Annotated in this window: 54 protein-coding genes and 2 pseudogenes (2 of these 56 only partly in view); 27 read left to right on the forward strand and 29 right to left on the reverse strand. The window is 71.2% G+C overall.

Annotated features, from left to right (window positions below):
• The 3 genes from ASD33_RS06460 to ASD33_RS06470 form a co-directional block, all read right to left on the reverse strand.
• On the reverse strand, positions 1–297 hold the 5' portion of the coding sequence (locus ASD33_RS06460) for a TetR/AcrR family transcriptional regulator (RefSeq protein ID WP_056554715.1). It extends 348 nt beyond the left edge of the window; the window shows 297 of its 645 coding nt (coding positions 1–297); it begins with the start codon at positions 295–297; its stop codon lies off the left edge, out of view.
• A gap of 119 nt (positions 298–416) precedes the next feature.
• On the reverse strand, positions 417–1,763 hold the full coding sequence (locus ASD33_RS06465) for a dicarboxylate/amino acid:cation symporter (protein WP_056554717.1): 1,347 nt from the start codon (positions 1,761–1,763) through the stop codon (positions 417–419).
• A gap of 377 nt (positions 1,764–2,140) precedes the next feature.
• A complete protein-coding gene (locus ASD33_RS06470) occupies positions 2,141–2,407 on the reverse strand; it encodes a DUF4229 domain-containing protein (RefSeq protein WP_056554720.1) in 267 nt (88 codons plus the stop codon).
• A gap of 144 nt (positions 2,408–2,551) precedes the next feature.
• Here ASD33_RS06470 and ASD33_RS06475 point away from each other — a divergent pair, with 144 nt between their 5' ends.
• Both ASD33_RS06475 and ASD33_RS06480 read left to right on the forward strand, forming a co-directional pair.
• Positions 2,552–3,085 carry a GNAT family N-acetyltransferase gene (locus tag ASD33_RS06475; protein WP_056554722.1) on the forward strand — a complete coding sequence of 178 codons (534 nt, stop codon included), beginning with the start codon at positions 2,552–2,554 and terminating at the stop codon, positions 3,083–3,085.
• Positions 3,086–3,207: 122 nt separating this feature from the next.
• Positions 3,208–4,074, forward strand: coding sequence for an AraC family transcriptional regulator (locus tag ASD33_RS06480; RefSeq protein WP_056554727.1), 867 nt, complete (start codon positions 3,208–3,210; stop codon positions 4,072–4,074).
• A gap of 111 nt (positions 4,075–4,185) precedes the next feature.
• On the opposite strand, the gene mqnE is transcribed toward ASD33_RS06480, so the two are convergent.
• Positions 4,186–5,349: an aminofutalosine synthase MqnE gene (gene mqnE / locus ASD33_RS06485; protein ID WP_056554730.1), complete on the reverse strand. Its 1,164-nt coding sequence runs from the start codon at positions 5,347–5,349 to the stop codon at positions 4,186–4,188.
• An 89-nt stretch (positions 5,350–5,438) separates the two neighbouring features.
• Positions 5,439–5,894: an Lrp/AsnC family transcriptional regulator gene (locus ASD33_RS06490; protein ID WP_056554732.1), complete on the reverse strand. Its 456-nt coding sequence runs from the start codon at positions 5,892–5,894 to the stop codon at positions 5,439–5,441.
• Between the two features lie 112 nt (positions 5,895–6,006).
• On the opposite strand from ASD33_RS06490, the gene ASD33_RS35705 reads away from it, so the two are divergent.
• Positions 6,007–6,144, forward strand: a complete 138-nt coding sequence (locus tag ASD33_RS35705) for a hypothetical protein (RefSeq protein ID WP_199863461.1) — start codon at positions 6,007–6,009, stop codon at positions 6,142–6,144.
• Here ASD33_RS35705 and ASD33_RS06495 read toward each other — a convergent pair.
• The 3 genes from ASD33_RS06495 to ASD33_RS06505 are packed head-to-tail and all read right to left on the reverse strand — an operon-like array spanning position 6,141 to position 9,206.
• Positions 6,141–6,818, reverse strand: coding sequence for a UbiX family flavin prenyltransferase (locus ASD33_RS06495; RefSeq protein ID WP_056554735.1), 678 nt, complete (start codon positions 6,816–6,818; stop codon positions 6,141–6,143). The genes ASD33_RS35705 and ASD33_RS06495 overlap by 4 nt on opposite strands.
• Before the next feature lie 31 nt (positions 6,819–6,849).
• Positions 6,850–7,752, reverse strand: coding sequence for a menaquinone biosynthesis prenyltransferase MqnP (gene mqnP, locus ASD33_RS06500; RefSeq protein WP_056554738.1), 903 nt, complete (start codon positions 7,750–7,752; stop codon positions 6,850–6,852).
• Positions 7,749–9,206: a menaquinone biosynthesis decarboxylase gene (locus tag ASD33_RS06505; protein WP_056554741.1), complete on the reverse strand. Its 1,458-nt coding sequence runs from the start codon at positions 9,204–9,206 to the stop codon at positions 7,749–7,751. The genes mqnP and ASD33_RS06505 overlap by 4 nt, the downstream gene beginning before the upstream one ends.
• An 89-nt stretch (positions 9,207–9,295) precedes the next feature.
• Here ASD33_RS06505 and ASD33_RS06510 point away from each other — a divergent pair, with 89 nt between their 5' ends.
• The gene (locus ASD33_RS06510; RefSeq protein ID WP_056554744.1) at positions 9,296–9,724 is read left to right on the forward strand and encodes a PLD nuclease N-terminal domain-containing protein; all 429 of its coding nucleotides are present in this window, start codon (positions 9,296–9,298) and stop codon (positions 9,722–9,724) included.
• Entirely contained in the window at positions 9,724–10,614 is an 891-nt protein-coding gene (locus ASD33_RS06515) for a LysR family transcriptional regulator (protein WP_056554747.1), read from the forward strand. The genes ASD33_RS06510 and ASD33_RS06515 overlap by 1 nt, the downstream gene beginning before the upstream one ends.
• Here ASD33_RS06515 and ASD33_RS06520 read toward each other — a convergent pair.
• Positions 10,511–11,575 (reverse strand): DMT family transporter, encoded by a 1,065-nt coding sequence (locus tag ASD33_RS06520; RefSeq protein ID WP_056554749.1) that lies wholly within the window; start codon positions 11,573–11,575, stop codon positions 10,511–10,513. The genes ASD33_RS06515 and ASD33_RS06520 overlap by 104 nt on opposite strands.
• 151 nt (positions 11,576–11,726) lie before the next feature.
• Here ASD33_RS06520 and ASD33_RS06525 point away from each other — a divergent pair, with 151 nt between their 5' ends.
• From ASD33_RS06525 to ASD33_RS06555, 7 genes and pseudogenes are all read left to right on the forward strand, one after another.
• Entirely contained in the window at positions 11,727–12,374 is a 648-nt protein-coding gene (locus ASD33_RS06525; protein ID WP_056554752.1) for an NAD(P)H-dependent oxidoreductase, read from the forward strand.
• 600 nt (positions 12,375–12,974) lie between these two features.
• A pseudogene (locus ASD33_RS06530) lies at positions 12,975–13,545 on the forward strand (DUF6879 family protein).
• A 12-nt stretch (positions 13,546–13,557) separates the two neighbouring features.
• Positions 13,558–14,406: a helix-turn-helix transcriptional regulator gene (locus ASD33_RS06535; RefSeq protein ID WP_056554754.1), complete on the forward strand. Its 849-nt coding sequence runs from the start codon at positions 13,558–13,560 to the stop codon at positions 14,404–14,406.
• 49 nt (positions 14,407–14,455) lie between these two features.
• Positions 14,456–14,818: a class I SAM-dependent methyltransferase gene (locus tag ASD33_RS36900; protein WP_347232270.1), complete on the forward strand. Its 363-nt coding sequence runs from the start codon at positions 14,456–14,458 to the stop codon at positions 14,816–14,818.
• Positions 14,819–15,229: 411 nt separating this feature from the next.
• Positions 15,230–15,682, forward strand: a complete 453-nt coding sequence (locus ASD33_RS06545; RefSeq protein WP_056554758.1) for a nucleoside deaminase — start codon at positions 15,230–15,232, stop codon at positions 15,680–15,682.
• Positions 15,683–15,802: 120 nt separating this feature from the next.
• Positions 15,803–17,902 (forward strand): hypothetical protein, encoded by a 2,100-nt coding sequence (locus ASD33_RS06550; RefSeq protein WP_056554761.1) that lies wholly within the window; start codon positions 15,803–15,805, stop codon positions 17,900–17,902.
• A gap of 4 nt (positions 17,903–17,906) precedes the next feature.
• On the forward strand, positions 17,907–19,448 hold the full coding sequence (locus ASD33_RS06555) for a hypothetical protein (protein WP_056554766.1): 1,542 nt from the start codon (positions 17,907–17,909) through the stop codon (positions 19,446–19,448).
• A 52-nt stretch (positions 19,449–19,500) separates the two neighbouring features.
• Here the strand turns inward: ASD33_RS06555 and ASD33_RS06560 are convergent, their stop codons facing one another.
• From ASD33_RS06560 to hemL, 8 genes are all read right to left on the reverse strand, one after another.
• Positions 19,501–20,031, reverse strand: coding sequence for an SRPBCC domain-containing protein (locus ASD33_RS06560; RefSeq protein WP_056554769.1), 531 nt, complete (start codon positions 20,029–20,031; stop codon positions 19,501–19,503).
• A 44-nt stretch (positions 20,032–20,075) separates the two neighbouring features.
• A complete protein-coding gene (gene ccsB / locus ASD33_RS06565; RefSeq protein WP_056554772.1) occupies positions 20,076–21,161 on the reverse strand; it encodes a c-type cytochrome biogenesis protein CcsB in 1,086 nt (361 codons plus the stop codon).
• Complete coding sequence (locus ASD33_RS06570; RefSeq protein WP_056554775.1) at positions 21,158–22,885, reverse strand: cytochrome c biogenesis protein ResB; 1,728 nt, start codon at positions 22,883–22,885, stop codon at positions 21,158–21,160. Before ASD33_RS06570 ends, ccsB begins: the two co-directional genes overlap by 4 nt.
• A gap of 5 nt (positions 22,886–22,890) precedes the next feature.
• Positions 22,891–23,628 carry a cytochrome c biogenesis protein CcdA gene (locus tag ASD33_RS06575; protein ID WP_056554779.1) on the reverse strand — a complete coding sequence of 246 codons (738 nt, stop codon included), beginning with the start codon at positions 23,626–23,628 and terminating at the stop codon, positions 22,891–22,893.
• Positions 23,629–23,632: 4 nt separating this feature from the next.
• Complete coding sequence (locus ASD33_RS06580) at positions 23,633–24,238, reverse strand: TlpA disulfide reductase family protein (RefSeq protein ID WP_056554782.1); 606 nt, start codon at positions 24,236–24,238, stop codon at positions 23,633–23,635.
• A gap of 113 nt (positions 24,239–24,351) precedes the next feature.
• On the reverse strand, positions 24,352–25,623 hold the full coding sequence (locus ASD33_RS06585; RefSeq protein ID WP_107103672.1) for a hypothetical protein: 1,272 nt from the start codon (positions 25,621–25,623) through the stop codon (positions 24,352–24,354).
• A 222-nt stretch (positions 25,624–25,845) separates the two neighbouring features.
• Positions 25,846–26,493 carry a histidine phosphatase family protein gene (locus ASD33_RS06590; RefSeq protein WP_056555000.1) on the reverse strand — a complete coding sequence of 216 codons (648 nt, stop codon included), beginning with the start codon at positions 26,491–26,493 and terminating at the stop codon, positions 25,846–25,848.
• A 95-nt stretch (positions 26,494–26,588) separates the two neighbouring features.
• A complete protein-coding gene (hemL, locus tag ASD33_RS06595) occupies positions 26,589–27,935 on the reverse strand; it encodes a glutamate-1-semialdehyde 2,1-aminomutase (protein ID WP_079044607.1) in 1,347 nt (448 codons plus the stop codon).
• 230 nt (positions 27,936–28,165) lie between these two features.
• On the opposite strand from hemL, the gene ASD33_RS06600 reads away from it, so the two are divergent.
• Positions 28,166–28,783, forward strand: coding sequence for a hypothetical protein (locus ASD33_RS06600; protein WP_079044608.1), 618 nt, complete (start codon positions 28,166–28,168; stop codon positions 28,781–28,783).
• A gap of 26 nt (positions 28,784–28,809) precedes the next feature.
• Here ASD33_RS06600 and ASD33_RS06605 read toward each other — a convergent pair whose 3' ends face one another.
• On the reverse strand, positions 28,810–30,777 hold the full coding sequence (locus tag ASD33_RS06605) for an APC family permease (protein WP_056554792.1): 1,968 nt from the start codon (positions 30,775–30,777) through the stop codon (positions 28,810–28,812).
• A 175-nt stretch (positions 30,778–30,952) separates the two neighbouring features.
• Here ASD33_RS06605 and ASD33_RS06610 point away from each other — a divergent pair, with 175 nt between their 5' ends.
• Positions 30,953–31,357 (forward strand): MerR family transcriptional regulator, encoded by a 405-nt coding sequence (locus ASD33_RS06610; protein WP_056554795.1) that lies wholly within the window; start codon positions 30,953–30,955, stop codon positions 31,355–31,357.
• Positions 31,358–31,385: 28 nt separating this feature from the next.
• On the opposite strand, the gene ASD33_RS06615 is transcribed toward ASD33_RS06610, so the two are convergent.
• Both ASD33_RS06615 and ASD33_RS06620 read right to left on the reverse strand, forming a co-directional pair.
• Positions 31,386–32,249, reverse strand: a complete 864-nt coding sequence (locus ASD33_RS06615) for a hypothetical protein (RefSeq protein WP_056554798.1) — start codon at positions 32,247–32,249, stop codon at positions 31,386–31,388.
• Positions 32,250–32,424: 175 nt separating this feature from the next.
• Positions 32,425–33,041, reverse strand: a pseudogene (locus tag ASD33_RS06620) (TIGR03086 family metal-binding protein).
• A 134-nt stretch (positions 33,042–33,175) separates the two neighbouring features.
• On the opposite strand from ASD33_RS06620, the gene ASD33_RS06625 reads away from it, so the two are divergent.
• Complete coding sequence (locus ASD33_RS06625) at positions 33,176–34,096, forward strand: helix-turn-helix domain-containing protein (RefSeq protein ID WP_056554801.1); 921 nt, start codon at positions 33,176–33,178, stop codon at positions 34,094–34,096.
• Between the two features lie 14 nt (positions 34,097–34,110).
• Entirely contained in the window at positions 34,111–34,674 is a 564-nt protein-coding gene (locus tag ASD33_RS06630) for a GNAT family protein (RefSeq protein ID WP_056554804.1), read from the forward strand.
• Here ASD33_RS06630 and ASD33_RS06635 read toward each other — a convergent pair.
• Positions 34,671–35,120, reverse strand: a complete 450-nt coding sequence (locus ASD33_RS06635; RefSeq protein ID WP_056554807.1) for a GNAT family N-acetyltransferase — start codon at positions 35,118–35,120, stop codon at positions 34,671–34,673. The genes ASD33_RS06630 and ASD33_RS06635 overlap by 4 nt on opposite strands.
• Positions 35,121–35,257: 137 nt before the next feature.
• Here ASD33_RS06635 and ASD33_RS06640 point away from each other — a divergent pair, with 137 nt between their 5' ends.
• Together ASD33_RS06640 and ASD33_RS06645 are read left to right on the forward strand one after the other, a co-directional pair.
• Complete coding sequence (locus tag ASD33_RS06640; RefSeq protein ID WP_056554809.1) at positions 35,258–36,109, forward strand: NAD(P)H-binding protein; 852 nt, start codon at positions 35,258–35,260, stop codon at positions 36,107–36,109.
• A gap of 185 nt (positions 36,110–36,294) precedes the next feature.
• Positions 36,295–37,032 carry a Mut7-C RNAse domain-containing protein gene (locus ASD33_RS06645; RefSeq protein WP_056554812.1) on the forward strand — a complete coding sequence of 246 codons (738 nt, stop codon included), beginning with the start codon at positions 36,295–36,297 and terminating at the stop codon, positions 37,030–37,032.
• A gap of 72 nt (positions 37,033–37,104) precedes the next feature.
• Here ASD33_RS06645 and ASD33_RS06650 read toward each other — a convergent pair whose 3' ends face one another.
• Together ASD33_RS06650 and ASD33_RS06655 are read right to left on the reverse strand one after the other, a co-directional pair.
• On the reverse strand, positions 37,105–37,590 hold the full coding sequence (locus tag ASD33_RS06650) for a MarR family winged helix-turn-helix transcriptional regulator (protein ID WP_056554815.1): 486 nt from the start codon (positions 37,588–37,590) through the stop codon (positions 37,105–37,107).
• A 23-nt stretch (positions 37,591–37,613) separates the two neighbouring features.
• Positions 37,614–38,174: a TetR family transcriptional regulator gene (locus ASD33_RS06655; RefSeq protein WP_056554819.1), complete on the reverse strand. Its 561-nt coding sequence runs from the start codon at positions 38,172–38,174 to the stop codon at positions 37,614–37,616.
• Between the two features lie 115 nt (positions 38,175–38,289).
• Between ASD33_RS06655 and ASD33_RS06660 the strand changes: the two genes are divergently transcribed.
• Complete coding sequence (locus ASD33_RS06660; RefSeq protein WP_056554822.1) at positions 38,290–39,714, forward strand: FAD-dependent monooxygenase; 1,425 nt, start codon at positions 38,290–38,292, stop codon at positions 39,712–39,714.
• Positions 39,715–39,742: 28 nt separating this feature from the next.
• On the opposite strand, the gene ASD33_RS06665 is transcribed toward ASD33_RS06660, so the two are convergent.
• Positions 39,743–40,204 carry a hypothetical protein gene (locus ASD33_RS06665; protein WP_079044614.1) on the reverse strand — a complete coding sequence of 154 codons (462 nt, stop codon included), beginning with the start codon at positions 40,202–40,204 and terminating at the stop codon, positions 39,743–39,745.
• 96 nt (positions 40,205–40,300) lie between these two features.
• Here ASD33_RS06665 and ASD33_RS06670 point away from each other — a divergent pair, with 96 nt between their 5' ends.
• The 3 genes from ASD33_RS06670 (at position 40,301) to ASD33_RS06680 (ending at position 42,484) form a co-directional block, all read left to right on the forward strand.
• Positions 40,301–40,636: a YnfA family protein gene (locus tag ASD33_RS06670; RefSeq protein ID WP_056554827.1), complete on the forward strand. Its 336-nt coding sequence runs from the start codon at positions 40,301–40,303 to the stop codon at positions 40,634–40,636.
• 68 nt (positions 40,637–40,704) lie between these two features.
• On the forward strand, positions 40,705–41,469 hold the full coding sequence (locus tag ASD33_RS06675) for an SDR family NAD(P)-dependent oxidoreductase (protein WP_056554830.1): 765 nt from the start codon (positions 40,705–40,707) through the stop codon (positions 41,467–41,469).
• Between the two features lie 142 nt (positions 41,470–41,611).
• Complete coding sequence (locus ASD33_RS06680) at positions 41,612–42,484, forward strand: hypothetical protein (protein WP_056554834.1); 873 nt, start codon at positions 41,612–41,614, stop codon at positions 42,482–42,484.
• Positions 42,485–42,542: 58 nt separating this feature from the next.
• On the opposite strand, the gene ASD33_RS06685 is transcribed toward ASD33_RS06680, so the two are convergent.
• On the reverse strand, positions 42,543–43,736 hold the full coding sequence (locus ASD33_RS06685) for an RtcB family protein (RefSeq protein ID WP_056554838.1): 1,194 nt from the start codon (positions 43,734–43,736) through the stop codon (positions 42,543–42,545).
• A gap of 174 nt (positions 43,737–43,910) precedes the next feature.
• On the opposite strand from ASD33_RS06685, the gene ASD33_RS06690 reads away from it, so the two are divergent.
• The 3 genes from ASD33_RS06690 (at position 43,911) to ASD33_RS06700 (ending at position 47,141) form a co-directional block, all read left to right on the forward strand.
• Positions 43,911–44,873, forward strand: a complete 963-nt coding sequence (locus tag ASD33_RS06690; RefSeq protein WP_107103669.1) for a hypothetical protein — start codon at positions 43,911–43,913, stop codon at positions 44,871–44,873.
• Between the two features lie 120 nt (positions 44,874–44,993).
• The gene (locus ASD33_RS06695; RefSeq protein ID WP_056554840.1) at positions 44,994–45,734 is read left to right on the forward strand and encodes a DUF3558 family protein; all 741 of its coding nucleotides are present in this window, start codon (positions 44,994–44,996) and stop codon (positions 45,732–45,734) included.
• 120 nt (positions 45,735–45,854) lie between these two features.
• Positions 45,855–47,141 (forward strand): DUF2637 domain-containing protein, encoded by a 1,287-nt coding sequence (locus ASD33_RS06700; protein WP_056554844.1) that lies wholly within the window; start codon positions 45,855–45,857, stop codon positions 47,139–47,141.
• 99 nt (positions 47,142–47,240) lie between these two features.
• On the opposite strand, the gene lysS is transcribed toward ASD33_RS06700, so the two are convergent.
• Positions 47,241–48,965: a lysine--tRNA ligase gene (gene lysS, locus ASD33_RS06705; protein WP_056554847.1), complete on the reverse strand. Its 1,725-nt coding sequence runs from the start codon at positions 48,963–48,965 to the stop codon at positions 47,241–47,243.
• A 217-nt stretch (positions 48,966–49,182) separates the two neighbouring features.
• On the opposite strand from lysS, the gene argS reads away from it, so the two are divergent.
• Positions 49,183–50,979, forward strand: coding sequence for an arginine--tRNA ligase (gene argS, locus ASD33_RS06710; protein ID WP_056554850.1), 1,797 nt, complete (start codon positions 49,183–49,185; stop codon positions 50,977–50,979).
• Positions 50,980–51,030: 51 nt separating this feature from the next.
• On the opposite strand, the gene ASD33_RS06715 is transcribed toward argS, so the two are convergent.
• Complete coding sequence (locus ASD33_RS06715; protein ID WP_056555006.1) at positions 51,031–51,300, reverse strand: DUF1876 domain-containing protein; 270 nt, start codon at positions 51,298–51,300, stop codon at positions 51,031–51,033.
• Between the two features lie 110 nt (positions 51,301–51,410).
• On the opposite strand from ASD33_RS06715, the gene ASD33_RS06720 reads away from it, so the two are divergent.
• Positions 51,411–52,187, forward strand: coding sequence for a DUF4253 domain-containing protein (locus tag ASD33_RS06720; protein WP_056554853.1), 777 nt, complete (start codon positions 51,411–51,413; stop codon positions 52,185–52,187).
• Between the two features lie 112 nt (positions 52,188–52,299).
• Here ASD33_RS06720 and hemB read toward each other — a convergent pair whose 3' ends face one another.
• Positions 52,300–53,304, reverse strand: coding sequence for a porphobilinogen synthase (gene hemB, locus ASD33_RS06725; RefSeq protein WP_079044609.1), 1,005 nt, complete (start codon positions 53,302–53,304; stop codon positions 52,300–52,302).
• Positions 53,305–53,619: 315 nt separating this feature from the next.
• Positions 53,620–55,238 carry the 3' portion of a uroporphyrinogen-III synthase gene (locus ASD33_RS06730; protein ID WP_056554858.1) on the reverse strand. Its footprint extends 52 nt past the window's final position, so the window shows 1,619 of its 1,671 coding nt (coding positions 53–1,671); the start codon falls outside the window, past its right edge — the gene reads right to left on this strand; its stop codon occupies positions 53,620–53,622.

Consider the following 55,238-nt stretch of genomic DNA (forward strand, 5'->3'; position numbering starts at 1 on the left):
GAAGGCCGAGAGTCCGGCCCACAGCCGCTCGTCCGGCGGCGCGCCCCGGTCGACGACCGCCTCGGCGACCACCGCGAGCAGCGCCTGCGCCTCGCGCCGGATCACGGCGGTGAAGAGCTCCTCCTTGGAGTTCAGATACAGGTAGACCAGCGGCTTGGAGACCCCGGCGAGCTCGGCGATCTCGTCCATCGAAGCCGCCTGGTAGCCGTGGCGGGCGAAGCTCCGCACGGCCGCGTCCAGCATCTGCCGCTCCCGCACGGCCCGCGGCAGCCGCCGCGCTCTCGCACCGTCGGCCATGGCGCCCCACCCCTGCTTCCAAGATCCATTGGATGCCCCGCAGAAGCCTACGTGCCCCCTGCCCGGACGGGGGCAGGGGGCACGCGGGGGAACGGCGGGGCCGTACGTACGGGTGGGGGTCAGGCCGCGACCGCCACCGACTCCTTCGTCTCGGCCGCGCGGTCGCCCGCCAGGTCGTCGATCGGGGACGACGAGGCGTTCTCGTACGCGGTGAGGTCGAGGATCTTCTCGCGGGCGGAGACGACCACCGGGACCAGCGCCTGGCCGGCCACGTTGGTGGCGGTCCGCATCATGTCGAGGATCGGGTCGATCGCCATGAGCAGGCCGACGCCCTCCAGCGGGAGGCCCAGGGTGGAGAGGGTCAGGGTCAGCATGACCGTCGCGCCGGTCAGACCGGCGGTGGCCGCCGAGCCGATCACGGAGACGAAGGCGATGAGCAGGTAGTCACCGATGCCGAGCTGCACGTCGAAGATCTGCGCGATGAAGATCGCGGCGAGCGCCGGGTAGATCGCGGCGCAGCCGTCCATCTTGGTGGTGGCGCCGAACGGGACGGCGAAGGAGGCGTACTCCTTCGGGACGCCGAGGCGCTCGGTGACCTTCTGGGTGACCGGCATGGTGCCGACCGAGGAGCGGGAGACGAAGGCCAGCTGGATGGCCGGCCAGGCGCCCTTGTAGAACTGGACCGGGTTGACCTTGGCGACGGTCGCGAGGAGCAGCGGGTAGACGCCGAAGAGCACCAGGGCGCAGCCGACGTAGACGTCGGCGGTGAAGGTCGCGTACTTGCCGATCAGGTCCCAGCCGTAGTCGGCGATGGCGAAGCCGATGAGGCCGACGGTGCCGAGCGGGGCGAGGCGGATGACCCACCACAGGGCCTTCTGGAGCAGCTCCAGGATCGACTCGGAGAGGGTGAGGATCGGCTTGGCGCGGTCGCCGAGCTTCAGGGCGGCGATGCCGGCGACGGCGGCCATGAAGACGATCTGGAGGACGTTCAGCTCGGTGAAGGGCGTGATGACGTCCGTCGGGATGATGCCCGTCAGGAAGTCGATCCAGGAGCCCTCGTGCTTGGGGAGCTTGCCGTCCTTCGGCGTGAGGCCGGTGCCGGCGCCCGGGTTGGTGATCAGACCGATCGCGAGGCCGATGGCGACCGCGATCAGCGAGGTGATCATGAACCAGAGCAGCGTGCGGCTGGCGAGCCTGGCGGCGTTGTTCACCTTCCGCAGGTTGGTGATCGACACCAGGATCGCGAAGAAGACGAGCGGGGCCACGGCCAGCTTGAGCAGCTGGACGAAGATGTCGCCGACCTGGCCGAGGGTCTCCTTCAGCCAGGAGACGTCCTGGCTGCGGGCGATCCAGCCGAGCAGGGCGCCGAGGACCAGACCGGCGATGATCTGGGCCCAGAAGGGGACCTTCGGTATGCGGGACGAGGGCTTGGCCTCGTTCTCGGGCGTGGTCGCGGACGCGGACACAGACACACTCCACAGGTGCGTATCGGGCAATACGGGGACGGGGGTGCGGCGCACACGCGATTCACGCGGGCCGCTGCATGATGCCGGGTCAGAGCGCGCGGCAACAGACCGCGGACATACAGCGGCAGAGATCGACATGCAGGCGCGCCACGAGCGGGGTGCTCGCGGCATCGAGGAGGCGCACAACTGTCGTCATGTCGAACACGTTAACACTTGAACTTTGAGATCCTCAAAGCCGTTCTTTGGGTGAGGCGGGTCCGCCTCCGGCCTCCGAAACGCAGAACGCCCCTGGCAGGAGCCTTGGAAGCTCCCGCCAGGGGCGGATGATCTGTGATGAAGCTTACGCGGCCCTTATGGAAGGGCCCCCGGAGCGCTCCCTAGAGCGCGTCCTCCTGGGACTGGTTGGCGGCGAGCCGGCCCTTGGCGCGGTCGACCTTCGCCACGACCTCGGCGCTCGCCTCGTCCCGCACCTTGCGCAGGAGCACGAAGCTCAGCGGGGCGGAGATGACGATGGAGAGCACCAGGACCCAGAGCAGGTTCGAGTCGCCGAGACCGCGCGGCAGCACGCCGACGTAGACGAGACCCCACAGGGCGAGGAAGCATCCGGCGAAGATGCCGAGACGCATCAGCGTGTAGCGGAGCATGTCAGCCCACTCTTCCGTTCCGACGTTCCGAAAAGTACCCAAGATCCCGTACGGGACAAGTGCCCCTCCAGTGAAGCACGGAGCGCCGGACGCCCCGGGCGCGGGCCCCTTGAGTGCCTCGAAAGTAATAGATACCCTACGGACATGACCCTTACTTTTGAGGTGGACCCGCCGGTCGACCCCGCCCTGCGCGACGGCGTGCTCTCCCTCTGGGCCGACGTCTCCAACGCCGGCGGTGCGGTCGGCTTCGTCCCGCCCGTCACCCCCGACGCGATCCGCCCCGCCCTCCTCAAGCACCTCGTCGCGATGACCGAGGGCGGCACCCGGCTGCTCGTCGGCCGCGACGAGGACGGCGAGGTCGCCGCCACCGCCTTCTTCACCTTCAACAGCCACCCGCTGATGAGCCACTGGGTGTGGCTCTACACGGTGATGGTCCACCCGCGCCACCAGGGCAGGGGATACGGCCGCGACCTCATGGCGGCCGTCGAGCACACCGCCCGCACCGCCGAGGGCTTCGGGGCCGTCGAGGCGATCCGGCTGACCTGCCGGGGCGGCACCGGCGTCGACGGCTTCTACGCCAAGTCCGGCTACAAGGAGGTCGGCCGCGTCCCCGACGCGATCCGGGTCGCCCCCGGCGACGACCGCGACGACATCATCATGCTGCTGCCCCTGACGTGACCGGAAGCGGCACCGGCACCGCCACCGGCTGACGCGACCCGACCGCACCGGGCACGGAAAGTCGGGTCCGCGCGGCCCCTCCCTTCCTACGGTGAAGGCACGGAAAAGGAAGGACCGACCACGTGCTGGAGCGGCTCAACCAGGCACTCGACCACATCGAGGACCGCCTCCGCGGCGACCTCGACCCGGCCGAACTCGCCCGGATCGCCATGACCTCGGAGTACCACTTCCGCCGGCTGTTCTCGGCCCTCGCCGGAATGCCGCTGTCGGAGTACGTACGGCGCCGGCGGCTCACCCTCGCGGGCGCCGAGGTGCTCGCCGGGGAACGGACACTCCTGGAGATCGCGGTCCGGTACGGCTACGGCTCCGGGGAGGCCTTCGCCCGCGCGTTCCGCGCGGTGCACGGCACCGGCCCCGGCGAGGCCCGCCGCACGGGGGCCGCGCTGCACGCCCAGCCGCGGATGTCCTTCCGTCTCGTCGTCGAAGGGAAGAGCAGCATGCGGTACAGGGTCGTGGAGAAGGAAGCCTTCCGGATCATCGGGCGCGGAGCCCGCGTCCCCCTGGTCCACGAGGGGGAGAACCCCGCCATCGCCGCGCACATCAGATCCATCGGCCAGGAGGCCCTGGCCCGGCTCGCGGGCCTCTCGGACGGGGAGCCCGCGGGCGTCGTCTCGGCGGTCACCCACCTCTCGGACAGCCGCGAGGAGGGCGCCGAACTGGACTACTGGCACGGGGCCGTCAGCGGCGCCGAGGTACCGGAGGAGTTCGGGGCGCTCGACGTGCCCGCCGGCACCTGGGCGGTCTTCGAGAACGACGGCCCGTACCCGCAGGCACTCCAGTACCTGTGGCGGGACGTCTTCACCCAGTGGTTCCCGTCGAACCCGTACGCGAGCCGGCCCGGCCCCGAGATTCTGAACGTCCGCCCTTCGGAGGACTGGACGACGGCACGGGCGGCGCTGTGGATCCCGGTGGAACGCACGGCGGAGTGACGACCGTACGGCCGCGCGGGCGCACCCGCCCCCGGGGCCGTACACCCCGAAGCGGAAGGGCCGGTGGGATCTCCCACCGGCCCTTCTCGCCGTCCGTCTCCGCCCGGGGCGTCAGACCCGCATCGGCTGCGGCGACTCGCGCCGGTTCGCGTCCGGGCCCGGGTACTCGCGGATGATCTCGTACCGGGTGTTCCGCTCGACCGGCCGGAAGCCCGCGTCGCGGATGAGGTCGAGCAGGTCCTCGCGGCCCAGCTTGTTCGGCGTGCCGTAGTTGTCGGCGTCGTGCGTGATCTTGTACTCGACGACCGAGCCGTCCATGTCGTCGGCGCCGTGCTGGAGCGCGAGCTGCGCCGTCTGCACGCCGTGCATCACCCAGAAGACCTTGACGTGCGGCACGTTGTCGAAGAGCAGCCGGGAGACCGCGAAGGTCTTCAGCGCCTCGGCACCGGTCGCCATCGTGGTGCGCGCCTGGAGCTTGTTGCGGACCTTGCCGTCCTGCATGTCGACGAAGTCGTGCTGGTAGCGCAGCGGGATGAAGACCTGGAAGCCGCCGGTCTCGTCCTGGAGCTCACGCAGCCGCAGCACGTGGTCCACGCGGTGGCGCGGCTCCTCGATGTGCCCGTACAGCATGGTCGCCGGGGTCTTGAGACCCTTCTCGTGGGCGAGCCGGTGGATCCGGGACCAGTCCTCCCAGTGGGTGCGGTGGTCCACGATGTGCTGCCGGACCTCCCAGTCGAAGATCTCGGCGCCGCCGCCGGTCAGCGACTCCAGACCGGCCTCGATCAGCTCGTCGAGGATGTCGGAGGCCGACAGCCCGGAGATCGTCTCGAAGTGGTGGATCTCCGTGGCGGTGAACGCCTTCAGGGAGACGTTCGGCAGGGCCTTCTTGAGCTCGGAGAGGGAGCGCGGGTAGTACCGCCAGGGCAGGTTGGGGTGCAGCCCGTTGACGATGTGCAGCTCGGTGAGGTTCTCGTTCTCCATCGCCTTCGCGAGGCGCACGGCCTCCTCGATGCGCATGGTGTACGCGTCCTTCTCACCCGGCTTGCGCTGGAACGAGCAGTAGGCGCAGGAGGCGGTGCACACGTTCGTCATGTTCAGATGACGGTTCACGTTGAAGTGCACCACGTCGCCGTTCTTGCGCGTCCGGACCTCGTGGGCCAGACCGCCGAGCCAGGCGAGGTCGTCGGACTCGTACAGCGCGATGCCGTCCTCACGGCTCAGCCGCTCACCGTCCCGGACCTTCTGCTCCAGCTCCCGCTTGAGCCCAGCGTCCATCTCCGGCCGCCTCCCTCTTCTCCGAATAAAACCGTGCCAACCGTACTCCCCCGCCCTTCGGGCGGGAGGTACCCCCGTTCCGCTTCGCCTCAGGCCTCTTCGGGCAGCTCCCCGACCCGGTTCTCCCACTTGGTGGAGAGCACGACCGTCGTACGGGTACGGGAGACGCCCTTGGTGCCGCTGAGGCGGCGGATCGTCTTCTCCAGGCCGTCGACGTCGCCGACGCGCACCTTGAGCATGAACGAGTCGTCGCCGGCGATGAACCAGCAGTCCTCGATCTCCGCCAGGTCCTTGAGGCGGCGGGCCACGTCCTCGTGGTCGGCCGCGTCCGAGAGCGAGATGCCGATGAGGGCGGTCGCGCCGAGGCCGAGCGAGGCGGCGTCGACGGTGGCGCGGTAGCCGGTGATGACCCCGGCCGCCTCAAGACGGTTGATGCGGTCGGTGACGGAGGGGCCGGAGAGCCCGACGAGCCGGCCGAGCTCGGCGTACGAGGCGCGTCCGTTCTCACGCAGAGCCTGGATGAGCTGCCTGTCCACGGCGTCCATAGGTAGATGCCTTCCATTGTCCAGCGATACCGCGAGTTTAGGTATAGAATCTAAGGTACACAGGGAAGACGCCCTGTGAATCTTTCAGTCGATCAAAGACGATCTTTCAGGAGTGGTGTTCACCGTGTACACGATCGAGATGGCCTACGCACGCATGCGCGAGCTGCAGGAGATGGCCAACCGCTCGCGTGCCCACCAGCAGTCCGCCGCCTCGAAGCGTGCCGCCAAGAAGCACGCGAAGAAGCGCTAATCAGACCGGAGGGCCGCTCCGCCGAGCTCTCCCTCCCAGCGGCGGTACAGCCGGTGCGGCACCCCTGCCGCGTCCAGCACCCGCCCGGCGACGAAGTCCACCAGATCCTGGATGTGCGTCGCCCCCGCGTAGAACGCCGGAGAGGCGGGCAGCACCACGGCGCCCGCCTCGTCCAGCGCCACCATGTGCCTGAGCGTCTGTCCGTTCAGCGGGGTCTCCCGCACGGCGACGACCAGCGGACGCCGTTCCTTCAGCGTCACGCTCGCGACCCGCTGCAGCAGGTCCTTCGAGAGCCCCAGTGCCACTCCCGCCACCGCCGCGGTCGAGGCCGGCACCACCAGCATCCCCTTCGCCGGGTACGACCCCGAGGACGGCCCCGCGGCCAGGTCCCCGGCCGCCCAGTACCGCACGTCCTCCAGCGCCTCCGACACGTCGAACGCGTCCGGCTTCCCGTCGGCGCCCCGCGCCAGCCAGACCGCCAGGTCCTCGCGCCAGTGCGCGTCCCGGAAGGAGATCCCCGTCTCGTCGAGCAGCGTGAGCCGCGAGGCCCGCGACACGACGAGGTCGACGCTCTCCCCCGCGGCGAGCAGCCCCCGCAGCACGGACGCCGCGTACGGCGTACCCGACGCCCCGGAAACCCCCACGATCCAGGGGGTGCGCTTGCCGTCGTTCATGCCGTCGAGCCTATCCGTCGGGGGGCTGGTGCTACGGGGTGAGCCCGCGGACCAGCAGGTCGAGCAGGGCGCACACGAACAGGGCCATGCCGATGAAACCGTTCACCGTGAAGAACGCCCGGTTCAGCCGCGAGAGGTCGTGCGGCTTCACGATCGAGTGCTCGTAACAGAACGCCGCCGCCACGATCACCAAACCGGCCCAGAAGAAGACACCGGCGTCGGTCGCCAGGGCGTACCAGACGAGCAGGCCCGTGGTGACGACCGCCGAGGCGCGGGCGCCCCACAGCGCGGCCGGGATGCCGAAGCGGGCCGGCACCGACATCACGCCGTGCGCCCGGTCCGCCTGCACGTCCTGGCAGGCGAAGATCAGGTCGAAGCCGCCGATCCAGACGCCCACCGCCAGACCGAGGATGACCGCGTCCCAGGACCACTCCCCGGTCACCGCGAGCCAGGCGCCGATCGGCCCGATCGCCTGGGCGAGGCCCAGGATGGCGTGCGGGAAGTTGGTGAACCGCTTGCCGTACGGATAGACGACCATCGGGATGACGGCGAGCGGCGCGAGCGCCAGACAGAGCGGGTTGAGCAGGGCCGCGGCGCCGAGGAAGACGACGACGGCGATCCCGGCCCCGGTCCACGCCGAGCGCACGGACACCGCACCGGTCACCAGCTCGCGGTGGGCGGTCCGGGGATTACGCGCGTCGATCTCGCGGTCGATGATCCGGTTGCAGGCCATCGCGAAGGTCCGCAGCCCCACCATGCAGACGGTGACGAGGAACAGCGTCCACCAGTGGATGTTCCTGTCCAGCTGGTACATCGCGGTGAGCGCGGCGGTGTACGCGAAGGGCAGCGCGAAGACCGAGTGCTCGATCATCACGAGGCGCAGGAACGCCTTGGTGCGCCCCGGCTCGGCGCCGGGTACGGCGGCCGTGGTCACAGGCCGTACTCCTTCCAGCGGCGGTCCACCAGGGCCGCCGTCGCCGGGTCCGACTCCACCATGTCCGGCCAGCCGCCGTCCCGGGTGTAGCCCTCCTCGGGCAGCTTCTTCGTGGCGTCGATACCGGCCTTGCCGCCCCAGAACTGCTGGTAGGAGGCGTGGTCGAGATGGTCGACGGGGCCCTCGACGACCGTGAGGTCGCGGGCGTAGTCGGTGTTGCCGAGGGCCCGCCAGGACACCTCGTGCAGGTCGTGCACGTCGCAGTCCTTGTCGACCACGATGATCAGCTTGGTCAGCGACATCATGTGCGCGCCCCAGATGGCGTGCATGACCTTCTGCGCGTGCTTCGGGTACTTCTTGTCGATCGAGACGATCGCGCAGTTGTGGAAGCCGCCCGACTCCGGCAGGTGGTAGTCGACGATGTCCGGCACGATGATCTTGAGGAGCGGCAGGAAGAAACGCTCCGTCGCGCGGCCCAGCGGGCCGTCCTCGGTCGGCGGCCGGCCGACGACGATCGACTGGAGCAGCGGACGCTTCCGCATCGTCACGCAGTCGATCTTCAGCGCCGGGAAGGGCTCCTGCGGGGTGTAGAAGCCGGTGTGGTCGCCGAAGGGACCCTCCGGCAGCATCTCGCCCGGCTCCAGCCAGCCCTCGATGACGACCTCGGCCTGCGCGGGGACCTGGAGCGGGACGGTCTTGCAGTCGACCATCTCGATCCGCTTGCCCTGCACGAAGCCGGCGAAGAGGTACTCGTCGATGTCGCCGGGCAGCGGGGCCGTCGAGGCGTACGTGACGGCCGGCGGGCAGCCGAAGGCGATGGCGACCGGCAGCCGCTCGCCCTTCGCCGCCGCGACGGCGTAGTGGTTCCGGCTGTCCTTGTGGATCTGCCAGTGCATGCCGATGGTGCGCTTGTCGTGCCGCTGGAGGCGGTAGAGCCCGAGGTTCCGGACGCCCGTCTCGGGGTGCTTGGTGTGGGTGAGCCCCAGGTTGAAGAAGGAGCCGCCGTCCTTGGGCCAGGTGAACAGCGCGGGCAGTCGGTCCAGGTCGACGTCGTCGCCGGTGAGGACGACCTCCTGCACGGGCGCGTCGCCGGCCTTCACCTTCTTCGGCGGCACGTGGACCATCGAGCCCAGCTTGCCGAAGGCCTCGCGGACGCCGACGAAGCCGTGCGGCAGCTCGGGCTTCAGGAGCCCGCCGATCTTCTCGCTGATCTCGCCGTACGACTTCAGGCCGAGGGCCTTCAGCAGCCGGCGGTCCGTACCGAAGACGTTCATCGCGAGCGGCATGGCGGAGCCCTTGACGTTCTCGAAGAGAAGCGCCGGACCTCCCGCCTTGTTCACCCGGTCGACGATCTCCCCGACCTCCAGGTACGGGTCGACTTCGGCCTTGATGCGCTTGAGGTCGCCTTCGCGCTCGAGGGCCCTGAGCAGCGAGCGGAGATCGTCGTAAGCCATGGGGGCAAGTATCCGCCACCCGATAGGCTTGACCTGTCACCGGGGCCTGTGAAACGGGCTCCGCCACCGCTTCCAGGGGGCTGTCCCACATGCTCAGGGCGCTGCTGTTCATCCTGCCGCTGGCGCTGATGATCTACGCCTTCATCGACTGCCTGAACACCCCGGAAGAAGAGGTCAAGCACCTCCCGAAGCCGGTCTGGGCCATCGTCGTCCTGCTGTTCAGCGTGGTCGGCGCGATCGGCTGGATCGTCGCGGGCAAGGAGCGGCGGCCGAGGACCGGGGGCGGCGCGGGCGGCTGGGTGGCCCCCGACGACAACCCGGAGTTCCTGAAGTCCCTCCGGGACGAGAAGAAGGACGAGAAGAAGGACGAGCGGGCGGACGGTCCGCGGGGCGGCGACGAGTCGGCCCTGAAGGACTGGGAGGCGGACCTCCAGCGGCGCGAGGAAGAGCTGAGGAAGCGCGAGCGCGGCGAGGACACCGACAGCGGGAAGGCCCGCGGCGAGGACACGGACAGCTGATGGAGCTGCGGCTCCTCGCCACCTTCGAGAAGGTCGCGGACGTCCTCTCCTTCACCCGGGCGGCCGCCGACCTCGGTTACGCCCAGTCCAGCGTCACCGGCCAGATCCGGTCCCTGGAGTCCTCGCTCGGCGTGGAGCTGTTCGAGCGGCTCGGCAGCCGCATCCGGCTCACCGAGGCCGGGGAGCGGCTCCTGCCGTACGCCCGCCGGATGGCCGAGCTGGCGGAGGAGGCCCGTACGGCCGTCGCGGTCACCGAGGAACCCTCCGGGACGATCGCCGTCGGCACCATGGAGTCCCTGACCTCCTACCGGCTGCCGCCGCTCCTGGAGTACTTCCACCACCGCTATCCGGGCGTCCGGCTGACGCTACGGCCCACGCTCGGCGACGCGACCCGGCAGGCGCTGCGGCAGGGCACGTACGACGTCGGCTTCCTGATGGAACCCGGCACCGAGCACGAGGGCCTGGAGTCGGAGGTCCTCGCGCCCGAGCCCCTGGTGCTGGTGGCGGGGCCGGACCACCCGCTCGCCGGCCGTACGGGCCTGACGGCCGAGGACCTGGCCGGGGCGCGGCTGGTGGGCACGGAGCCGGGCTGCCCGTACCGCGACCTCTTCGAGGAGGCGCTGCGGGAATGGGCGCCGCCGTTCATGGAGTTCGGCACGATCGAGGCGACGAAGCGGGGCGTGGCCGGGGGCCTCGGGGTGGCGCTGCTGCCCCGGGTGACGGTGGCGGAGGAACTGGCGTCGGGGACGCTGGTGGAGCTGGCGTGGGAGGCCCCGTTCACGCTGTTCACCCAGCTCGCGTGGCGACGGGGGAAGCGGCTTCCGGCGCATGTGCGGCTGTTCGTGGAGCAGGCGCGGCGACTGGTGCGGGAGCAGAGCCCGAGGGACTGAGGGCGGGGGTGTCCCGTACGGGGTCGGGGTCGGTGTCCTGTACGGCGGCGGGGTCGGTGTCCTGCTCTGCTCCGGCTCCGGCTCCGGTTCCGGCCGCCGGGGCGGGGTTCCGTACCCCCGACAGGGTGACCCTTAGGCTGGCCAGCACGATCAGGGGGACCCCGAGCGCCTGGACGAGCCCGATGTGGTGCCCGTACACGGCCCAGTCGACACCCATGGCGACGGCGGGATAGGTGAAGGCGAGCACGGCGATCTTGGCCGTGGGCAGCTTGGCGTAGGCGGCGTACATGAGCACGTACATCAGCCCGGTGTGGATGATCCCGAGCCCGGCGAGCCAGGCCCAGCCGCCGCCGATGCCGCCGAGCTCGCCGAAGGCGACGAAGGGCAGCAGCAGGGGCAGCCCGACGAGCACCTGGACGAGGGCGACGAGGTGCGGCCGGACGCCGGTGACGCGCTTGGTGACGAAGGTGGCGAGGGCGTAGAGGACGGCGGCGGCGAGGGCGAAGCCGAGCCCCTTGAGGGAGGCGGTGTCGCCGGGCCGGACGCCGGAGACGAGGACGAGCCCGGCGAAGGCGAGCGCGAGCCACCCGAGCTTGCCGCCGGAGATCCGCTCCCGGGTGAGGACGGCCCCGAGCAGCACGAGGAAGAAGGGCTGGGTGTGGTAGACGACGGTGGCGAGGGAGATGGAGGTCGCTTCGTACGCCTCGAAGAGGAACACCCAGTTGAAGACGATGAACACGCCGCCGAGGGCGGCGAGCCCGAGCTTCCGGGGGGTGAACCCGTGCCCGGTGAAGAACCCCCGGAGGAGGCTGTACGCGCCGAGCGCGAGGGCGCCGAAGAGGCACCGGAAGAACACCACGGTGAAGGGCGACGCCCCGGACTCGACGACGAAGACGCCGAGGGTGCCGGAGAGCACCATGGCGAGGGTGAGTTCGACGGTTCCCCTGGTCTCGTTTCTCATGGGAACGACGCTACGAACGGCGCGCCCGCCGGTCCACGAGCCAGTGGGGGGTCCTGCCGATGGGGGCGATAGCCGGGGCCGATCGGGCCATGGAATACCCCTGGGCGAGAGCGAGTTGGCACCGGAACACCCCTGACACCGGAGTACGGACATGACCCTCGAAACGGCAAGTGGATCACCCCGCGCGAACGGCTCGAACGGCCCGGCCCGCTCGTTCCTCTTCGTCCTGGGCAGCTCGCGCGCGGACGGCAACACCGAGATCCTGGCCCGCGCGGCCGCGGCGCAGCTGCCGGCCGACGTCCCGCAGCGCTGGGTGGACCTGAACCGGCTGCCGCTGCCGGACTTCCAGGACGGCCGGCACGAGACGGACGGATGGCCGGCCGACGAGACCGAGGAACTGCTGCGCGAGGCCACGCTGGAGGCGACGGACATCGTCATCGCCTCCCCGCTGTACTGGTACACCCTCTCGGCCCAGACGAAGCGCTACCTCGACTACTGGTCGGGCTGGCTGAACGTCCCGGACTCGGACTTCAAGGAACGCATGGCGGGCCGGACGCTGTGGGGAGTGACGGCGATGGCGCACGAGGAACACGAGGTGGCGGACGGCCTGACGACGGCCCTCCACCACTCGGCGGCCTACCTGGGCATGCACTTCGGCGGCGTACTGACGGGCACGGCCTCCCGCCCGGGCCGCATCAGAGCCGACGAACAGGCCCTCCTCCACGCCAAGACCTTCTTCGCCGGCGCCACCCCGCTCGCCCGGTTCCCTTACGAGGAGGGGGCGGGGGCGGTGGCGTGAGGGCCGCCTCGTCCCGGAAGAGGTGCCGGTTCACGCGAGGCGACCGGCACGACCGCGTCCGGCCGGACCAGCCACTCTCTCCCTCCGCGTTCGGGCCGCAGAAACGCCGTGGGCTGCTTCCGGCGCTCACCGGGTAGCGCTGCCGGATCCTCGTAGTCGGCAATGACGTCACGCAGGATGCCGACCCTTCCGGCGCTGTCCTGAACACGCCTGCCGACGTCTTCGGGCGTGATCACGAGTGGCCCTCAGGGTGCCGCCGCAGGAAGACGTTGCAGTCGGACACGGTGGTGAAGTCCCCACCGGCCCGTGCGCGGTCCCGCACGTTCGCGAGTTCGACGCAGCCGGCACAACCTTCGACCGGCTCCGGGGCCCGAGAGGGAAGGGGGAGATGTACCGGGCCACTCATGGTCGTCTTGCGCTTCTCCATGAACCCGACGCTAGGGAGACGGAGTTGGCCAGGGCTACGCTGGTTTCTCGAGTTTGCTCGACAAGCGCCCCGGATTGTCGACGCTTTCTCCTGAACCTCGGCCGACACCGTAGAACCGAGTCCGGCCCCGGACCATGCTGTTGGATCAACACCCCTCGGAAGGGACAGCGTCCATGGCCCGACAGTTGCGCTTCACCGGTACCGACAGCAAGATCGACGGCTGCCCCGCCCTGCACGCGGACGAGGAGACCGGCGAGATCATCGTTCAGGGCACACCGGTCACCGACCCGGCAGACCTCGCGCAGCTCCAGCACCTCGGGCCGGGCGAAGCAGCGGTGGCCGTACCGCGCGAGCTGCTCGTGAACTGGGGGCCGAAGGAGATGGAGCGAGTGCCGGAACTGGTCGACCGGGACACGTTCCGTCGCCTGTTCGAGACCTTCCATCACACCGCCTGGCGTCTGGAGACGCGACGCGGCTACGCATCGGACCGACAGGACCCCGACTACCAAGCGTTCCTGGCCACGGGCTCTTCTCCCTGCGACCTCGCTGCCCGCCGAGGACTTCTGGATCTTCGACTCGCGGATCGTGGCCCTGCTGCACTTCGACGACGAAGACAAGCTGCTCGGCATCGAGCTGATCACCGAGCCGGCGGAGCTCGTCCGGTACTGCGTCGCCCGCGACGCCGCCATGCACCACGCGGTGCGATACGACCGGTTCGCGGCGCAGGTGGCTGCGGTCGAGTAGCACGAGCGACCGGTGAGCACCGACTACCAGCAGGCAAGGGCAGCGCTGGGCGCGCGACTGCGTGAACTTCGCTTCACATGCCCCACCGGCCGACTCACCGGTCGACAACTCGCACAGCGTCTCGGCTGGCAGGGTTCCAAGGTCAGCAAGTTGGAGAACGCAAAGCAGACGGCCACCCCCGAGGACCTTCAGGCGTGGGCCGACGCGACCGGCAGGCCTGAGGTCTATCCAGAACTCGCTGCCCGGCTGGCCGGGTTCGAGTCCCACATCAGGTCCTGGCGCAGGGCATTGGCCAGCGGCTTTCAGCCGATGTACGAGGGGCTGACCGCCGAGATCAACCGCTCCTCGGACATCCGGGTGTGGGAAGAGGCGGTCGTCCCGGGGCTGATGCAGACCCCCGAGTACGCGCGCCACGTCATCCGGCGCTACGCGGAGCTGCTGGGAGTCACCCAAAGCGTGGAGGACGCCGTACGCGCTCGGACACAGCGCCAGGAGTGGCTCTACCAACCCGGGCACAAGCTGCGCGTGCTGGTCTGGGAAGCCGCGCTTCGGTCGCTGATCTGCCCGCCCTCGGTGCTGGCGAGCCAACTCGACCGGCTCGCCGGAATGATCGGAATGGACACGGTCGAGTTGGGCGTCGTCCCGTTCGCGGTACCGGTGAAGATCGTCCCCGCCAACGGCTTCTGGCTCCTGGGGGACCGCCTGGTCGTGGCGGAGGACTGGCACGCCGAGCTTTGGCTGGACGACGCCGACAACATCGCCCTGTACCAGAAGGTCTGGAAGACGCTGCGGGAGTCCGCCGTGTACGGGGCCGAGGCCCACAACATCATCAGCTCGGCGCGACGTGCGCTGAACCCATGAGGTGCGGAATTCCGGCTCTGGCGGGGGTTCGGCACACGGAAGGACGAGAGTGCGCGAACAGGACGCCGCCGCATGGGACATGTGGGGCGCCGCCAGGCCGGGCCGCAAGGAGGCGAACGCGGCCGGGGCCTCCACCTGGTTCAACTGGACGCAGTGGCCCGATCACGGGCCCGACGAGAAGATCCTCGGTGACCTCCCCGGAGCGCGGGTCCTCGACCTGGGCTGCGGAAGCGGTGGCAACCTCGCCCACCTGGTCGCGCGCGGGGCCGAGGCGGTCGGCGTGGACATCTCGCCCGTCCAGGTGGCCAAGGCCCGGGAGCGCCGGCCGCACCTCGACGTGAGGGAGCAGGCGGCCGAGGAGTTCCTCACGGCGGACACGTACGGGTTCGAGGCCGTCTGCTCGGTCTTCTGAGCCGCCTGGTTCACCGATCCCGTCGACCTGCTGCCCCTCGTCCATGCGCGCCTGACGCCCGGCGGTGTCTACGCCTTCTCCCACAGCCCCCCGGCCCTGGCGGGCTGCTACGGGCCGCAGGCGTCCCGGATACAGCCGCCGGGGAAGGGAGCGGAACCCGTCTTCGTGAAGCGGTGGGACCACGAGCCCGGCACCTGGGCGGAGCTGCTCCTTCGGGCCGGGTTCACGGACGTGACGGCCGAGGTGGTCCCGCCCCCTGAGGGGAAGAGAACCGGGACCCTGCTCGTCCGGGGCGTCAGGCCGGCGTGAGCGGCGCCGGACGCCACGTACTCCTCCCCCTCCTCCCCCTCCCGACCGACGAAACCCACCCCCACACGTGACGCCCCTCTCTCCCCGGGGAACACTCCCCCCATGGACCAGGACCAAGCCCGGCTGTGGCTCTCCACCGCGCTCTCCGAAGCCCGTGCCGGGCGGGACGAAGGCGGGGTTCCCATCGGGGCCGCGCTCTACGGGGCCGACGGCGTTCTGCTCGGGCGGGGGCGGAATCGGCGGGTGCAGAGCGGTGATCCGTCCGCGCATGCCGAGACCGAGGCGTTCCGGGCCGCCGGCCGGCAGCGGTCGTACCGGGGGACGACGATGGTGACCACCCTGTCGCCGTGCTGGTACTGCTCCGGGCTCGTGCGGCAGTTCGGGATCTCCCGGGTGGTCGTCGGGGAGGCCGAGACCTTCCGCGGCGGGCAGGACTGGCTGGCCGGGCACGGCGTCGAGGTCGTCCTGCTCGACGATCCCGCGTGTGTGGAGCTGATGCGGGAGTTCATCGCCGTCGAGCCCGCACTGTGGAACGAGGACATCGGCGACGAGTGAGGCCGGCCCGCCCACGACCGCCACCGGCCGACAACACATCCACAACGGAGTCGAAAAGCCGACCGCTTTCCCAACACACCGTCGATATCCTGAAGTTGACTGTGACGGGGGTGACGGGGAGTGGACAGGGAGCTGTACGGCCGCGAGGCGGTCCTGGACGAGACCGGGCTGGTCGCGCGGCTCAGCGGGCTCACCCGGCTCGGCGCCGCCCGCGTGCCGTTCGAGCACGGGGACGATCCGCCGGTCACTGTCTTCACCGGCGGGCGCGGTACGGGCAAGACCGCCCTGCTCAAGGAGGTCCGCAACCGCTACAAGGGCTACACACCGCTGGCCTTCCTCGACTGCGCCCACATCGATCCGCCCGCCGACCACGGCCCCGGCTGGACCCCGGTCACCGGCGCCCTCTCCGAGCTGGCCGTACAGCTGTCGCCGAAGGTGCTCGGCGCCCGGCCCGTCCGGTTCCCCCGGCTCTCGCTCGGCCTGGTCGCCGTCGCCTCCCTCGCCTGGTCCCGCGAGGACGACGACCGCGCCCGGCGCGACCTGCTGCGGCTCGGGCCGCTGCTCGCGACCGTCGACGCCACCCGGGGCGCCGCCGCCAACTGGGTCGGCAAGGTCCTCGCCAAGCTCGCCGCCACCTTCGCCGAGGCCACCGCCCCGCTCGCCGGGCTCCTCGCCGAGGCCACCGTCGAGACCGTCCTGGAGGAGGTCTTCGGCCGCCTCCAGCGCACCTCCGAGAGCTGGTACGGGAGTTACCGCAACGCCGGCGGGCGCGGCAAGGCCGGCCTCCAGCAGCTCGCGATCGACTTCGAGCAGGGCGGCCGGCGCCGCCGCGAGGCCGAGGACTTCCTCGTCGGCGCCCTCACCGAGGACCTCCTGCACGCCTACACCGGGCTCCGGCGCGGCAGCCGCATCGGCCGCCCGCTGCTCCTCCTCGACAACGCCCACGAACCCCTCGGCCGGCAGCTCGTCGAGCCGGTCCTGCGCGCGCGGGCCGCCGAGGGCCGCCGCGACCGGACCGTCGTCCTCGCCACCTCCCGGGTCCGGGACCACGAGGGCCTGCGGCACGCCACCCGCGTCCGGCTCCCGGAGACCGCGCACCGGGCGCCCTGCCCGCGCGCGACGAGCGTCGGCTCCGGCATCCTCGCCGTCGAACTGACCCCGCTCTCCCCCGCCCAGACCCGCTCCGCCTTCGACCACCACGACCCCGCCGGCCGGAATCCGGCCGAACTCGCCCGCGCCGTCCACCGGTTGACCGGCGGCCGGCCGCTCGGCGTCGCCCTCCTCGGCCGGGCCGCCGGCGAGGCGCCCGCGCACCTGCGGCCCGCACTGACCCCGGGCGGACTCCTCGACCTGACGGTGGAACTCCGCGAGGACGCCCCGCCGGTGCCCGTCGCCGCCACCCTCCTCGCCGAGCTCCTCCCGGTACCGCGGCCCGGCCCGTACGCCGTGCTCGCCGCCGCCCACGACGAGGAGTCGGCCCGGATGCTCGCCCACGCCCGGCTCCAGGGCGAGTCCCTGGACGGGGACGTGGCGCTGCGCGTCCGCGACCGGCTGCGCTCCGAGGACTGGCCGGAGGCCCCCGGCCACTTCGTCGCCGACCCGCTGCTGCGCGCCCTGCTGCTGCACCGGCTGCGCTTCGAGGACGGCGACCACCCCCGGTACGCCGCGTGGCGCGCCGTCCACGAGACCCTTCACCGGCACTACGGACCCGAGCCGGGCCCGTACCGGCTCCATCACGACCTGGCGCTCGGCCGCACCGAGGAGGCCGTCGTCCATCTGCGGGACACCTTCGCCGGCCCCGACGTCCTCGGCTGGCTGGGCCGGCTGCGGTTCATCGCCTCCGCCCCGTACCCACGCGAGCGGAACCTGACCGGCCCCGACCCGCGCCGGGCCGTCGCCCTCGGGCAGGGGCCTGCGGGAGGCCTGGTGGCAGGGGGACCGGGACCGGACCTCCCGTCCGGCGGCCCCGGTCCCGAGGCCGACCGCACCGAACTCCACCTCGCCGTACGGCGCCTGCTGCACGCCGTATGGCTGCTCACCGATCCGCTGGCGCTGCCCGACGAGGAGGTGGCCGACCGTCTCGCGCACGAGCTGCGCCGGCTGTCCGGCCGGCATCTGACCGGCAGCGGTTCGCTCTGGGACGCGGCCACCCACTGGCCGCGCGACATCCGTGCCTGGCGGGAGCCGTCCCTGCCGCCGGGCCGCGAGGACGGAGTCTGACGCCATGCCCGACCGACCGCTCGGCACGCTGCGCCGCCGCGTCCGCACCCCCCGCCAGAAGCTCGTCGCCTCCGTCGTCGGCGCCGCCGTCGTCCTCGGTCTCGGCGGCTACGGCATCGCCCGGCTCACCACCCCGGAGGACCGTTCCTGCGCGCCCGGCGTCGACCGCCCGGCCGGCAGCGGGGAATGCGTCGGCGTCAACGGCTCCGGCCACGACTTCGGCGTCGCGGACCTCAAGGACGTCGCCGAGGCCATCCGCGCCGAGAACGCCACGCTCAAGGAGGGCGAGTACGTCACCGTCGCCGTCCTGCTGCCCCTGACCTCCGCCGACAGCGGCATGCGGACCAAGGTGCTGCACGAGGTCCAGGGCGCGTACGCCTACCAGTACCGCGCCAACCACGAGTCCAACAGCGAGACCCCGAAGATCCGTCTGGCCCTCGCCAACACCGGCAAGGGCAACGCCCACTGGCGCGAGACGGTGGACCGGCTCGTCACCATGACGGGCGCCCCCGACCGGCTGCGGGCCGTCTCCGGCGTCGCGACCTCCTCCACCGAGGTCCGGGAGGCGGTGGCCGCGCTCACCACCGCCGGGATCGCGGTCGTCGGCACCACGATCACCGCCGACGACATCGCCAACGGCCCCGGCCACAACCGCTACCCGGGGCTCGCCCGCGTCTCCCCCACCAACACCGACGAGGCCAAGGCCCTCTCGCACTTCGGCCGGGTGGACGCCACCAAGGCCTTCCTCGTCCAGGACACCCGGACCGGCGACCACTACACCGACACCCTCAAGGCCGCCTTCACCGCCAACCTCAAGGGCGCCCCGCACGAACCGGGGCTCTTCACCTCGCCCGCCGACCCCACCGAGGACGGCACCACCGCCAACACCTTCCGCCAGATCACCCATCTGATCTGCGACACCCGCGCCGAGACCGTCTTCTTCGCGGGCCGCCACACCCAGCTCCGGCAGTTCATCAACGCGCTCGGCTCGCGCGGCTGCACCGACCGCGCCTTCACCGTCCTCACCGGCGACGAGGGCTCCTACCTGGGCGCGGACGAGAAGCTCGACCGCAAGGCGCTGAAGGCGAAGCTGACCGTGCGGTACGCCTCGCTCGCCCATCCGGACGCCTGGAAGCCCGCACCGGGACGGCAGGTTCCGGCGACGGGCGGTTCGGTGGTGGCGTACTCGACGTTCCTGACGGACATCGCCCGCGCCTCGAAGAAGCCGGTGGCGCTCACGGACGGCCAGGCGATCATCGCGTACGACGCGATGGCGACGGCGGTCCACGCGATCCGGCAGGCCACCCCGGACGGCTCGGCGTACCCGTCGAAGGAGGACGTCGGTACGCAGTGGCCGCAGGTCAAGGGCTCCCTGCGGGTGCGGGGCGCGAGCGGCTGGATCTGCCTGGACAACTACGGGAACCCCTACGACAAGGCGGTCCCGATCGTGGAACTGGCACAGGACGGCACCCAGCGCTTCGTCCAGATCGCCTGGCCGGAGGGCAAACCGCCGACGGAGGCCTGCCTGCCGCCGAAGCGGGGGTGAGCCGGGGGTGCGCTACGGTCTGCCGCCGAAGCGGGGGTGAGCCGGGGATCCCCTACGGCTCCCACTTCGGCCACGGCTGCTCGTCCCGCTCGTACAGCTCCCGCAGGTGCCGCCACCGCTCGGGCGTCCAGGTGCTCCAGTCCGAGGGGTGGCCGTCCAGCGCCGCCGCGAGCCGTTCGAAGTGCTCGTGCCACCCGGCCAGGCAGTCGAGCCGGTACGCGCGGGTGCCGCGGAACTCGTTGGTGAAACGCAGCACGGTCGACCCGTCGCCCCCGGATCCCGGTTCCAGATGGAACCGGATCCGGCCGTGCGTCGGATCGACCGTGTACTCGGCCACGACATCGGGATCCCAGGCGGTCACCCGCCCCGAGACCTCCGTCTCGCTGTTCAGCCAGCGGAGGGTGACCCGGCCGCCGAGCCGGGGTTCCAGCGGATCCGCCTCGCAGAGCCAGCCGGGCAGCCCCTCGGGAGAGGCGACGGCCGCCCAGACCAGCGGCAGCGGATGCGGCAGTTCCATCACGTACCGCAGCAGGTGCGCGTCCCCGTCGTGGGTCTCGCTCCTGCCCCGGGGTATCTCGCTCATACCTCCAGCGTGGCCCCGGGGCCCGTCACCCGCTAGCGCAGGGCTCAGACGCCCGCGTAGGAGTGCTTGCTGCTGACGAAGATGTTGACGCCGTAGTAGTTGAACAGGAAGCAGGCGAAGGCGATGAGCGCGATGTACGCGGCCTTCCGCCCCTTCCAGCCGGCCGTCGCGCGCGCGTGCAGGTACGCGGCGTAACCGACCCACGTGATGAAGGACCAGACCTCCTTGGCGTCCCAGCCCCAGTAGCGGCCCCACGCGTCGCCGGCCCAGATCGCGCCCGCGATGATCGTGAAGGTCCAGAGCGGGAAGACCGCGGCGTTGACCCGGTAGGAGAACTTGTCGAGGGACGCCGCGGAGGGCAGCCGCTCCATGACGGAACGGGCGAAGGCGCCCGGGTTCCCGCCGGTCGCGAGCTTGTTCTCGTACGAGTCGCGGAAGAGGTAGAGCAGGGTCCCGACCGCGCCGATGTAGAAGACGGCGCCGCAGAAGATCGCGGTGGAGACGTGGATCCACAGCCAGTACGAGTCGAGCGCGGGGACCAGCTGGTCACTGGGGGTCTTCAGCCAGGTGGTGGCCATGCCCAGGTCGAGCAGGACCGTGGTGACCAGGGGCAGACCGATCCAGCGGATGTTCTTCTTGGCCACGAGGAAGCCGAGGTACGCGCCGACCGCCACCGTCGAGAAGGTGGTGGAGAACTCGTACATGTTGCCCCAGGGGGCCCGCTGCACGGAGAGCGCCCGGGTGACCACGCCCGCCGCCTCGACCGCGAAGGCCAGGACGGTGAGCGAGATGGCGATGCGGCCGTACAGGTCGCCCTTGACCGTGCCGCCGGCCGCGCCGGGGCCGTCGGGGACGTCCCGGGTGCCGGCCGCGGAACGCGTCACGACCTTCGGCTTCTCCAGGACGGCGGTGCCACCGGCCTGCTTGACCTGCACGGTCACGGCGGCGGGGGCGGCGGCCGGGGTACGGGAGGTCAGCGCGGCGGCGGTACGGCCGACCTTGCTGCGGCTGCCGAGCACCCACTCGGCGATGTGGGCGAAGAAAGCCAGGGTGTAGACGGCCATCGAGGAGTAGATGAGCAGGTCGCTCATCCGCGCCAGGCTCTCGTTGGTCGTGGCGGCGAGGATCACTTGTCGGCCTCTCCAGAAGGGGCAGGGTCTTCTGCGGGTTCTGCGGGTTCTTCCGCGGGTTCCGGTACGGCCTCCGGATCGGCGTGCGGCGCGGGCGGGGCCTGTGCCGTGAGGGCGACCGCCAGGTCACCCAGCTCCTCGGGGAGCTTCGCGGACTCGCTGCGGCCGAGGCCCGCCATCTCGACGACGGTCACCCCGTCCGTACCGCGCACGGCCCGGACCCAGACCCGGCGCCGCTGGATGAACAGCGAACCGGTCAGGCCTGCGATGGCGGCGATGGCGCCCGTGAGGGCGAGGCCGTTGCCGGGCTGCTGCGAGATCTGGAAGCTGGCCCACTCCTTGACGTCCTTCTCGAAGGTGATCGAGCCGGCGCCACCGGGCAGCGTCATGGTCTCGCCGGGCAGCATCCGCTGGGCGAGCTTGTTGCCGGACGCGTCCATGAACTGGGTCATCTTGGACTTGTCGAGCTGGTACACGTTCTGCGGCAGCCCGGAGTTGACCCGCAGGTCGCCGTGGAAGCCCGTGAGCGCCATGACGGGGAAGTCGAGCCCGGGGAACTGCGAGAACATCGTGCCCTTGCCGGCGCCCGCGAAGGTCGGCACGAAGAAGGCCTGGAAGCCCAGCTGCTCCTTCTTGCCGTTCTTGTCGCGGTAGCCGTCCATGACCTTGATGGCACCGGTGGACGTGATGTTGTTGTCGATGGGCAGCAGTGGCACGGCGCCGTGGAAGACGGTCTTGCCGCGGCCGTCCTTGACGGTGACCACGGGCGCGTAGCCGTGGGCGATCAGATAGACCTTGGAGTCGCCCACCTTGAGCGGCTCGTTGACCCGAATGACCGCCTTCTCGTCGGCGCCGCCCCGGGAGTAGGTGACGGCCGCCTCGAAGGTGCGGGGGGTGCCGCGCTGGGGGCCGTTCTTCTCGTACGTGCCGTTGAAGGAGTCGAGCGTGAAGCTGAACGGCTCCAGCTCGTCGACGCCGAACTGCGAGCCCGACTTGAAGTCGTCGTACTGGGTGAGCGTGTTGGAGAAGCCGTCGCCCTCGACGACCAGCTTGCCGCCCTCGGACTTGAAGAGCTGGCCCCAGGCGAAGGCGACGAGCATCACGATCAGGGCGACGTGGAAGGCCAGGTTCCCGGCCTCGCGGAGGTAGCCCTTCTCGGCGGCGACCGCGTTCCCCGCCGTATGGGCGCGGAAACGGCGCCCCTTGAGGAGGGTGAGCGCGGCCTCGCGGACCTGCTCGGGCTCGGCCTCGGTGCGCCAGGTGGTGTACGCGGGAAGCCGGTCGAGGCGCTTGGGGGCGCCCGGCGGGCGGCTGCGGAGCTGGCCGACGAACTGCCAGCTGCGCGGCACGATGCAGCCGATGAGGGAGACGAACAGCAGGATGTAGATCGCGGAGAACCACACCGAGCTGTAGACGTCGAAGAACTGGAGCTTCTCGTAGAGCGGGGTGAGGGTCTCGTGGGCGTCCTTGAAGGCCTGCACCTTCAGCTCGTCCGCGCTGGTCTGCGGGATGAGGGAGCCGGGGACGGCGCCGAGGGAGAGCATGAAGAGCAGGATCAGCGCGACCCGCATGGAGGTCAGCTGCCGCCAGAACCAGCGGACCCAGCCGACGACCCCGAGGGTGGGTCCGCCGACGGCGGTGTCCTCCCGTGGGGCGGTCGACAGCTGCGCCCGGGCCGCCTCCTCCGGGGCCGCGGTGTTCTCCGTCGTATCGGTCTTGCTCATGGAACTCAGATCCCCACCGTGAAACCGCTGGACCAGCCCTGCATCGTGGCGACCATGCTGTCCCACGCGCCCGTGAGGAGAAGGACACCGGTGACGAGCATCATGCCGCCGCCGATCCGCATCACCCACACATAGTGCTTCTTGACCCATCCGAACGCCCCGAGCGCCTTGCGGAAGGCGATGGCGGCGAGCACGAACGGTACGCCGAGCCCGAGGCAGTACGCGAAGGCGAGCAGCGCTCCGCGTCCGGCGCTGGCCTGTTCCAGGGCGAGGGCGTTCACCGAGGCGAGCGTGGGGCCGATGCACGGGGTCCAGCCGATGCCGAAGAGCGCGCCGAGCAGCGGCGCGCCGACGAGGCCGGCGACGGGCTTCTTGTGGAAGCGGAACTCGCGCTGGGTGAACCAGGGCATCAGGCCGAGGAAGAAGACGCCCATGAGGATCATGAGCACGCCGAGGACCGTGGTGAGGGTCTCGCGGTACTCCTGGAGGGTCGACCCGAAGTAGCCGAAGAGCGCGCCGCCGGACACGAACACGGCGGTGAAGCCGAGGACGAAGAGGACGGCACCCGCGGTCATCCGGCCGCGGCGGCTCTCGGCGAGGTCCGTGCCGGTGACCCCGGTGACGTACGAGAGGTATCCGGGGACGAGCGGCAGGACGCACGGCGAGAAGAAGGAGACCAGGCCGCCGAGGACCGCGAGGGGCAGGGCGAGCAGCAGGGCTCCGCTGGTGACCGTCTCGTTCACCGGCTCACTTCTCCTTGAGGACGGGCTCGATCATCGACCGGAGCTTCTCCTCGTCGAGCGCCATGAGGGAGCGGGCGGCGATCTTCCCCTCCTTGTCGAGGACGACGGTGGAGGGGATGCCCTGGAGGCTGAGGGTGCCCTTGGGGAAGCCGTTGAGGATCAGCTTGCCCTGCGGGTCGTAGAGGCTCGGATAGGGGACTGCGTAGTCCTCTTCGAAGGCGAGGGCCGGTTGCTTGTTGAAATCACGCGTATTGATTCCGACGAACGCCACGCCCTGGTCCTTGAGGGCATTGGCGACCTTGACGAAATGCGGGGCCTCGGCGCGACACGGGGGGCACCACGAACCCCAGACGTTGAGGACGACGACCTTGCCCTTGAGGTTGGCGACGTCGAGCTGCTTGCCGTCGAGGGTTTCGCCGGCGAGCTTCCCGGTGGCCGCGCGCTCGCCCTTGGCGGCGGTGGAGATACCGCCCGTGTTGGTCACGAAGTTGGTGTTGCCACCGCCGCCGGACTTGCCGTTGCTGTCGCCGCCGCAGGCCGAGAGCGTGAGGGCGGCGGTCAGCACTCCGACGGCGAGCAGGGTGCGTCGAGGGGCACGGCTAAGGCTCATGTGAAAAGTTTCGCATGGGCGTTTGGGGGATCTTGGGCACCCCCCTACGTGCCCGGAAAGCCCCTTGTCAAGATCGCCTAAGCGATCGGGTGCACAAGGGGCCCGGACGGTCGTTACGCGGTCGGGGTGGCCGAGGCGGCGGGCCTGAGGAAGGTGTTCCATCCGCCGTCCGGCTTCTGTCCCACTTCCAGGGTACGCAGCTTCGCGAGGATCTTCGGGTCCTGGACGTCGAGCCAGTCCACGAACTGCTTGAAGGAGACGAGCCGTACGTCCTTCTTCCCGGCCATCCCCTTGAGCGCCTCCTCGACGGCGTCCATGTAGATGCCGCCGTTCCACTGCTCGAAGTGGTTGCCGATGAAGAAGGGCGCGCGGTTCGACCCGTACGCGCGCGTGAAGCCACCCAGCAGCGCGTCGGCGGCCTGCTTGCGCCAGCCCGGGTAGCGCGAGGGCATGCCCTTCGTCGTGTTCTTCGACTGGTTGGCCAGCATGTTGTAGTCCATGGAGAGGACCTCGAAGGAGTGCCCGGGGAAGGGCACGGCCTGGAGCGGCAGGTCCCAGATGCCCTGGCGCTTGTCGGGCCAGGTCTGCCGGCCGCCGGGCGAGCTGGCGTCGTACCGCCAGTTCAGCCGCTTGGCGGTGGGCAGCAGGTTGTCCTGGCCGAGGAGGCAGGGGGTGCGGCCGCCGACGAGTTCCTTGGAGTAGTCGAAGGGCAGCGGGTCGAGGTCGGTCCAGCCGCTGTTCGTCTTCCACTCGGTGACGAACTTCATGGCCTGGTCGATCTCGCTCTGCCACTGGGCCGGGGTCCAGTTGCCGACGGAGCCGGAGCCGCCGCAGAAGTGGCCGTTGAAGTGGGTGCCGATCTCGTGGCCTTCGAGCCAGGCCTGCCGGACGTACTTCAGGGTGTCCTTGATGTGGGCATCGGTGAGGTAGCCGATGTCGGAGGCGCCGACGCGGTTGTTCGGCGGGCGGTAGAGGTCCTTCTTCGACTCGGGGAGCAGATAGATCCCGGAGAGGAAGAAGGTCATCGCCGCGTCGTGGTTCTTGGCGATTTCGAGGAAGCGCGGGAAGAGGCCGTTGCCGACCTCGCCGGCGCCGTCCCAGGAGAAGATCACGAACTGGGGCGGGGTCTGGCCGGGTTCGAGCGGGACGGGGGCGTCGGGCTGGTGCGGCTGCTTTCCGGTGTCCGCGGTGGAACCGTCGCCGATGAGCTTGGCGTCGTCCTTGGTCGGGGTCGGCTTACCCGGATCCGCGGAGACGTCTCCCCCCTTATCGGGTCCGGAACGCCCCGGCTTGTCCTGATTGCTGGTGCTGCATGCGGCGACTCCCATCGCCGCCGCAGCGCCAACGCCCGCCCCGAGCAGCCCCCTTCGACTGATCCCACTGATCCCGCGCATGACATCCCCATTCGCGCTGACGTATGACCTGAACGTCATCCAAACCGACAATGAGTGAGATGCCGGGAGGAACACGGAGGTTCCGGGAAATCGCACAAAAATTTCAGGGCGACCGGATGACATGCACATCATCATCCAATCGCCCTGAACCGTGCCCCTCGGGTCCGCCCTGTTCGGTCGGGGCGGCGGAGCCCGTACCCTCCGGCCCCGGAGCTACGCCCCGAACGCCTTCGACTTCCCCTTGACCGGCTTCGCACCCGCCAGCAGGTGCGCCGGTACGAGGTCCCGGGCCGGCTCGCTGTAGCCGACCGAGACGATCTTGTCGCCCCGGTACGTGAACGAGGTCAGCGAGGCCAGCGTGCACTGCCGCCGCCGCGGGTCGTGCCAGAGCCGGCGCTTCTCCACGAAGCTGCGCACGATCCAGATCGGCAGCTGATGGCTGACCAGGACCGCCTCGTGCCCCCGGGCCGCGTCCTTCGCCGCGTCGAGCGCGCCCATCATCCGGACGACCTGCTCGACGTACGGCTCGCCCCAGGACGGCTGGAACGGATTGGTCAGGTGCTTCCAGTTCCCCGGCTTGCGCAGGGCCCCGTCGCCGACGCCGAAGGTCTTGCCCTCGAAGACGTTCGCCGCCTCGATCAGCCGCTCGTCGCTCGCCAGGTCCAGACCGTGCGACTTGGCGACCGGCGTCGCCGTCTCCTGCGCCCGCTCCAGCGGGGAGGCCACGACGTACGTGATGTCCCGGTCGGCCAGGTGCTCGGCGACCCGGTCCGCCATCTGCCGGCCCAGCTCGGACAGGTGGTAGCCGGCACGGCGCCCGTAGAGGACACCGTCGGGGTTGTGCACCTCGCCGTGCCGCATCAGATGGACGACGGTGATGTCCTGGTCGCTCTTCGGCGCGCCCGCCGCTGCGCCCTTCGGCTTCGGGGAGCTCTCCGGAAGGCTCGTCGCGTCGCTCATGCCGTCGCCTCCGCGGCGGCGCGGGCGGCGGCCGGCAGGGCGGCGGCGATGCGCTCGATCGCCCGCTCGTCGTGCGAGGCCGACACGAACCAGGACTCGAACGCGGACGGCGGCAGGTACACGCCGTCGGCCAGCATCGAGTGGAAGAAGGCGTTGAAGCGGAAGGCCTCCTGCTGCTTCGCCTCGTCGTAGTTCCGCACCTCGTCGGCGGTGAAGAAGACCGAGAACATGTTGGACGCGGTCTGCAGCCGGTGCGCCACGCCCTCCTTGGCGAGCGCACCGGTGACCAGGCCCTGGATCTCCTCCGAGACCGCGTTCACCTTCGCGTACGCCGCGTCGTCGAGCAGCCGCAGCTGCGCGAGCCCGGCGGCCGTCGCGATCGGGTTACCGGAGAGGGTGCCCGCCTGGTAGACCGGCCCGGCCGGGGCCAGGTGGCCCATGACGTCGGCGCGGCCACCGAACGCGGCGGCCGGGAAGCCGCCGCCCATGACCTTGCCGAAGGTCAGCAGGTCGGCCTTGACGCCGTCGACGCCGTACCAGCCGGCCTTCGAGGTGCGGAAACCGGTCATCACCTCGTCGGAGATGTACAGCGCGCCGTTCTCCCGGCACAGGTCCGCGAGCCCCTGGTTGAAACCGGCCACCGGCGGGACGACGCCCATGTTGCCGGGCGAGGCCTCCGTGATGACACAGGCGATCTCGCCCGGGTGCGCGGCGAACGCGGCCCGCACGGACTCCAGGTCGTTGTAGGGCAGCACGATCGTGTCGCCGGCCTGCGCGCCGGTCACGCCGGGCGTGTCGGGCAGACCGAGGGTGGCGACACCGGAACCGGCCGCGGCGAGCAGCGCGTCCACGTGGCCGTGGTAGCAGCCCGCGAACTTGACGACCTTGGCGCGCCCGGTGAACCCGCGGGCCAGCCGGATCGCGGACATCGTCGCCTCCGTACCGGAGGAGACCAGACGCACCTGCTCGACCGGCTCCACGCGCGCGACGATCTCCTCGGCGAGCGCGACCTCGCCCTCGCCGGGCGTACCGAAGGAGGTGCCCCGCGCCACGGCGTCCTGGACGGCGGCGGTGACCTCGGGGTGCGCGTGGCCGAGAATCATCGGTCCCCACGAGCAGACGAGGTCGACGTACTCACGACCGTCCGCGTCGGTGAGGTAGGGACCGGAACCGGACACCATGAACCGGGGCGTTCCGCCCACGGCCCGGAAGGCACGCACCGGTGAGTTCACGCCGCCGGGCGTCACGAGGGAAGCGCGGTCGAAAAGCGTCTGTGAGACTGGGGCTTCGTATGAATACGGCACTGTGATCCTGACCTGCGAGAACGACTTCGGGCACGACATCGGGAACGGAGGGACGGCGTGAACATCCCCTGTATTACGCCGGGGCGTTCGCCCTCCGCGTCTGCGAAACTGGGGCGTCATAGGGATGGCTCACGGAATCCATGGTGTCAGAGGCCACGGCGTTCTTGCGGACAGGTGTTTCACCGTACGAACGCGGGGGAGGTCACTGACACGATGATCGGGTCGCGCGGCGGGGTCGTGTTGCCGAGAAAAAGCAGTCGGGTGGAGATATGCATCGCGGTGGCGGACCGGGCGAGGGGACGGACGACCTGGGTCCGGAGTCTGCCCGCCGGGGCAGGCACCGGCGCCGGCGGACCGAAGACCCGACGTCGGGCACTCCGGTCGGCCCCGGCGCGCAGGGACCCCCTGGCCCCCCGGGCGAACCGGCCCCCGGAAGCGGGAGTGGCCGGTTGGGGGTGACGTACAAGTACTTCGGCGCGCCCGACGGCGCCACGGCGGCCCGCGTCCCGATCTCGATGCGCCCGGAGGAGCTCGGCGGGGACGAGCTGGGCATGGGCGGCATGTTCACCAAGATCAAGCCCGAGACCATAGCGGCGATGGTCCTGACGGGCATCCAGGGCATGCCCCTGCACAAGGTGCCCCCGCTGGAGCTGGTGGTGCTGCACCCGGACTACGCGGTGGTGAAGCTGCCGATGACCGTCGTCGACCCGCTGCGCGGGATCGGTGAGGAATCGGTCGGCGCCGCGGCCTTCATCTGGTCCACGGTCCCGGACCGCGGCGGCCCGCGCGACGCCTTCGACGTCTACCAGCTGCTCCACGAGTGGCAGGACTTCTCGGTCCGCCTCCACGAGGCGGGCCACCAGCCGTACTGCTTGGTGTGGCCGTAGGGCGCTGATCCCTGGGTACGGGGGCCCTAGGAGTCCGAGGGCGTCTCCGCGCGCTCGGCGGCCAGCTCGCGGGCCGAGGCGAGCCGGTACGGCACGTCGATGACGACGACGTTCTTCATGAACAGCAGCCGGGTCTTGAGGCGCAGCGCGCTCTGGTTGTGCAGCGGCTGCTCCCACCAGTGCCCCACCACGTACTCGGGGATGACCACCGAGATCACCGATTCCGCCGTCCGCTCGGGCGCGTCCCTGACGTGCCGCAGGACCGGCTGGACGATCGAACGGTACGGGGAGCTGAGCACCCGCAGCGGTACGTCGATGCCGTGGGCCTCCCAGGTCGCCCGGAGCACCTCCGCCTCCGCCGGGTCCTCGGCGACGGTGACGGCCGTGAGGGAGGCGGGGCGCAGGGTCCTGGCGTAGGAGAGCGCCCGGAGGCTGGGCGCGTTGACGGAGGCGACCAGGACGAGGACGTGGTTCTCGGCCAGGGTGTGGGGCCGCTCCCCCGGTGCGACGGCGACCTCGGCGGCGACGGTGTCGTAGTGCCGGCGCACCCCCTTCATCCCGGCGAAGAGCACCGGCATCGCGATGACGACGATCCAGGCGCCGTGGGTGAACTTGGTGATGAGGACGATGACGAGGACGACCGCCGTCAGACAGGCCCCGAAGGCGTTGACGGCGAGGCGGCGGTGGATGCCGCGGCGGGCGGCGGCGCCGGCGGGGCCCGCGTGGGCGGGGGTGGCGAGTTCTCGCCGCCAGTGCTTGACCATGCCGGCCTGGGAAAGGGTGAAGGAGACGAAGACGCCGAGGATGTACAGCTGGATGAGGCGGGTCAGCTGCGCGTCGAAGGCGACGATGAGGACGATCGCGGCGAGCGCCAGGATGACGATGCCGTTGGAGTAGACGAGCCGGTCGCCGCGGTGGACCAGCTGGCGGGGCGCGTAGCGGTCACGGCCGAGGACGGAGGCGAGCATCGGGAAGCCGTTGAAGGCGGTGTTGGCCGCCAGGATCAGCACGCCCGCGGTGACGGCCTGGAGCGCGTAGAACAGGATGTGCCAGTCGCCGAAGGTGGCCCGTCCGATCTGGGCGAGCGCGGTGGACATCGGGGTGCCGGGGGCGAGCCCGAGTTCGGTGGGGTCCTCGGCGACGTGGACCTCGTAGACCATCGCGAGCACGGTGATCCCGAAGAACATGGTCACGGAGAGCCCGCCCATGATCGCGAGCGTCATGGCCGCGTTCCGGCTCTTCGGCTTCTCGAAGGCCGGTACGCCGTTGCTGACCGCCTCGACGCCGGTGAGCGCGGTGCAGCCGGAGGCGAAGGCACGCAGCGCGAGCAGCACCAGCGCGATCCCCGAGTAGGTGGAGACCGCCTCGACGGGCAGGTCGGCGGACTCGGCGCGGATCGTCGCACCGGTCGCCATCCGTACGGCGGCCACCGCGAACATCAGGTAGATCACGGTGATGAAGGCGTAGGTGGGGAGGGCGAACCAGCGGCCCGACTCCCGTACCCCGCGCAGGTTCATCCAGGCCAGGACGACGACGAAGAACACCGAGAGGGCCACGGCGTGCCCGTCGAGCGCGGGGACGGCCGAGGTGATCGCGGCGACCCCGGAGACGACCGAGACGGCGACGGTCATCACGTAGTCGATGAGCAGCGCGGAGGCGGCGGTGAGCGCGGCGGTCTGCCCGAGGTTCTCGGCGGAGACGACATAGGCCCCGCCGCCGCCGGGATAGGCGTAACAGGTCTGCCGGTAGGAGGCGACGACGACCAGGAGCAGGATGACGATCCCGACGGCCGCGTACCAGGCCAGATGGAGCACGGCGAGGCCGCCGAGCGCGAGGATCAGCAGGATCTCCTCGGTGGCGTACGCGACCGAGGAGAGCGGGTCGCTGCAGAAGATCGGCAGCGCGAGCCGCTTCGGCAGCAGGGTCTCCCCGAGTCGGCCGCTTTCCAACGGACGACCTACCAGCAGGCGTTTCGCCGCACTTCCAGCTCTCATAAGTGCTGAAGTTAGGACGAATGATATGTAATGCGCGGAAGCCGCGCCCTGTGGGAACCCCCGTACGCCCTGTGGGGGTCCCGTACGAGGAAGGACCTGACGCGTGAGCGGAACCCAAGGAGCACAAGCCGCACGGGACGCCCGGAGGGACGCGCGCGCGGGGAGCGGCCGGCCCATGCAGATCGGCGAGGTCGCCGCCCGGACCGAACTGTCCTTCCGCACCATCCGGCAGTACGAGGACAGCGGCCTGGTCGTCCCGTCCGCCGCGTCACCGGGCGGATTCCCCCTCTACACGGACGCCGACGTGTCCCGGCTGATGGTGGTCCGGCGGATGAAGCCGCTCGGCTTCACCCTCGACGAGACCCGCGAACTCCTCACGGCCGTCGACCGGCTGGCCGCCGACCGCGCGGGCACGGACGCGGAGCTCGAACCGGCCGAGCGGGCGGCGCTCGTCGCCCGCGTCCGGGGGTACGAGCAGGCGGCCGCGGAACGGGTCGCCGAACTACGGGCCCAGCTGACCCGCGCGGAGGAGTTCGCGGACTCGCTCCGCCGGACCCGCCTGACGGCGACACCGGCCTGAGCTTGGCATCGCCCGGGCGCGCGCGGGATCAGCCGGTGAGGGCCCCGGCGAGTTCGCGGAAGAAGCGCGCGTACGCGGCCGGGCTGGGCGGCGTCTCGGGGTTCCACGCGGCGAGCCGGACGCCGGGCAGGGCCCCGTCGGGGGCCGTGGCGTGGGCGCGCTCGTCGAAGAGGACCAGGCCGGGACGGAGTTCGACGGCGTGCCCCCAGTCGGCGGTGAGCCAGTTGGCCCCGGCGCCGGGGCCCGGTTCGAGCAGCCGCACGCCCAGTTCGGCGAGACGCGCCAGCTCGGGCCAGGCCTGCGGACGGGCCAGATGCACCTGCTCGGGCCCCGCCCCGGAGAGCGCGAGCACGGAGAGCCCGCCCCGGGCGACGGCCTCCCGGACGGCGGCCTCGGCGGCCGGGAGCGACCCGGAGCCCGTACCCGCCGTGCCCGCCGTACCCGCCGTGCCGGTGTCCGGCGACGCCCCGAGGCTCACCGCCAGCGCCCCGAAGCGTTCGAGGATCGCCCCGAGGGTGAGTTCGCTGCCGACGGAGAGCGCGACGAGCGGCACCCCGAGCCGGTCGGCGACGGCCTCGTCGAGCGCGTAGGGGCCCTTCCCGTCGTAGGTCACGTCGACGATCAGGTCCGGCCGCAGCTCCCGCAACAGCCCCTCGTCCAGGGACCGGCCAGGCCCGAGGTACGTCACGGCGGCCGACCGGAGCCCGCCCTCCTTCGCGGGGTCGAGGACCTCGCCGTCGTGCCCGGAGCCGTACACCGCGACCGGCGTCACACCCAGGTCGCACAGGGCCGCCCCGGCCCGTACGTACGCGATCACCCGGCGCGGCACGCGGTCCGCGCCCGGCTCCGTACCCCTGTCGTCCGTGAACCCCCACGCCTGCGACCCGGACATACGGCTGCTCCCTCCCCGGCCGGAATGTGCCTCTTCCGCCACCTTGGAACGGTTCCCCGGCCCGCACAAGAGGGCCTGCCCCTCGCCGCCGGCCCGCCGGGGGCGTCGACGGCGGCGTGGCTGTCACCGAGCCTGCGCGCCCGCGCCCGCGCTGAGCGGGGACGCCGGCCGGGGCTCAGACGTTCCGGGTGCGCGGATCGCGGCCCGTGGTCGCGAGCAGCCGCTCGAACGCGGTGGCGTCGGCGGGCGGCTCGACGGCCTCCCCGAAGACACCGGCCTGACGGGCCATGGGCGCCATCCGCTCCACCTCCTCGGCCAGCCCGGCGACCACCGCCGGGTCGGGCTCGAAGCTCCGCCCGGTGGCACGGGCCAGGTCCCAGGCGTGCACGGTCAGGTCGAGCAGCACCATGGAGCCGACGGTCCGCGCGGGCAGGCCGAGGGACCCCGAGGTGCCCTCCTCGGCACCGGGCGCGGACCAGGCCTCGGCGAGCTTCCCCGTCTCGTCCTCGAAGCGCTCGCGCCAGCCGGCCTCGGCGAGCCGGCCTCGGCGAGCCGGTCCGGGGTGTCGGAGAAGTCGGCCGAGCGCTTCGCGGCGAGGTCCTGGAAGCTCACGACCACGGCGAAGAGATGGTTCAGCAGGGCGCGCACGTCGTACTCGGCGCAGGGCGTGGGCGCGCCGAGCGCACTGTCGGGGGTGTCCCTGACCAGGGGCGCGGCATGTGCGGCGGCACTGCGGAGCAGATCACCGACGGGAAGCGGGGACCCGCTCGTCGGAGTCGTGGGGGACGTCATGGGGCGAGGTTAGGGGAGCATGCCCGCCCACGCCTTGAAGAAACACGACAGGCCGGGAAGCCGCTCCGGCCGAGTGTGCGTGCCAGGCGTCGCGGGCCGGGCGGGACTTTCCGGACACGCCCTAGCATCGGAGGATGTCCGACTCCGCACCGCGCAAGGACACCCGGGGCATCGTCGACCCCGCCGAGCTGCTCTCCCGCGTCCGCTTCCGCCGCCACGCCCCGGCGCCGGAACTGCGGGCCTACCTGGAGCACTACTGGCTGATCGACTGGGACCTGGAGGAGCCGTACGCGAGCCATCTCGTCCCGCACCCTTCGGTGAACATCGTCTTCCAGCGGTACGGACCGCTCGGCGCGCCGGCCGCCGCCACGCGCGCGTCCGCCGAGGTCTCCGGGATCGGGCTCGGCCTCTTCACGCAGAAGCTGGAGGAGTCGGGCCGGGTCTGCGGGGTGCAGTTCCGCCCCGGCGGCTTCCGCCCGTTCGCGCCCGCGTGGCCGGTGTCGGCGTGGACGGGCCGCAGGGTCCCTCTGACCGAGGTCTTCCCGGACGCGGGGACGGGCGGGGGTACGGGCTCCGACGGGGGTGCGGGCACGGTCTCCGGCACCGTCGCGGCCGTGGCCGCGGACACCCTGACCGACGTCCTCTCCCCCGACACCGACCACGCGCGCGTGGCGGCGCTCGACGCGTTCCTCCTGGCCCGCGGCCCCGCCCCCGATCCGGCCGCCGACCAGGCCATGGAGCTCGTCGACCTGGTCCGCACGGACCGCACGGTCCGCAGGGTGTCCCAACTGGCCGCCGCGACCGGCCTGTCGGCACGCTCGCTCCAGCGCCTGTTCTCGTCCCACGTCGGCGTGGGCCCCAAGTGGGTGATCCTGCGCTACCGCATCCACGAGGCCCTGGAGCGCGCCGAGGCCGCCGATACGGCCGGTGACCTGGACTGGGCCGGCCTCGCGGCGGAGCTGGGCTACAGCGACCAGGCCCATCTCGTACGGGACTTCACCACGACGATCGGGGCGTCGCCGACGGCGTACGCCCGGGGACTGTCGGCCCCCTGACCTACCGTACGGAGATGGACAACGACACCTCACCGGTACGGCTCGAAGCGTGGTCCGAGGGCGACGGCGGTCTGCTGAACGCCCTGAACGCCCCGGAGCTGACGGAGCACCTCGGCGGCCCGGAGACCGAGGAGCAGCTCGTCCGGCGCCACCGGAAGTACCTGGGCATGAGCGCGGACGACGTCGGCGCCGGGCGGATGTTCCGGATCGTGCTGCTGCCGGAGGAGGCCGTGGTGGGCAGCATCGGCTTCTGGGTGCGGACGGGGGACGCCGAACCGACGTACGAGACCGGGTGGGCGGCGCTGCCGGGCTTCCAGGGCCGGGGGGTCGCGACGGCCGCCACCCGCGCGGTGGCCGCGGCGGCCCGGCGGGCGGGCCGGTACCGCTTCCTGCACGCGTACCCGTCGACGGACAACACCGCGTCGAACGCGGTGTGCCGCAAGGCGGGGTTCGAGCTGCTCGGCGAGCGTGACTTCGAGTACCCGCCGGGGCGCCCGATGCGCTGCAACGACTGGCGCCTGGACCTGACGGGACCGGCTGCGGACTCGGCTGCGGAACCGGCCCAGGAACCGGCCTAGGAGGGTTCTTCGGGCGCGGTGAGCGGCCGGGAGAAGTGGAAGGCCACGATGTCGAAGCGCTCGCGCAGATAGAAGCGGTGGGCCCCGGTGCGATGGGTGCCGGAGTCCAGTTCGAGCTCGTGGCAGCCGGCGGCGCGGGCGTGCGCGTCCAGATGGGCGACGAGTGCGTGGCCGACGCCGGCGGAGCGGCTGGCGGCGGCGGTCACGAGGTCGTCGACGTAGAGATTGCGCAGGGTGCTGGTGTTGTTGACGATCCGCCAGCCGGCCGCGCCGACGCAGCGCCCGTCGTCCGCGTAGGCGGCGCTGAACCGCAGCCCCTGCGGGTGCCCGGCCTCGTACACCCCGCGGAAGAGTTCCGGGGTGAGGTGGGGGCGGAGTTCGGAGAGGACCGGCAGGAGGTCGCTCTCCAGCCGGGGATCGCCCGGCTCGAGGTCGATGATCTTCATGGCGGGACCGTACCTCAGGGTTTTGTCGGGGTTGACGCACCGTGCGCCACCCTGGATATTTATCTGCGTGGCGCAGATGATGCGCTGCGCAGCGGAATCCGTCTGCCGCTGCATCCACCTCCGGAAGGACAGCTCCCATGACCGTTCTCGTCACCGGCAGCCGCGGCCGCGTCGCCTCCACCCTGCTCGGACTGCTCGACGCCGCGGGCGTCAAGGCCAGAGCCGGCTCCAAGAACCCGGCGGACCTCTCGCCACCGCCCGGGGTGGACACCGTGCGCTGCGACCTCGCCGACCCGGCCACCTTCGACGCCGCACTGGACGGCGCCGACTCCGTCTTCCTCTATGCCGAGGCCACCCACGCCGAGGCCTTCGCCGACCGGGCCCGCGCCGCCGGCGTCGAGCACGTCGTCCTCCTCTCCTCCAGCTCCGTCCTCGCCCCGGACGCCGAGGAGAACCCGATCGCCGCCTCCCACCTCGCGGCCGAGCGCGCCCTCTCCGCCGCCGCGGACGCCGGGGCCTTCCGGGCCACCCATCTCCGGCCGGGCGCGTTCGCCACCAACACCCTGCAGTGGGTCCATTCGCTCCGGAACGGACAGGGCCCCGCCCTGCCCCACCCCGGCACGTACGGGGACCCGATCCACGAGCGCGATGTCGCCGAAGCCGCCTTCGCGGTGCTCACCGAGCCCCGGCTGCGGGGTTCCTCGTATCTGCTGACGGGCCCCGAGTCGCTGACCTTCGTCGAGCAGCTGGCGGTCCTCGCCGAGGTGACGGGACGGCCCGCTCCCCACACCGTGGTGACACCCGAGCAGTGGAAGGAATCCGTCGCCGCCTACATGCCGGAGACCTTCGCCGACGCCCTGCTGTCCTACTGGGCCGCGCACGACGGCCGGCCGACGCCCGTGACCCGCACCGTCGAGGAACTCACCGGCCACCCGGCCCGCACCTTCGCCCAGTGGATCACCGACCACGAGGAGGCCTTCCGCCCCTGACCACACCCCCACCGCCGGCCCTCCACCGCACCGGGGCTCGGGCCCCGGGACCCAGGACCACCGGGACCCGGACCCCACCCCTCACCGCTCCCTCACCGCTCCCGCTCCGGCCCGTCGCCGCCCCGCCGTTCCACCCGCGACGAATTCCCTGGCCGCCCCTCCCGCCCCGGTGCCATCCTGTCCCCGTGAACGGACCGGAGATCCACATCAGTTTCGCCCCCGGCCTGGGCCTGTTCGTCGCGGCGGACCGCCGCTCGGGCACGACGCCCCTGACCACCGACGGCACGTCCTCGCTCGGCCATGTCGTGGAGTCCCTCGGTGTGCCGCTGACCGAGGCCGGGCGGCTCCTGGTCGACGGGCGGCCCGTCGACGCCTCGCACGTCCCGGCGGCGGGCGAGAGGGTCGAGGTGGAGGGCGTCGTCCGCCCGCAGCCGGTGCCGGGCGCCCCTCTCCGGTTCCTGCTCGACGTGCACCTCGGCACGCTGGCCAGGCGACTGCGCCTGCTCGGGGTCGACGCGGCGTACGAGAGCGAGGACATCGGCGACCCCGCCCTCGCCGCGCTCTCGGCCCGGGACCGGCGCGTGATGCTCTCGCGGGACCGCGGACTGCTGCGCCGCCGCGAACTGTGGGCGGGCGCCTACGTCTACAGCGACCGGCCGGAGGACCAGCTCCGGGACGTCCTGGAGCGCTTCGCACCGGCGCTGGCGCCCTGGACGCGCTGCACCGCGTGCAACGGGGAGCTGAGCGGCGCCGACAAGGACGCGGTGCGTGAGCGCCTGGAGCAGGGCACCGAGAAGACGTACGACGTGTTCGCCGAATGCGTCGAGTGCGGCCGGGTCTACTGGCGCGGTGCGCACCACCACCGCCTGGAGGCGATCGTCTCCGACGCGGTACGGGAGTTCGGCGGCGCCACGGCCGACTGACGGGGCGGACGGGGGCGAAGCCCGGGACGACGACTGGCCGGCCGCCGGTCGGTCGGTCGGGGCTGCCGCCCGTCAGTCGAGGTCGCCGCCGCGCAGGCGCTCGATCTGCGCGGCGCTGACCTCCACGGTCCGCCGCATATGGGCGATGAGCAGGGCGAGCTCGGCGTCGCTGTAGACGTCGAACATCGTGCCCCAGGTGCCGTTGAGCTTGCGCCACAGGGCGCCGAGCTCCGCGATCCGCTCGGGCACGAGCGCGACCAGGACCCGGCGCCGGTCCTCGGTGTCGCGTTCGCGGGTCACGTAGCCGGACCGTTCGAGGCGGTCGACGAGACGGGTGGCCGAGCCCGTGGTGAGACCGGTCAGCTCGGCGACGCGGCCGGTGGTCACCGGCGCCTCCTCCAGGCTGAGCAGGTTCAGGCACTGCACATCCGTCGGATGGAGCCCCAAGTGGTCGGCGACGGCCTGGTTGAACAGGGCGTACGCGGCCATGTAGCGGCGGGCCTCCCCGAACAGCTCGGTCATCAGGGTGGTGCGCCGGGCGGAACTCTTCTGCGGCATGCAGAGATTGTACGAACCAGACTCTAGGGCGCCTCGGCGGTGAGGTAGCGCTGCACGGTCGGGCCGAGCCAGGCCACGATGTCCTCGGGGGACATCTCGACGGCGGGCGGGAGCCGCAGCACATAGCGGGTGAGCGCCATGCCGAGGATCTGGGAGGCGACGAGCGCGGCCCGCTGCGGGGCCTCCGCCGGGTCCGGGCAGACGCCCCGGGTCACGGGCCCGAGCTGCTGGGCGAAGATCTCCTGCATCCGCTCGGCCCCGGCCGCGTTGGTGACGCCGACCCGCAGCATCCCGGTGAGGACCTCGTCCCGTTCCCAGCGCTCGATGAAGTGGGTGACCAAGACGGCGCCGATGTGCCGCGCGGGCAGCGAGCCCAGTTCGGGCAGGCCGATGTCGATCTGGGAGGCGGCGGCGAACAGGCCCTCCTTGTTGCCGTAGTAGCGCATGACCATCGACGGATCGATCCCGGCGTCCCGGGCGATGGCCCGGATCGTGGCGCGGTCGTATCCGTCGGAGGCGAAACGCTCACGGGCGGCTTCCAGGATGGCGGCCCTGGTGGCGTCGGAGCGGCGGGCGGTCGTCATGTCAACGACTGTAGGCCAACAGCCGTTGACATTCCATTCGGGCCGCCCCTACAGTTGCCAACAAGCGTTGACCAACAGATGTTGGCCAACGATCGTGGGCACCCTGGAGGCAGCCATGAGCACCACGAAGAAGACGGACACCGACGTACTCGTCGTCGGCGCGGGCCCCACCGGCCTGCTCCTCGCCGGCGACCTCGCCACCGCCGGCATCGACGTCACCCTGGTCGAGCGCCGCCCGCAGGGCCTCAGCAACATGACCCGCGCCTTCGGCGTCCACGCCCGCACCCTGGAGCAGCTCGACGCCCGCGGCCTCGCGGACGAACTCCTCACCACCGGCACCACCCTGGACCGCGCCCGCCTCTTCGGCGCCCTCGACCTCGACCTCACCCGGCTTCCCAGCCGCTTCAACCACCTGCTCGTCACCCCGCAGTACGAGGTCGAGCGCCTCCTGGAGCGCCGCGCGGTGTCCGCCGGAGTCACCTTCCGGTACGGGACGGAGCTGCGCGGACTGCGCCAGGACGCCGACACCGTCACCGCGGAGCTGACCGGCCCCGACGGGGACCCGCTCACCCTCACCGCCCGCCACCTGGCCGGCACGGACGGGGTCCGCAGCGCCGTCCGCACCGCCCTCGGCCTGCCCTTCCCCGGCGGCTCCGTGATCCGCTCCCTCGTCCTCGCCGACGTCCGCCTGGCCGAGGAGCCCGCCGAGTCGTTCACCGTCAGCGGCTCCGGCGACACCTTCGCCTTCCTCGCCCCCTTCGGCGACGGCTGGTACCGGGTGATGGGCTGGAGCCGCACCCGCCAGGTCGCCGACAGCGAACCCGTCGACCTCGACGAGGTCCGCGAGATCGCCCGCCGCGCCTTCGGCACCGACCACGGCATGCACGACCCGCGCTGGATCTCCCGCTTCCACAGCGACGAGCGCCAGGCCCCCGCCTACCGCGTCGGCCGGGTCTTCCTCGCCGGAGACGCCGCCCACGTCCACTCCCCCGCCGGCGGCCAGGGCATGAACACCGGCCTCCAGGACGCCGCCAACCTCTCCTGGAAACTCACCGCCGTCCTGCGCGGCGACGCCCCCGACCCCGAGGCCCTCCTCGACAGCTACCAGTCCGAACGGCACCCGGTCGGCGCCATGGTGCTGCGCAGCAGCGGCGCGATCGTGCGCCTCGCGATGGCCCACACCCCACTCACCCGCGCGGCCCGCACCCTCGTCGCCCGCCTCCTCGGCGCGATCCGGCCCGCCTCCGCCCGCGCCCTGGGCATGATCAGCGGCCTCGGCATCGCCTACGCACCCCCGGCCGGCGCCACCCGCCCCGCGGGGCGCCGCGCACCGGACGCCCGACTGCGCGAGGGCCGGCTCTACGAACTGCTGCGCCGGGGCGAGTTCGTCCTCATCGCCCCGGAGGGCGAGCCACCGGCCCTGCCGGAGACCGCCCCGGTCACCCCCGGACACCTCGTACGGGCGACCTGGAGGGATCCGGCACGACGGACGGCGGTACTGGTCCGCCCCGACGGCTACGTCCAGTGGACGAGCCGATGAGCACCCGACCCGACCGCCCCCTCGGGCGTCAGAAGACGTACGGGTCGCCGGTGGCCAGCACGAGGACGCGGTGCCGGTCGTTCCTCGGATTCCGGTCGGTCACCCCGTCCCGCCAGGCGGTGGAGATCTCCACGGTCAGCTCGTCCGGGAGACCCGCGGTCCGCAGGCCGAGCGCCAGCTCACCGACACCCCCCGCGGCCGACAGCTCGCCCGTCCGGCAGGACACCACCCGGTCACTGCTCCAGAGACAGGCCGGCGGCAGCTCCTGGCCGCCCGCCATCGGCTCGGAGAAGGCCAGCCGAACGGTCGCCTCGGGGACATCGGCGGGGCCGAGGTTCTCACTGACCAGCCAGACGCCGACCCGCCCGTCCCAGAGGGAGACATGACCGTGATGGGCCAGATCCGCCTCGGGCCCGGCCACCGGCCCCACGGCACCGGCACCCGTACCCGCGCCCATCACCACGACGGCCGCGAGAACGACCCCAAGCACACCCTTCCGCATTACACACATAGGCCCAAAATACCCACAGATCATCCCATCTTCTGACAATCGGTCAGCCAGCGTGTCTCATGGGACGCTGCCCTCATGGTCACCGCCCGATCCCTCACCCTCTTCGTCCTCGCCGCACTCTTCGAGATCGGCGGCGCCTGGCTCGTCTGGCAGGGCGTCCGCGAGCACCGGGGCTGGATCTGGATCGGCGGCGGAGTCCTCGCCCTCGGCGTCTACGGCCTCGTCGCCACTCTCCAGCCCGACGCCGAGTTCGGCCGCGTCCTCGCGGCCTACGGAGGAGTGTTCGTCGCCGGATCCCTCGCCTGGGGCATGGTCGCCGACGGCTACCGCCCCGACCGCTGGGACGTCATCGGCGCACTCGTCTGCCTCGCCGGGATGGCCCTGATCATGTACGCCCCGCGAGGCCGCTGACCGGCCTCCCGCCCTATCCTGACCGGGCGATCGACGTAATCGACCACCTGCGCGAGGAGCACCACGTCATGACTGCCCCCGGTACCCCCATCGCCGTCGTCACCGGAGCGAGCAGCGGAATCGGCGCCGCCACGGCCAGGCAGCTGGCCGCCGCCGGCTACCGCGTGGTGCTCACCGCCCGGCGCAAGGACCGCATCGAGGCCCTGGCCGCCGAGATCAACGAGGCCGGCCACCAGGCCACCGCCTACGCCCTGGACGTCACCGACCGCACCGCCGTCGACGAGTTCGCCACCGCCTTCAACAACCTCGCCGTCCTCGTCAACAACGCGGGCGGCGCCCTCGGCGCCGACACCGTCGCCACCGGCGACCCGGCCGACTGGCGCCAGATGTACGAGGTCAACGTCATCGGCACGCTCAACGTGACGCAGGCCCTCCTCCCGGCCCTCACCGCGAGCGGCGACGGCACGGTCGTCGTCCTCTCCTCCACCGCCGGCCACTCCACCTACGAGGGCGGCGCCGGCTACGTCGCCGCCAAGAACGGCGCCCGCGTCCTCGCGGAGACCCTCCGCCTGGAGATCGTCGGCACCCCGGTCCGCGTCATCGAGATCGCCCCCGGCATGGTCAAGACGGACGAGTTCGCCACCACCCGCTTCCGCGGCGACACCGACAAGGCCGCGAAGGTCTACGCGGGCGTGGCCGAACCCCTCACGGCGGACGACGTGGCCGACACCATCACCTGGGCCTGCACCCGCCCCCCGCACGTCAACATCGACCTCCTGGTGGTCCGCCCCCGAGCCCAGGCCTCCAACACCAAGGTCCACCGCGAACTCTGACACGTCCGGGTGAACCCCCTCGCCCACCCACACGCCGACCGAAGAGACGCTCTAACGTCGGAAACAACTCCATAAAGAACGGCCCTCGGCAGGGATTGCAGTCCCGACCGAGGGCCTCACCAGCAGGAAGGCAACACTTCCCATGGCTGAACAAGACCCTAGCGCGCCCGCACTGTTCGACATCAGCGCCCTCACACCCACCGCGCCGTCCTTCATGGACCTCGAGAACTCCGAGTACGCCTACATGTTCGGCTTTCTGCAAGCTGACGGCCACCTCAGCGAACAGACACGCAACCGGGGGCGACTGACCGTCGAGCTCAACGTGCGCGACATCCACATCCTCGACGAGTTCCAGCGCTTGACCCCCTACAACAGCAGCATCAAGGAACGCACCCGGTCCACGAACATCACGATGAGCCACCACTCGGCCATCTGGGCCCTGTCCGCGCTGGAGGCACGCACCGTCCTGAACCGGCTCGGCCTCCCGTACGGCAAGAAGTCAAAGAAGATCACGCCACCTCGCGTGCCCTTCTCCCGCCGTGACTACCTCCGTGGCGTGATCGACGCGGACGGCTCGGTCGGCTTCACCGGTCAGGGCCTCCCGTTCGTCTCCCTCACCACAGCAAGCACTGCTATCGGCGCGTACCTGTGCCACTACGCGAAGAAGGTCACCGGCGCCGAACGCCGGATCAAGCGGAACACACGTGACGGGATCCACAACGTCCTGTACACGAATGAGGCGGCCGTCCAACTGGCCGCGCACCTCTACTACCCCGGATGCCTCGCCCTGGAGCGCAAGAAGAGCGCCACCGCATCCCTCACCGAGTGGGTGCGCCCTGCCGGGATGAAGGTTCGGCCTCCGCGGAAGCCTTGGACCGCCGAAGAAGACCGCATCCTGCTCGCCGCGCCGACTCTGGCTCACGCCGCCGCAGAACTGAGCCGGTCCCAGAGCAGCTGCCAGGTGCGACGGTGGCGCCTGGTCAACGGCATCAAGCCGAATCCGCGCGGCTACTAGGGCACAGCCGTACGGCCCCCGGCACGACGTGCCGGGGGCCGTACGGCGCTCACGGGCGTCAGCCCTTCACACAGACGACCTGCTTCAGCTGCGCGACCACCTCGACCAGGTCCCGCTGCTGTTCCATCACCCGCTCGATCGGTTTGTAAGCGCCGGGGATCTCATCCACGACACCGGAGTCCTTGCGGCACTCCACGCCTCGCGTCTGCTCCTCCAGGTCCCGCACCGTGAAGCGGCGCTTCGCCTCGCTCCGGCTCATCCGCCGCCCCGCACCGTGCGACGCGGAGTTGAAGGCCTTCTCGTTGCCGAGGCCCTTCACGATGAACGAGCTGGTGCCCATGGAGCCCGGGATGATTCCGAGCTCCCCTGATCCGGCCCGGATCGCGCCCTTCCGCGTGACCAGCAGGTCCATTCCTTCGTACCGCTCCTCCGCCACGTAGTTGTGATGGCAGGAGATCACCGATTCGAAGGTCACCTTCGCCTTGCGGAACTCCCGACGAAGGACCTCCTGGAAGAGCGCCATCATGACGGCGCGGTTGTACTTGGCATACTCCTGAGCCCAGTGGAGGTCGTTCCGATAGGCCGCCATCTGCGGGGTGTCGGCGACGAACACCGCGAGGTCCCTGTCCACCAAGCCCTGGTTGTGCGGCAGTTTCTGCGCCTCACCGATGTGGTACTCGGCAAGTTCCTTACCGATGTTTCGCGATCCGGAGTGAAGGACAAGCCACACTTCACCCTGCATGCTTATGCAGACTTCCGCATAGTGATTCCCCCCGCCGAGTGTGCCCATCTGTTGTGCCGCCCGTTCACGACGGAACTTCACCGGGTCTGCGACCGTATCGAACCGCGACCAGAACTCCCCCCACCCCGCCGTCGGGAACTGGTACAGCCTCTTCGGGTCCACCTCCGTGCGGTGCAGGCCCCGGCCCACCGGGATCGCCTGCTCGATCTTCGAGCGGAGGCGGGACAGGTCGCCCGGCAGGTCGTTCGCCGTCAGGGAGGTCTTGACCGCCGACATCCCACAGCCGATGTCCACACCGACCGCCGCCGGACAGACCGCGCCCTGCATCGCGATCACCGAACCGACGGTCGCCCCCTTGCCGTAGTGCACGTCCGGCATCACGGCCAGGCCCTTGATCCACGGCAGCGTCGCCACGTTCTGCAGCTGCTGCATCGCGCCGCCCTCGACCGTGGCGGGGTCGGCCCACATCCGGATCGGTACCTTCGCTCCCGGCACCTCGACGTACGACATACTCCCTCGATTCCCCCGAAAAGTCTGATAACGCAAAAACTGGAGCCAAAGCCCGTACAGGTGACAGCGGACCGGCATCAACAGCTGCGTGTGCGATAGACATTGTGTCCATCGGCCGGGTTCGCGCGGCAAACAGTTTTCGGGAAAGTCTTCGGGAGAAGGGAGCCTGGGACCGTGCAGCGAAAGAGGTACGCCCCCGGCCGCACCGGGTCCGCGGCTCGCACCGCCGTCGCCCTCACCCTGGGCCTCGGCCTGGGCATCGGCCTCACCGGTTGTTCCGGCGGGACCCCGGCCGACGACATCGCCGTCGACGCCAAGGCGGGCCCCGCCGCGCCCGTCGCACCCCCGGGCCGCTACCGCACCCTCTTCGAGCCCTGCGGCTCCGTCCCGCAGGCCGCACTCAAGGACATGCTCCCGGGCGCCGCCGCGCTGCCCGACCCCGAGCGGGGCAAGGCCTACCGCGGCGCCGCCGCCGTCACGTACGACACCGACCGGCGCGTCGGCTGCACGTGGAAGGCCGACACCCCCGACACCTCGCACCGCCTCGTCCTCGACGTCGAGCGGGTCGTCTCGTACGACACCGCCGTCAGCGACGACGACCGGGCGCAGGAGGTGTACGTCCGCAAGCAGCTCGCGGCGGGCATCGCCCTGCCCGTGACACCGCCGCCCACCACGCCCCCGGCGTCACCGGGCACGGGCGGGGACGCGGGGACGGGTACGGGCGGGCCCGGCCAGACCTCCCCCGGCAGCACCCCCTCGGGCAAGGCCCCCGCCGACGCCGGGACGGCGAACGTCACGGCGAACGCCGCCAAGGCCAGCCCGGGCGCCTCGGGCGCTCCGAGCGCCCCCGCCGACACCTCCCCCGGCACCCCCACCCCCACCGTCGACCCCACCGGCCTCGAACCCCGCGTCCTCGAAGGCCTCGGTGACATCGCGTACCTCGACGACGTCCTCAGCGCGGTCGGCACGAACGGCCATCAGCGTGCCATCAGCGTGGTGTTCCGCACATCCAACGTCATCGTGACCGTCTCCTACCGGGAGCAGACCAACGGTTCCGCGGAGGCCCCGGACAGCAGGGAACTGCAGGAAAAGGCCCGGAACCTGGCCCGGCTGCTCGCCGAAAGGCTGGAGGAGTAGCCGTTCGCCTCCGATCCGTGAGCGGACGACGACCACGTAACGTGTCGGCGTACCCGTGGCCCCACGCCGTGGCCGTACCCGACCCACGCCGGACCAGTACGACAAGCGACTGAAGGAACCATGCAGCGAACCGCCCCGCGACTCACCCGCATACTCGCCTGCGCCGCCGTCCCGGTGATGCTCGTCGTCGCCGGCTGCTCCTCGGACTCCGGCGACTCCGGCGGTGCCGGTTCGACGGGGGCGAAGGACAAGTCCTCCGCGTCGGCCACCGTGACCCCGACGCCCTCGCAGACGACGAAGACGGTCGAGCCGGCGAAGTTCGCGGAGCTGCCCCAGGCCTGCAAGGCGATCACCGCCAAGACCGTCGCCGCCCTGGTTCCCAAGGCGAAGACGAAGGGCGGCACCCCCGCCCCTTCCAGCGACCTCACCAGCCGCAGCGGCTGCTCGTGGAACGGTCTGGAGGACAAGGGCGTGAAGGGCTCGCAGTACCGCTGGCTCGACGTGTCCTTCTACCGGTACGAGTCGGACCTCTCCCTCGGCAGCGGCCAGGAGCGCGCCCAGGAGAACTTCGCCAAGGAGCTCGGCAAGGTCCAGCAGACCGAGGGCGCCAAGAAGCTCCGCACCCTCTCCGCCCCGGGCATCGGCGAGGAGTCGAAGGCCGTCACGTACCAGCTGCGGAAGACGAACGAGGACTTCGTCTACACCTCCGTGGTGGCGCGCACGGGCAACGTGCTGGTGCTGCTCTCCTACAACGGCGCCGGTTACGCGGGTGCCGCCGCCCCGAGCGAGACGTCGATCATCAACGGCGCGGCGACGGCGGCCAAGGAGGCCGTGGCGGCGGTCGCGGCTGCCAACAAGTAGTCACAAAACAGCGCAGACAGGCCCGTCGGCGCGGAGCCCGTCCCTCCCCCGAGGGCCGGGCTCCGCGCCCATGTGCCACTCTGTGCGCGCGGGATGTCGTTTGACGGGAGGGGATCGCGGGTGGCCGCGATGCAGCTGACACGCACACACCGAATACTCATCGGCCTCGTCATCGCCGGTGCGCTGATCATCGCGGGGATCGGTTTCGCGGGTTCGTACGCCGCCGTGCGGGAGCTCGCGCTGCAGAAGGGCTTCGGCACCTTCTCGTACTTCTTCCCGATCGGCATCGACGCGGGTATCTGTGTGCTGCTCGCCCTCGATCTGCTCCTGACCTGGCTCCGCATCCCGTTCCCGCTGCTCCGTCAGACGGCGTGGGTGCTGACGGCGGCGACGATCGCCTTCAACGGTGCGGCCGCGTGGCCGGACCCGCTGGGTGTCGGGATGCACGCGGTGATCCCGGTGCTGTTCGTGGTGGCCGTCGAGGCGGCGCGGCACGCCGTGGGCCGGATCGCGGACATCACGGCGGACAAGCACATGGAGGGTGTGCGGCTGACGCGTTGGCTGCTCTCCCCGGTGCCGACGTTCCGGCTGTGGCGCCGGATGAAGCTGTGGGAGCTGCGGTCGTACGAGCAGGTCATCAAGCTGGAGCAGGAGCGGCTGATCTACCAGGCGCGGCTCCAGGCGCGGTACGGCCGTAGCTGGCGCCGGAAGGCGCCGGTGGAGGCTCTGATGCCGCTGCGGCTCGCGCGGTACGGGGTGCCGCTGGCGGAGACAGCCGCGGCGGGTCTGGCGGCGGCGGGCATCGAGCCGGCCCTGTTGCCGCCGCAGCCGCAGGCACCGGCGCAGCAGCTGCCCCAGCAGGCGCAGTCTCATCTGCAGCCCCAGTTGCAGGCTGCGGGGCAGGTGCCGCAGCAGCAGCTGCCGCACCCGGGTCTTGCGCAGGGGGAGGCGCCGGTCGGACCCGTGAACCACGAGAGCCCGTGGTTCCAGGCCCCGCAGCTGCCGTCGGAGGCGCATGAGACGGCGTACGCCCCTCAGTTCGTCGAGGGCCTGGAGCCCACTCCGGTGGCCGTTCCGCTCGGCCCGGACGACCTGCCGGTCCCGGACCCGCGCCAGGAGCAGGGCGCCGAGGCGTTCCAGCCGTACCCGGAGTACGTCGAGGAGCTCCCGTCCGAGGAGCCCCCGGTGGACGACTTCAGGGAGGCCGCTTACAAGATCACGCGGTCGTACGCGGAGGAGAACCGGCAGTTCATCGAGAACGCGGAGCTTCAGCAGCGGCTCGCCGAGCACTACGGCCTGGCCGAGTTCCCTGACACGCACGTCGATCTGCTGAACCAGCTGGTCCCGGAGATCCAGGACCGTGTCCAGCAGGAGATGCAGGAGATGGCCGAGCACGACCCCGCCTGACCGTCCCGACGACGCAGGGCGCCGCACGCGACATGTGAAAGGGCCGCCACCCGGATCCGGGTGGCGGCCCTTTCACATGCTCACGTCACAGGCGCACGCTCAGGCGCCGAGCAGCTTCCTGACGCGGTCCGCGCCCACCGCGAGCAGCAGGGTGGGCAGTCGCGGTCCGGTCTCGCGGCTGACCAGGAGCTTGTACAGCAGGGCGAAGAAGGCGCGCTGTGCGAGCTTCAGCTCGGGGGTCGGCTTGGCTTCCGGGTCGAGGCCGGCCAGGACCTTCGGGACGCCGTAGACGAGGGTGGTGAGCCCGTCGAGCGACCAGTGGGTGTCGAGGCCCGCCAGGAGGAGGCGGAGCGACTCGCGGCCCTCGTCGTCGAGGGAGCCGAGCAGCTCGGTGTCGGGCTCCTCGCGGACGATGGTGCGCTGGTCGGCCGGGACCTGGTTGGTGATCCAGTTCTCGGCGCGGTCCAGGCGCGGGCGGACCTCGTCGAGGGAGGTGACCGGGTTCTCCGGGTCGAGCTCGGTGAGGATCCGCAGGGTCTGCTCGTCGTGGCCGGCGGTGATGTCCATGACGGAGGCGAGCGTGCGGTACGGGAGCGGGCGCGGGGTGCGCGGCAGCTCGCCGGCGGCGGTGCGGGCGGCGCGGGTGTACGCGGCGGCGTCGGCGGGCAGCACGGTGCCGTCGGCGACCTTGGCCTCCAGCTTGTCCCACTCGTCGTAGAGCCGCTGGATCTCCTGGTCGAAGGCGATCTTGAACGACTGGTTGGGGCGGCGGCGGGCGTAGAGCCAGCGCAGCAGCGGCGCTTCCATGATCTTCAGCGCGTCGGCGGCGGTGGGGACGCCACCACGTGAGGAGGACATCTTGGCCATGCCGCTGATGCCGACGAAGGCGTACATCGGGCCGATCGGCTGGACGCCGTCGAAGATCTCGCGGACGATCTGGCCGCCGACGACGAAGGACGAGCCGGGCGAGGAGTGGTCGACGCCGGAGGGCTCGAAGATGACGCCCTCGTAGGCCCAGCGCATGGGCCAGTCGACCTTCCAGACCAGCTTGCCGCGGTTGAACTCGCTGAGCTTCACGGTCTCGGCGAAGCCGCAGTTCGTGCAGGTGTAGGCCAGCTCGGTGGTCTCGTCGTCGTACGCGGTGACGGTCGTCAGGTCCTTCTCGCACCGGCCGCAGTACGGCTTGTACGGGAAGTAGCCCGAGGCACCGCCGGAGCCGTCGTCCTCGCCGGCCGCGCCGGAGCCTTCCTCGGCCTCCAGCTCGGCCTCGTCGACCGGCTTCTGCGACTGCTTCTTCGGCGCCTTCTTCGTCCGGTACTGGTCGAGGATGGCGTCGATGTCACCGCGGTGCTTCATGGCGTGCAGGATCTGCTCGCGGTAGGTGCCGGCGGTGTACTGCTCGGTCTGGCTGATGGGGTCGTACTCGACGCCCAGCTCGGCCAGCGACTCGACCATGGCGGCCTTGAAGTGCTCGGCCCAGTTGGGGTGGGGGGAGCCGGCGGGGGCCGGGACGGAGGTCAGCGGCTTGCCGATGTGCTCGGCCCAGGACGCGTCGATGCCCTCGATGCCGTTGGGCACCTTGCGGTAGCGGTCGTAGTCGTCCCAGGAGATGAGGTGCCTGACCTCGTGTCCGCGGCGGCGGATCTCGTCGGCGACCAGGTGCGGGGTCATGACCTCGCGGAGGTTGCCCAGGTGGATCGGGCCCGACGGGGAGAGTCCGGAGGCGACGACGACCGGTTTGCCAGGCGCACGTCGCTCCGACTCGGCGATGACCTCGTCCGCGAAACGGGAGACCCAGTCGGTCTCGGTGCTGCTCTGAGCCACGGTCGGTACGTCCTTCTTCCTGAGGGGGTGCTGCCTGACGGCCCTACGTGAGCCATTCTCCCAGACGGAAGAGCGCACTCCGAGGTTGTCCACAGCCGGAGATCGCGTGCGGCCCGCCGTTGTCCACAGGCGGGGAAACCTCGTTGCGCTCCCATGGGACACTTGACAGGCGATTCAGACGTACCGAACTCACCGAACTCAACAGGAACGGAAGCTCATGGCCTCGGTCCCTTCCCTCGCTTCGACCGTGCAGCAGCGCCTCGCGGACGGCCTCTCGGCAGCTCTGCCGGACGCCGCGTCCGCCGACCCGCTGCTCCGACGAAGCGACCGGGCCGACTTCCAGGCCAACGGCATCCTGGCGCTGGCCAAGCAGCTCAAGGGCAACCCGCGTGAGCTGGCGACCCGGGTCGTCGCCGCGATCCCGGAGAACGACGTGCTGGCGGAGATCGAGGTCTCGGGTCCCGGCTTCCTGAACATCACGGTCACCGACGCGGCGATCGTGCGGACGCTCGCGGCCCGCGCCGCCGACGCCCGGCTCGGCGTGCCGTTCAACGAGTCGGCCGGCACGACGGTCATCGACTACGCCCAGCCGAACGTGGCGAAGGAGATGCACGTCGGTCACCTGCGCTCCGCCGTGATCGGCGCCGCGATGGTGGAGATCCTGGAGTTCACCGGCGAGAGCGTGGTCCGGCGCCACCACATCGGCGACTGGGGCACCCAGTTCGGCATGCTCATCCAGTTCCTGATCGAGCACCCGCACGAGCTGGACCACCAGGCCGAGGACGGCGCCGAGGTCTCCGGTGAGGAGGCCATGTCGAACCTGAACCGGCTGTACAAGGCCTCGCGTGCCCTCTTCGACTCCGACGAGGAGTTCAAGACGCGGGCCCGGGCGCGCGTCGTCGACCTGCAGGCCGGTGACGAGGAGACCCTCGCGCTGTGGCAGCGGTTCGTGGACGAGTCGAAGATCTACTTCTACTCGGTCTTCGACAAGCTCGACATGGACATCCGGGACGCCGACGTCGTGGGCGAGTCCGGCTACAACGAGATGCTGACGGAGACCTGCCGCATCCTGGAGGAGTCGGGCGTCGCCGTCCGCTCCGAGGGCGCGCTCTGTGTCTTCTTCGACGACGTGAAGGGCCCGGACGGCAATCCGACCCCGCTGATCGTCCAGAAGTCCGACGGTGGCTTCGGGTACGCGGCGACGGACCTGTCGGCGATCCGGGACCGGGTGCAGAGCCTGAAGGCGACGACCCTGCTGTACGTGGTCGACGCCCGCCAGTCGCTGCACTTCAAGATGGTCTTCGAGACGGCCCGCCGGGCCGGCTGGCTGAACGAGGACGTGAAGGCCGTCCAGCTGGCCTTCGGCACGGTCCTGGGCAAGGACGGCAAGCCGTTCAAGACCCGTGAGGGCGAGACGGTGCGGCTGGTGGACCTGCTGGACGAGGCCGTGGAGCGGGCCACGTCGGTCGTGCGCGAGAAGGAGGAGGACTTCCGCGCGAAGACCGGGGAGACGCTCCTGACCGAGTCGGAGATCGTCGAGAACGGCCAGTACGTGGGCATCGGCGCGGTGAAGTACGCCGACCTGTCGACGTCGGCGGCGCGTGACTACAAGTTCGACCTGGACCAGATGGTCTCGCTGAACGGCGACACCTCGGTGTACCTGCAGTACGCGTACGCGCGGATCAACTCGATCTTCGGGAAGGCCGGCGACCGCAAGCCGCTCGCCCACCCGGAGCTGGAGCTGGCGCCGGCCGAGCGTGCGCTCGGTCTGCACCTGGACCAGTTCGGCGAGGTGATCTCGGAGGCGGCCACGGAGTACGCCCCGCACAAGCTGGCCGCGTACCTGTACCAGCTGGCGTCGCTGTACACGACGTTCTACTCGGAGTGCCCGGTCATCAAGCCCGCGCCGGCGCAGGACGTCGCGGAGAACCGGCTCTTCCTCTGCGAGCTGACCGCGCGCACGCTCCACCAGGGCATGGCGCTGCTCGGCATCAGGACGCCCGAGCGCCTCTGAGGCCTCGGAGGCGGAGCCCCCGGCGCGGTTCACCGCCCGGGGGCTCCGTCGTCAGCGGAGGCTGTGCGAGGTCCTGCCCGAGACCTCGTCGATCTCCGTGTGGGCCTTCTGGAGCAGCTGGGAGGCCAGGTCCATCAGGGCCCGCGCGCCGGCGATCTCCTCGCCGACCCGTAGCTGGTCCGGGTCGGAGGGGTGCCGGTTCGCGGTGCCGTGGGCCCGGAACTCGGTGCCGTCGGTGAGCCGGACCATGGCAGCGGCCCTCGTCCGGTCGCCTTCCTCCTGGAACTCCATCTCCACGTGCCATCCGACAAGCGTGTGCATCATGAGGACCACCTCCAGCGAGGTACCTGTCGGCTACCTCTCCAGGGTGCGCCGCCCGGTGCCGCCCCACCACTCGCCCGGTTGTCAGTGGCACCCCGTACGTTCGCGGCATGGCGATGATCCCGAACCAGCTTCCCCGGCTCGTGTCCGATCCGACCGGCCGTTCCCTCGGCCTCGACCTGCCGCCCGGCGCGCTCGCGGGCCCGGTGGACGACCCGTATCTCTGGTCGGGGCGCGAGGCGGCGGGGCCAAAGGCCTGGCGGGCGCTGCGTCCGGCGGCGCGTACGGCGGGGCTGCTGCCGGTCCTGCTGGGCGGCAAGTGGGACCTGGACAGGTGGGAGCTGGAGCCGGGGCGGATGAGCGACCCGGCGGACCACGATGCCGAGGAGGTCCTCGCCGAGTTCTGGGAGGCGAACGCCTCCGATGAGCTGCCCGGGGCGGGCGACTGGCCGGGGTTGGCTCCGGCGCTGCCCTGCGACACGGATCCCGACGGGGCGGCGGCCGCGGTCGCCGAGATGCTGACGGAGCCGGGGTTCTGGCTGGAGGACGCGCGCCCGGCGCTGGTTCCGGCGCGGCGCAGCGCGGACATACCGGCGGTCATCGGCTGGGGCGGGCCCCTGAACCACGAGAACGACGTGGCCCGGCTGTGCGCGGTGCTGCGCTCCTGGGAGGACCGTTTCGGCGCCCGGGTCGTGGCGCTCACCTTCGACCAGCTGGTGGTGTCGGTGGCGGCGCCGCCGCGCACGGCCGAGGAGGCCGAGGCGGTGGCGAGGGAGCACTTCGCGTTCTGCCCGGACAGCATCACGCAGGGCCACCACGACACCCTGCGGGACTACGCCCGCAAGGGCCTGGTGGACACCCCCGTCTGGACCTTCTGGTGGGACTAGCCGCGGCGGCCGGGGGCCTCACGCGGCCGTGCCCGGCGGCCGGAGCGGGCGGACCCGGCCCGGGACCTCACCCGGTGACCGGGTCGGCCGGACCCGGCCCCCGGCTCCCCGTCTACCCCCGCCCGGCGGCCAGCTTCTGCGCGACCTCGGTGGCCCAGTAGGTCAGGATCATCTGCGCCCCGGCCCGCCGGATGCCGGTCAGGGTCTCGAAGATCGCCCGGTCGCGGTCGATCCAGCCCTTCTCGGCGGCGGCCTCGACCATCGCGTACTCACCGCTGATCTGGTAAGCGGCGACCGGCACGTCCACGGTCTCGGCGACCTTCGCGAGCACGTCCAGGTACGGCCCGGCGGGCTTCACCATGACCATGTCGGCGCCCTCCTCCAGGTCGAGCGCGAGCTCGCGCATCGACTCGCGGAGGTTCGCGGGGTCCTGCTGGTAGGTCTTGCGGTCGCCCTGGAGGGAGGAGCCGACGGCCTCGCGGAAGGGGCCGTAGAAGGCGGAGGAGTACTTCGCGGTGTACGCGAGGATCGACACGTCCTCCTTGTCGATGGTGTCCAGGGCGTCACGGATCACGCCGACCTGGCCGTCCATCATCCCGGAGGGGCCGACGACGTGGACGCCGGCGTCCGCCTGGACCTGGGCCATCTCGGCGTAACGTTCCAGCGTGGCGTCGTTGTCGACGCGGCCGTCGGCGTCCAGGACGCCGCAGTGCCCGTGGTCGGTGTACTCGTCGAGGCACAGGTCCGACATGATGACCAGCTCGTCGCCGACCTCGGCCCGCACGTCGCGGATCGCGACCTGGAGGATCCCCTCGGGGTCCGTGCCCGCGCTGCCGGCGGCGTCCTTCTTGGCGTCCTCGGGCACGCCGAAGAGCATGATCCCGGAGACCCCGGCCTCCAGCGCCTCGACCGCGGCCTTCCGCAGGGTGTCGCGGCTGTGCTGGACGACTCCGGGCATGGCCTGGATCGGCACGGGCTCGGTGATCCCCTCGCGCACGAACGCGGGGAGGATCAGATCGGCGGGATGCAGCCGCGTCTCGGCCACCATCCGGCGCATGGCGGGCGTCGTCCGCAGCCGCCTCGGCCGCGCCCCGGGAAAGGATCCGTACGAGTTCATAGCCCGAGGCTACGCCCGAACAAACAGTGGTTTTACCGACAGAGTGTTGCCGCCACATCACCCGGCCCGACCACTCCTGCCCGGCCGCTCCTGCCCGGCCGCTCCTGCCCGGTCTCTCCCGCCCGGCCGCTCCTGCCCGGCCACTCCCGCCCCGTCACTCCCACCCGGTCACTCCCACCCGGTCACCCAGCCCCGTCTCTCCCACCCGGCCACCCCACCCCACCCCACCCCGCCCCGCACACGCAGAAGGGCGGGACCCGAAAAAGGTCCCGCCCTCCCAGCGCACGCGCCGCCACCTCCGGCGGCACCGCGCCGCTACGTCGTACGACGCCTCCGCGCCCCCGGCCGCCGCTCGCTCGGCCGCGTCACCGGATCGCCCGCCTCGAGGGCCGACTCACGGCGCCGCAGCCCGAAGTCCGCGAGCGCCTCGGCGAGCTTGTGCACCGAAGGCTCGGGCGACAGCACGTCCACCCGCAGCCCGTGCTCCTCGGCCGTCTTGGCCGTGGCGGGACCGATGCACGCGATGACGGTCACGTTGTGCGGCTTCCCGGCGATGCCCACCAGGTTCCGCACCGTCGAGGAGGACGTGAAGAGCACGGCGTCGAAGCCGCCGCCCTTGATCGCCTCGCGGGTGTCCGCCGGCGGCGGCGAAGCCCGTACGGTGCGGTACGCGGTGACGTCGTCGACCTCCCACCCGAGCTCGATGAGGCCCGCGACCAGCGTCTCGGTCGCGATGTCGGCCCGCGGCAGGAAGACGCGGTCGATCGGGTCGAAGACCGGGTCGTACGGCGGCCAGTCCTCCAGGAGACCGGCGGCCGACTGCTCACCGCTGGGCACCAGGTCCGGCTTCACACCGAAGTCGACCAGCGCGGCGGCCGTCTGCTCGCCCACCGCCGCGACCTTGATCCCGGCGAAGGCACGCGCGTCGAGCCCGTACTCCTCGAACTTCTCCCGCACCGCCTTGACCGCGTTGACCGAGGTGAAGGCGATCCACTCGTAGCGCCCGGTGACCAGACCCTTGACGGCCCGCTCCATCTGCTGCGGGGTGCGCGGCGGCTCGACGGCGATGGTCGGCACCTCGTGCGGCACCGCGCCGTACGAACGCAGCTGGTCGGAGAGCGACGCGGCCTGCTCCTTGGTGCGCGGCACGAGCACCCGCCACCCGAAGAGCGGCTTCGACTCGAACCACGACAGCTGGTCCCGCTGCGCCGGGGCGCTGCGCTCGCCGACCACGGCTATGACCGGGCGGTGGCCCTCGGGCGAGGGAAGGATCTTGCCCTGCTTGAAGACCTGGGCGATGGTGCCGAGGGTGGCGTTCCAGGTCCGCTGCCGGGTGGTCGTACCGGCGATGGTGACCGTGAGCGGGGTGTCCGGCTTACGGCCTGCCGCCACCAGCTCACCGGCCGCCGCGGCGACCGAGTCCAGGGACGTGGAGACGACGACGGTGCCGTCGGAGGCACCGACCTCGGTCCAGCACCGTTCGTCGGCGGTACGGGCGTCGACGAAGCGCACGTCCGTGCCCTGCGCGTCGCGCAGCGGGACACCGGCGTACGCGGGGACGCCGACGGCCGTGGCCACGCCGGGCACGACCTCGAAGGGGATGCCCTCGGCGGCGCAGGCGAGCATCTCGGCCCCCGCGTTCCCGTCGAGGCCGGGGTCGCCGGTCACCGCACGGACGACCCGCCTGCCGCCCCTCGCGGCCTCCATGACAAGATTGGCCGCATCCCTCAACACGGGGACACCGGCGGTTGTTGACGCCTCGTCAACAACCGTCAGCTCAGGCGTGCTCACCCCCACCCGCGCATGGCCACGAACGACCTCGAGCACCTCCGGCTCGGCGATCAGGACATCCGCTCCGGCGAGGGCCTCGACGGCCCTGAGGGTCAGGAGTCCGGGGTCACCCGGGCCTGCGCCGAGGAATGTGACGTGCCCAT

This window comes from Streptomyces sp. Root1304 (assembly GCF_001426405.1).
Taxonomy (GTDB): Bacteria; Actinomycetota; Actinomycetes; order Streptomycetales; family Streptomycetaceae; genus Streptomyces.

What these genes read in the sequence shown, in the direction of transcription:
- ASD33_RS06715 (WP_056555006.1), bottom strand. Translation starts at nt 51,300, where the DNA reads ATGCACACGCTTGTCGGATGGCACGTGGAGATGGAGTTCCAGGAGGAA.
- argS (WP_056554850.1), top strand. Translation starts at nt 49,183, where the DNA reads ATGGCCTCGGTCCCTTCCCTCGCTTCGACCGTGCAGCAGCGCCTCGCG.
- ASD33_RS06650 (WP_056554815.1), bottom strand. Translation starts at nt 37,590, where the DNA reads ATGCCGCAGAAGAGTTCCGCCCGGCGCACCACCCTGATGACCGAGCTG.
- ASD33_RS06675 (WP_056554830.1), top strand. Translation starts at nt 40,705, where the DNA reads ATGACTGCCCCCGGTACCCCCATCGCCGTCGTCACCGGAGCGAGCAGC.
- ASD33_RS06490 (WP_056554732.1), bottom strand. Translation starts at nt 5,894, where the DNA reads ATGGACGCCGTGGACAGGCAGCTCATCCAGGCTCTGCGTGAGAACGGA.
- ASD33_RS06520 (WP_056554749.1), bottom strand. Translation starts at nt 11,575, where the DNA reads ATGAGAAACGAGACCAGGGGAACCGTCGAACTCACCCTCGCCATGGTG.
- ASD33_RS06640 (WP_056554809.1), top strand. Translation starts at nt 35,258, where the DNA reads ATGACCGTTCTCGTCACCGGCAGCCGCGGCCGCGTCGCCTCCACCCTG.
- hemL (WP_079044607.1), bottom strand. Translation starts at nt 27,935, where the DNA reads ATGTCGTGCCCGAAGTCGTTCTCGCAGGTCAGGATCACAGTGCCGTAT.
- hemB (WP_079044609.1), bottom strand. Translation starts at nt 53,304, where the DNA reads ATGAACTCGTACGGATCCTTTCCCGGGGCGCGGCCGAGGCGGCTGCGG.
- ASD33_RS06515 (WP_056554747.1), top strand. Translation starts at nt 9,724, where the DNA reads ATGGAGCTGCGGCTCCTCGCCACCTTCGAGAAGGTCGCGGACGTCCTC.
- ASD33_RS06475 (WP_056554722.1), top strand. Translation starts at nt 2,552, where the DNA reads ATGACCCTTACTTTTGAGGTGGACCCGCCGGTCGACCCCGCCCTGCGC.
- mqnE (WP_056554730.1), bottom strand. Translation starts at nt 5,349, where the DNA reads ATGGACGCTGGGCTCAAGCGGGAGCTGGAGCAGAAGGTCCGGGACGGT.
- ASD33_RS06720 (WP_056554853.1), top strand. Translation starts at nt 51,411, where the DNA reads ATGGCGATGATCCCGAACCAGCTTCCCCGGCTCGTGTCCGATCCGACC.
- ASD33_RS06660 (WP_056554822.1), top strand. Translation starts at nt 38,290, where the DNA reads ATGAGCACCACGAAGAAGACGGACACCGACGTACTCGTCGTCGGCGCG.
- ASD33_RS06695 (WP_056554840.1), top strand. Translation starts at nt 44,994, where the DNA reads ATGCAGCGAACCGCCCCGCGACTCACCCGCATACTCGCCTGCGCCGCC.
- ASD33_RS06610 (WP_056554795.1), top strand. Translation starts at nt 30,953, where the DNA reads ATGCAGATCGGCGAGGTCGCCGCCCGGACCGAACTGTCCTTCCGCACC.
- ASD33_RS06495 (WP_056554735.1), bottom strand. Translation starts at nt 6,818, where the DNA reads ATGAACGACGGCAAGCGCACCCCCTGGATCGTGGGGGTTTCCGGGGCG.
- ASD33_RS06590 (WP_056555000.1), bottom strand. Translation starts at nt 26,493, where the DNA reads ATGCGGCACGGCGAGGTGCACAACCCCGACGGTGTCCTCTACGGGCGC.
- ASD33_RS06635 (WP_056554807.1), bottom strand. Translation starts at nt 35,120, where the DNA reads ATGAAGATCATCGACCTCGAGCCGGGCGATCCCCGGCTGGAGAGCGAC.
- ASD33_RS06630 (WP_056554804.1), top strand. Translation starts at nt 34,111, where the DNA reads ATGGACAACGACACCTCACCGGTACGGCTCGAAGCGTGGTCCGAGGGC.
- ASD33_RS06605 (WP_056554792.1), bottom strand. Translation starts at nt 30,777, where the DNA reads ATGAGAGCTGGAAGTGCGGCGAAACGCCTGCTGGTAGGTCGTCCGTTG.
- ASD33_RS06555 (WP_056554766.1), top strand. Translation starts at nt 17,907, where the DNA reads ATGCCCGACCGACCGCTCGGCACGCTGCGCCGCCGCGTCCGCACCCCC.
- ASD33_RS06615 (WP_056554798.1), bottom strand. Translation starts at nt 32,249, where the DNA reads ATGTCCGGGTCGCAGGCGTGGGGGTTCACGGACGACAGGGGTACGGAG.
- ASD33_RS06670 (WP_056554827.1), top strand. Translation starts at nt 40,301, where the DNA reads ATGGTCACCGCCCGATCCCTCACCCTCTTCGTCCTCGCCGCACTCTTC.
- ASD33_RS06625 (WP_056554801.1), top strand. Translation starts at nt 33,176, where the DNA reads ATGTCCGACTCCGCACCGCGCAAGGACACCCGGGGCATCGTCGACCCC.
- ASD33_RS06580 (WP_056554782.1), bottom strand. Translation starts at nt 24,238, where the DNA reads ATGAGCCTTAGCCGTGCCCCTCGACGCACCCTGCTCGCCGTCGGAGTG.
- ASD33_RS06685 (WP_056554838.1), bottom strand. Translation starts at nt 43,736, where the DNA reads ATGTCGTACGTCGAGGTGCCGGGAGCGAAGGTACCGATCCGGATGTGG.
- ASD33_RS06570 (WP_056554775.1), bottom strand. Translation starts at nt 22,885, where the DNA reads ATGAGCAAGACCGATACGACGGAGAACACCGCGGCCCCGGAGGAGGCG.
- ASD33_RS06525 (WP_056554752.1), top strand. Translation starts at nt 11,727, where the DNA reads ATGACCCTCGAAACGGCAAGTGGATCACCCCGCGCGAACGGCTCGAAC.
- ASD33_RS06680 (WP_056554834.1), top strand. Translation starts at nt 41,612, where the DNA reads ATGGCTGAACAAGACCCTAGCGCGCCCGCACTGTTCGACATCAGCGCC.
- ASD33_RS06510 (WP_056554744.1), top strand. Translation starts at nt 9,296, where the DNA reads ATGCTCAGGGCGCTGCTGTTCATCCTGCCGCTGGCGCTGATGATCTAC.
- ASD33_RS06655 (WP_056554819.1), bottom strand. Translation starts at nt 38,174, where the DNA reads ATGACGACCGCCCGCCGCTCCGACGCCACCAGGGCCGCCATCCTGGAA.
- ASD33_RS06505 (WP_056554741.1), bottom strand. Translation starts at nt 9,206, where the DNA reads ATGGCTTACGACGATCTCCGCTCGCTGCTCAGGGCCCTCGAGCGCGAA.
- ASD33_RS06545 (WP_056554758.1), top strand. Translation starts at nt 15,230, where the DNA reads ATGGACCAGGACCAAGCCCGGCTGTGGCTCTCCACCGCGCTCTCCGAA.
- ASD33_RS06600 (WP_079044608.1), top strand. Translation starts at nt 28,166, where the DNA reads ATGCATCGCGGTGGCGGACCGGGCGAGGGGACGGACGACCTGGGTCCG.
- ASD33_RS06470 (WP_056554720.1), bottom strand. Translation starts at nt 2,407, where the DNA reads ATGCTCCGCTACACGCTGATGCGTCTCGGCATCTTCGCCGGATGCTTC.
- ASD33_RS06560 (WP_056554769.1), bottom strand. Translation starts at nt 20,031, where the DNA reads ATGAGCGAGATACCCCGGGGCAGGAGCGAGACCCACGACGGGGACGCG.